65 protein-coding genes (2 of these 65 cut by a window edge) are annotated in these 54667 nt (G+C 57.3%); 51 read left to right on the top strand and 14 right to left on the bottom strand.

Annotation, left to right across the window (positions count from 1 at the left end; translation table 11 throughout):
* The 34 genes from rpsL to bfr all read left to right on the top strand — a co-directional run.
* Positions 1-46 carry the 3' portion of a 30S ribosomal protein S12 gene (gene rpsL, locus IV01_RS20085; protein WP_002555494.1) on the top strand. 326 nt of this gene lie to the left of the window's left edge, so 46 of the gene's 372 nt are visible here — the last part of the coding sequence; its start codon lies beyond the left edge, outside the window; it ends in the stop codon at positions 44-46.
* Positions 47-168: 122 nt separating this feature from the next.
* The gene (gene rpsG, locus IV01_RS20090) at positions 169-639 is read left to right on the top strand and encodes a 30S ribosomal protein S7 (protein WP_002555493.1); all 471 of its coding nucleotides are present in this window, start codon (positions 169-171) and stop codon (positions 637-639) included.
* Positions 640-669: 30 nt separating this feature from the next.
* A complete protein-coding gene (fusA, locus tag IV01_RS20095; RefSeq protein WP_032626514.1) occupies positions 670-2772 on the top strand; it encodes an elongation factor G in 2103 nt (700 codons plus the stop codon).
* A gap of 31 nt (positions 2773-2803) precedes the next feature.
* Positions 2804-3997 (top strand): elongation factor Tu, encoded by a 1194-nt coding sequence (gene tuf / locus IV01_RS20100; RefSeq protein WP_024687033.1) that lies wholly within the window; start codon positions 2804-2806, stop codon positions 3995-3997.
* Positions 3998-4136: 139 nt separating this feature from the next.
* The gene (gene rpsJ / locus IV01_RS20105) at positions 4137-4448 is read left to right on the top strand and encodes a 30S ribosomal protein S10 (RefSeq protein WP_003186070.1); all 312 of its coding nucleotides are present in this window, start codon (positions 4137-4139) and stop codon (positions 4446-4448) included.
* A gap of 81 nt (positions 4449-4529) precedes the next feature.
* Positions 4530-5165 (top strand): 50S ribosomal protein L3, encoded by a 636-nt coding sequence (gene rplC / locus IV01_RS20110; RefSeq protein WP_007253310.1) that lies wholly within the window; start codon positions 4530-4532, stop codon positions 5163-5165.
* Between the two features lie 12 nt (positions 5166-5177).
* Complete coding sequence (gene rplD / locus IV01_RS20115; protein ID WP_020290705.1) at positions 5178-5780, top strand: 50S ribosomal protein L4; 603 nt, start codon at positions 5178-5180, stop codon at positions 5778-5780.
* On the top strand, positions 5777-6076 hold the full coding sequence (gene rplW / locus IV01_RS20120; RefSeq protein ID WP_002555488.1) for a 50S ribosomal protein L23: 300 nt from the start codon (positions 5777-5779) through the stop codon (positions 6074-6076). The genes rplD and rplW overlap by 4 nt, the downstream gene beginning before the upstream one ends.
* Before the next feature lie 14 nt (positions 6077-6090).
* Positions 6091-6915 carry a 50S ribosomal protein L2 gene (rplB, locus tag IV01_RS20125; protein WP_032626510.1) on the top strand — a complete coding sequence of 275 codons (825 nt, stop codon included), beginning with the start codon at positions 6091-6093 and terminating at the stop codon, positions 6913-6915.
* Positions 6916-6931: 16 nt separating this feature from the next.
* On the top strand, positions 6932-7207 hold the full coding sequence (gene rpsS, locus IV01_RS20130) for a 30S ribosomal protein S19 (protein WP_002555486.1): 276 nt from the start codon (positions 6932-6934) through the stop codon (positions 7205-7207).
* Positions 7208-7220: 13 nt separating this feature from the next.
* Positions 7221-7553 (top strand): 50S ribosomal protein L22, encoded by a 333-nt coding sequence (gene rplV, locus IV01_RS20135; RefSeq protein WP_002555485.1) that lies wholly within the window; start codon positions 7221-7223, stop codon positions 7551-7553.
* 13 nt (positions 7554-7566) lie between these two features.
* A complete protein-coding gene (rpsC, locus tag IV01_RS20140) occupies positions 7567-8253 on the top strand; it encodes a 30S ribosomal protein S3 (RefSeq protein ID WP_003176422.1) in 687 nt (228 codons plus the stop codon).
* 12 nt (positions 8254-8265) lie between these two features.
* Positions 8266-8679 carry a 50S ribosomal protein L16 gene (rplP, locus tag IV01_RS20145; RefSeq protein WP_027898303.1) on the top strand — a complete coding sequence of 138 codons (414 nt, stop codon included), beginning with the start codon at positions 8266-8268 and terminating at the stop codon, positions 8677-8679.
* Positions 8679-8870 (top strand): 50S ribosomal protein L29, encoded by a 192-nt coding sequence (rpmC, locus tag IV01_RS20150; protein WP_002555481.1) that lies wholly within the window; start codon positions 8679-8681, stop codon positions 8868-8870. Before rplP ends, rpmC begins: the two co-directional genes overlap by 1 nt.
* 2 nt (positions 8871-8872) lie before the next feature.
* Positions 8873-9139 (top strand): 30S ribosomal protein S17, encoded by a 267-nt coding sequence (rpsQ, locus tag IV01_RS20155; RefSeq protein WP_002555480.1) that lies wholly within the window; start codon positions 8873-8875, stop codon positions 9137-9139.
* A gap of 23 nt (positions 9140-9162) precedes the next feature.
* Positions 9163-9531, top strand: a complete 369-nt coding sequence (gene rplN / locus IV01_RS20160; RefSeq protein ID WP_002555479.1) for a 50S ribosomal protein L14 — start codon at positions 9163-9165, stop codon at positions 9529-9531.
* A gap of 11 nt (positions 9532-9542) precedes the next feature.
* Positions 9543-9857 (top strand): 50S ribosomal protein L24, encoded by a 315-nt coding sequence (rplX, locus tag IV01_RS20165; RefSeq protein WP_002555478.1) that lies wholly within the window; start codon positions 9543-9545, stop codon positions 9855-9857.
* Between the two features lie 20 nt (positions 9858-9877).
* Positions 9878-10417, top strand: coding sequence for a 50S ribosomal protein L5 (rplE, locus tag IV01_RS20170; protein WP_004883677.1), 540 nt, complete (start codon positions 9878-9880; stop codon positions 10415-10417).
* 13 nt (positions 10418-10430) lie between these two features.
* Positions 10431-10736: a 30S ribosomal protein S14 gene (rpsN, locus tag IV01_RS20175; protein ID WP_032626507.1), complete on the top strand. Its 306-nt coding sequence runs from the start codon at positions 10431-10433 to the stop codon at positions 10734-10736.
* A 213-nt stretch (positions 10737-10949) separates the two neighbouring features.
* Entirely contained in the window at positions 10950-11342 is a 393-nt protein-coding gene (rpsH, locus tag IV01_RS20180) for a 30S ribosomal protein S8 (RefSeq protein WP_027898305.1), read from the top strand.
* Positions 11343-11354: 12 nt separating this feature from the next.
* Complete coding sequence (gene rplF / locus IV01_RS20185) at positions 11355-11888, top strand: 50S ribosomal protein L6 (RefSeq protein ID WP_032626504.1); 534 nt, start codon at positions 11355-11357, stop codon at positions 11886-11888.
* A 10-nt stretch (positions 11889-11898) separates the two neighbouring features.
* Positions 11899-12249 (top strand): 50S ribosomal protein L18, encoded by a 351-nt coding sequence (rplR, locus tag IV01_RS20190; RefSeq protein WP_032626502.1) that lies wholly within the window; start codon positions 11899-11901, stop codon positions 12247-12249.
* A gap of 3 nt (positions 12250-12252) precedes the next feature.
* A complete protein-coding gene (gene rpsE / locus IV01_RS20195; RefSeq protein ID WP_003186035.1) occupies positions 12253-12753 on the top strand; it encodes a 30S ribosomal protein S5 in 501 nt (166 codons plus the stop codon).
* Positions 12754-12755: 2 nt separating this feature from the next.
* Positions 12756-12932, top strand: coding sequence for a 50S ribosomal protein L30 (rpmD, locus tag IV01_RS20200; protein ID WP_003186033.1), 177 nt, complete (start codon positions 12756-12758; stop codon positions 12930-12932).
* Between the two features lie 3 nt (positions 12933-12935).
* Positions 12936-13370 (top strand): 50S ribosomal protein L15, encoded by a 435-nt coding sequence (rplO, locus tag IV01_RS20205; RefSeq protein WP_010220318.1) that lies wholly within the window; start codon positions 12936-12938, stop codon positions 13368-13370.
* A complete protein-coding gene (gene secY / locus IV01_RS20210; RefSeq protein WP_032626500.1) occupies positions 13371-14699 on the top strand; it encodes a preprotein translocase subunit SecY in 1329 nt (442 codons plus the stop codon).
* Positions 14700-14727: 28 nt separating this feature from the next.
* Positions 14728-14844: a 50S ribosomal protein L36 gene (gene rpmJ / locus IV01_RS26165; protein ID WP_002555468.1), complete on the top strand. Its 117-nt coding sequence runs from the start codon at positions 14728-14730 to the stop codon at positions 14842-14844.
* Positions 14845-14974: 130 nt separating this feature from the next.
* On the top strand, positions 14975-15331 hold the full coding sequence (rpsM, locus tag IV01_RS20215; protein ID WP_002555467.1) for a 30S ribosomal protein S13: 357 nt from the start codon (positions 14975-14977) through the stop codon (positions 15329-15331).
* Between the two features lie 30 nt (positions 15332-15361).
* A complete protein-coding gene (gene rpsK, locus IV01_RS20220; RefSeq protein ID WP_002555466.1) occupies positions 15362-15751 on the top strand; it encodes a 30S ribosomal protein S11 in 390 nt (129 codons plus the stop codon).
* A gap of 18 nt (positions 15752-15769) precedes the next feature.
* Positions 15770-16390, top strand: coding sequence for a 30S ribosomal protein S4 (gene rpsD, locus IV01_RS20225; protein WP_002555465.1), 621 nt, complete (start codon positions 15770-15772; stop codon positions 16388-16390).
* 22 nt (positions 16391-16412) lie between these two features.
* Positions 16413-17414: a DNA-directed RNA polymerase subunit alpha gene (locus IV01_RS20230; protein ID WP_003176403.1), complete on the top strand. Its 1002-nt coding sequence runs from the start codon at positions 16413-16415 to the stop codon at positions 17412-17414.
* A gap of 42 nt (positions 17415-17456) precedes the next feature.
* A complete protein-coding gene (gene rplQ / locus IV01_RS20235; RefSeq protein ID WP_008145500.1) occupies positions 17457-17843 on the top strand; it encodes a 50S ribosomal protein L17 in 387 nt (128 codons plus the stop codon).
* Between the two features lie 231 nt (positions 17844-18074).
* On the top strand, positions 18075-19523 hold the full coding sequence (locus tag IV01_RS20240) for a catalase (protein ID WP_032626495.1): 1449 nt from the start codon (positions 18075-18077) through the stop codon (positions 19521-19523).
* Positions 19524-19679: 156 nt separating this feature from the next.
* Positions 19680-20144 carry a bacterioferritin gene (gene bfr / locus IV01_RS20245; RefSeq protein ID WP_032626493.1) on the top strand — a complete coding sequence of 155 codons (465 nt, stop codon included), beginning with the start codon at positions 19680-19682 and terminating at the stop codon, positions 20142-20144.
* 74 nt (positions 20145-20218) lie between these two features.
* Here the strand turns inward: bfr and uvrA are convergent, their stop codons facing one another.
* Positions 20219-23053, bottom strand: coding sequence for an excinuclease ABC subunit UvrA (gene uvrA, locus IV01_RS20250; RefSeq protein WP_032626492.1), 2835 nt, complete (start codon positions 23051-23053; stop codon positions 20219-20221).
* A 189-nt stretch (positions 23054-23242) separates the two neighbouring features.
* Here uvrA and IV01_RS20255 point away from each other — a divergent pair, with 189 nt between their 5' ends.
* Both IV01_RS20255 and IV01_RS20260 read left to right on the top strand, forming a co-directional pair.
* Positions 23243-24637: an MFS transporter gene (locus tag IV01_RS20255; protein WP_032626489.1), complete on the top strand. Its 1395-nt coding sequence runs from the start codon at positions 23243-23245 to the stop codon at positions 24635-24637.
* Positions 24638-24646: 9 nt separating this feature from the next.
* Positions 24647-25183, top strand: coding sequence for a single-stranded DNA-binding protein (locus tag IV01_RS20260; RefSeq protein WP_032626487.1), 537 nt, complete (start codon positions 24647-24649; stop codon positions 25181-25183).
* 71 nt (positions 25184-25254) lie between these two features.
* Here IV01_RS20260 and IV01_RS20265 read toward each other — a convergent pair whose 3' ends face one another.
* From IV01_RS20265 to IV01_RS20280, 4 genes are all read right to left on the bottom strand, one after another.
* Entirely contained in the window at positions 25255-25947 is a 693-nt protein-coding gene (locus tag IV01_RS20265) for an RES family NAD+ phosphorylase (RefSeq protein WP_032626486.1), read from the bottom strand.
* The gene (locus IV01_RS20270; protein WP_032626548.1) at positions 25941-26345 is read right to left on the bottom strand and encodes a hypothetical protein; all 405 of its coding nucleotides are present in this window, start codon (positions 26343-26345) and stop codon (positions 25941-25943) included. The genes IV01_RS20265 and IV01_RS20270 overlap by 7 nt, the downstream gene beginning before the upstream one ends.
* Positions 26346-26433: 88 nt before the next feature.
* On the bottom strand, positions 26434-26913 hold the full coding sequence (locus IV01_RS20275; RefSeq protein ID WP_032626485.1) for a DUF1348 family protein: 480 nt from the start codon (positions 26911-26913) through the stop codon (positions 26434-26436).
* Positions 26914-27126: 213 nt separating this feature from the next.
* Positions 27127-29472 (bottom strand): FdhF/YdeP family oxidoreductase, encoded by a 2346-nt coding sequence (locus IV01_RS20280; RefSeq protein ID WP_032626484.1) that lies wholly within the window; start codon positions 29470-29472, stop codon positions 27127-27129.
* A gap of 253 nt (positions 29473-29725) precedes the next feature.
* Here IV01_RS20280 and IV01_RS20285 point away from each other — a divergent pair, with 253 nt between their 5' ends.
* Positions 29726-31846, top strand: a complete 2121-nt coding sequence (locus IV01_RS20285; protein ID WP_050507301.1) for a mechanosensitive ion channel family protein — start codon at positions 29726-29728, stop codon at positions 31844-31846.
* Positions 31847-32477: 631 nt separating this feature from the next.
* Here the strand turns inward: IV01_RS20285 and IV01_RS20290 are convergent.
* Entirely contained in the window at positions 32478-36800 is a 4323-nt protein-coding gene (locus IV01_RS20290; protein WP_032626482.1) for a DEAD/DEAH box helicase, read from the bottom strand.
* A 429-nt stretch (positions 36801-37229) separates the two neighbouring features.
* Here IV01_RS20290 and IV01_RS20295 point away from each other — a divergent pair, with 429 nt between their 5' ends.
* Both IV01_RS20295 and IV01_RS20300 read left to right on the top strand, forming a co-directional pair.
* Positions 37230-38114 carry a sugar nucleotide-binding protein gene (locus IV01_RS20295; protein WP_032626546.1) on the top strand — a complete coding sequence of 295 codons (885 nt, stop codon included), beginning with the start codon at positions 37230-37232 and terminating at the stop codon, positions 38112-38114.
* Positions 38107-39036 (top strand): NAD-dependent epimerase/dehydratase family protein, encoded by a 930-nt coding sequence (locus tag IV01_RS20300; RefSeq protein ID WP_032626481.1) that lies wholly within the window; start codon positions 38107-38109, stop codon positions 39034-39036. Before IV01_RS20295 ends, IV01_RS20300 begins: the two co-directional genes overlap by 8 nt.
* Positions 39037-39263: 227 nt before the next feature.
* Here IV01_RS20300 and IV01_RS20305 read toward each other — a convergent pair whose 3' ends face one another.
* From IV01_RS20305 to IV01_RS20325, 5 genes are all read right to left on the bottom strand, one after another.
* Positions 39264-39950 (bottom strand): OmpW/AlkL family protein, encoded by a 687-nt coding sequence (locus IV01_RS20305; RefSeq protein WP_032626480.1) that lies wholly within the window; start codon positions 39948-39950, stop codon positions 39264-39266.
* 240 nt (positions 39951-40190) lie between these two features.
* Entirely contained in the window at positions 40191-40712 is a 522-nt protein-coding gene (locus IV01_RS20310; RefSeq protein WP_032626479.1) for a DUF3299 domain-containing protein, read from the bottom strand.
* A gap of 11 nt (positions 40713-40723) precedes the next feature.
* A complete protein-coding gene (locus IV01_RS20315; RefSeq protein WP_032626478.1) occupies positions 40724-41989 on the bottom strand; it encodes an ABC transporter permease in 1266 nt (421 codons plus the stop codon).
* A 1-nt stretch (position 41990) separates the two neighbouring features.
* Positions 41991-42701 carry an ABC transporter ATP-binding protein gene (locus IV01_RS20320; RefSeq protein WP_032626477.1) on the bottom strand — a complete coding sequence of 237 codons (711 nt, stop codon included), beginning with the start codon at positions 42699-42701 and terminating at the stop codon, positions 41991-41993.
* A 67-nt stretch (positions 42702-42768) separates the two neighbouring features.
* Positions 42769-43371: a DUF2796 domain-containing protein gene (locus IV01_RS20325; RefSeq protein WP_032626476.1), complete on the bottom strand. Its 603-nt coding sequence runs from the start codon at positions 43369-43371 to the stop codon at positions 42769-42771.
* A gap of 351 nt (positions 43372-43722) precedes the next feature.
* On the opposite strand from IV01_RS20325, the gene IV01_RS20330 reads away from it, so the two are divergent.
* On the top strand, positions 43723-44076 hold the full coding sequence (locus IV01_RS20330) for a hypothetical protein (protein WP_032626475.1): 354 nt from the start codon (positions 43723-43725) through the stop codon (positions 44074-44076).
* Here the strand turns inward: IV01_RS20330 and trxA are convergent.
* The 3 genes from trxA to IV01_RS20345 all read right to left on the bottom strand — a co-directional run bounded on the left by trxA (position 44073) and on the right by IV01_RS20345 (position 46247).
* Positions 44073-44945, bottom strand: coding sequence for a thioredoxin (gene trxA / locus IV01_RS20335; protein ID WP_032626474.1), 873 nt, complete (start codon positions 44943-44945; stop codon positions 44073-44075). The genes IV01_RS20330 and trxA overlap by 4 nt on opposite strands.
* A 178-nt stretch (positions 44946-45123) precedes the next feature.
* Entirely contained in the window at positions 45124-45798 is a 675-nt protein-coding gene (locus IV01_RS20340; protein ID WP_032626472.1) for a class I SAM-dependent methyltransferase, read from the bottom strand.
* Positions 45795-46247 carry a lipoprotein gene (locus IV01_RS20345; protein ID WP_032626470.1) on the bottom strand — a complete coding sequence of 151 codons (453 nt, stop codon included), beginning with the start codon at positions 46245-46247 and terminating at the stop codon, positions 45795-45797. Before IV01_RS20345 ends, IV01_RS20340 begins: the two co-directional genes overlap by 4 nt.
* A gap of 212 nt (positions 46248-46459) precedes the next feature.
* On the opposite strand from IV01_RS20345, the gene nrdR reads away from it, so the two are divergent.
* The 11 genes from nrdR to IV01_RS20400 all read left to right on the top strand — a co-directional run.
* Positions 46460-46924: a transcriptional regulator NrdR gene (gene nrdR / locus IV01_RS20350; protein ID WP_032626469.1), complete on the top strand. Its 465-nt coding sequence runs from the start codon at positions 46460-46462 to the stop codon at positions 46922-46924.
* A 41-nt stretch (positions 46925-46965) separates the two neighbouring features.
* Entirely contained in the window at positions 46966-48066 is a 1101-nt protein-coding gene (gene ribD, locus IV01_RS20355) for a bifunctional diaminohydroxyphosphoribosylaminopyrimidine deaminase/5-amino-6-(5-phosphoribosylamino)uracil reductase RibD (RefSeq protein ID WP_050507300.1), read from the top strand.
* A gap of 47 nt (positions 48067-48113) precedes the next feature.
* Complete coding sequence (locus IV01_RS20360; protein ID WP_032626465.1) at positions 48114-48785, top strand: riboflavin synthase; 672 nt, start codon at positions 48114-48116, stop codon at positions 48783-48785.
* A gap of 17 nt (positions 48786-48802) precedes the next feature.
* Positions 48803-49894 carry a bifunctional 3,4-dihydroxy-2-butanone-4-phosphate synthase/GTP cyclohydrolase II gene (ribBA, locus tag IV01_RS20365; protein ID WP_032626462.1) on the top strand — a complete coding sequence of 364 codons (1092 nt, stop codon included), beginning with the start codon at positions 48803-48805 and terminating at the stop codon, positions 49892-49894.
* A 115-nt stretch (positions 49895-50009) separates the two neighbouring features.
* Positions 50010-50486 (top strand): 6,7-dimethyl-8-ribityllumazine synthase, encoded by a 477-nt coding sequence (ribE, locus tag IV01_RS20370; RefSeq protein ID WP_032626460.1) that lies wholly within the window; start codon positions 50010-50012, stop codon positions 50484-50486.
* Positions 50483-50983, top strand: a complete 501-nt coding sequence (gene nusB / locus IV01_RS20375; protein WP_032626458.1) for a transcription antitermination factor NusB — start codon at positions 50483-50485, stop codon at positions 50981-50983. The genes ribE and nusB overlap by 4 nt, the downstream gene beginning before the upstream one ends.
* 154 nt (positions 50984-51137) lie before the next feature.
* Positions 51138-52103, top strand: a complete 966-nt coding sequence (gene thiL / locus IV01_RS20380) for a thiamine-phosphate kinase (RefSeq protein ID WP_032626455.1) — start codon at positions 51138-51140, stop codon at positions 52101-52103.
* Positions 52100-52609 carry a phosphatidylglycerophosphatase A gene (locus tag IV01_RS20385; RefSeq protein WP_032626452.1) on the top strand — a complete coding sequence of 170 codons (510 nt, stop codon included), beginning with the start codon at positions 52100-52102 and terminating at the stop codon, positions 52607-52609. The genes thiL and IV01_RS20385 overlap by 4 nt, the downstream gene beginning before the upstream one ends.
* A gap of 240 nt (positions 52610-52849) precedes the next feature.
* Positions 52850-53467 carry a GTP cyclohydrolase II gene (gene ribA / locus IV01_RS20390; protein ID WP_032626451.1) on the top strand — a complete coding sequence of 206 codons (618 nt, stop codon included), beginning with the start codon at positions 52850-52852 and terminating at the stop codon, positions 53465-53467.
* Positions 53464-53883, top strand: coding sequence for a hypothetical protein (locus tag IV01_RS20395; protein ID WP_032626449.1), 420 nt, complete (start codon positions 53464-53466; stop codon positions 53881-53883). The genes ribA and IV01_RS20395 overlap by 4 nt, the downstream gene beginning before the upstream one ends.
* Positions 53884-54040: 157 nt before the next feature.
* Positions 54041-54667, top strand: the 5' portion of a protein-coding gene (locus IV01_RS20400) for a Vat family streptogramin A O-acetyltransferase (protein ID WP_032626448.1). Its footprint extends 6 nt past the window's final position; 627 of the gene's 633 nt are visible here — the first part of the coding sequence; it begins with the start codon at positions 54041-54043; the stop codon falls past the right edge of the window.

Below are 54667 nucleotides of genomic sequence, written 5' to 3'. Positions count from 1 at the left end.
TCGTAACCAGGGTCGTTCGAAGTACGGTACCAAGAAGCCTAAGTAGTAGCGGCTTCCTGTGACAAAAAAAGCAGATTTCTATTTTTCTGAGTCGATAAGAGTAAGGTCGGGCGCACCCAGTAGGGTGGTGGTCCCGAGCTAACCTGAAGACCGTTTGAGGGCTTATCCATGCCAAGAAGACGCGTAGCAGCCAAGCGCGAAGTGCTTGACGATCCAAAATACGGAAGCCAAATTCTGGCCAAGTTCATGAACCACGTAATGGAAAGCGGCAAGAAAGCCGTTGCCGAGCGTATCGTTTATGGCGCGCTGGAAAAGGTTAAAGAACGCAAGAACAGCGACCCCCTGGAAATCTTCGAGAAAGCTCTCGACGCCATCGCTCCGCTGGTCGAAGTGAAGTCGCGCCGTGTAGGCGGTGCTACTTACCAGGTCCCGGTTGAAGTTCGTCCGTCCCGTCGTAATGCATTGGCAATGCGCTGGCTGGTAGACTTCGCGCGCAAGCGCGGTGAGAAGTCTATGGCTCTGCGTTTGGCTGGTGAACTGTTGGACGCCGCTGAAGGTAAAGGTGCTGCAGTTAAGAAGCGTGAAGACGTGCACCGTATGGCTGAAGCCAACAAGGCTTTCTCGCACTACCGCTTCTAATTCTGGTGTCACTAATTTTGCGAGGGCTTTATGGCTCGTACTACTCCGATTAACCGCTACCGTAACATTGGTATCGTTGCTCACGTGGATGCTGGTAAAACCACCACCACTGAGCGCGTCCTTTTTTACACTGGCGTAAACCACAAAATGGGCGAGGTGCATGATGGCGCCGCGACCATGGACTGGATGGTGCAAGAGCAGGAGCGGGGTATTACCATTACTTCCGCTGCTACGACTGCATTCTGGGCTGGCTCCGTCAAGCAGTTCGAGAAGCATCGCTTCAACATCATCGATACTCCGGGTCACGTTGACTTCACTATTGAAGTAGAGCGCTCCCTGCGCGTGCTCGATGGCGCGGTCGTTGTGTTCTGCGGTACCTCGGGTGTTGAGCCTCAGTCGGAAACCGTATGGCGTCAAGCCAACAAATACGGTGTTCCGCGTCTTGTTTATGTAAACAAGATGGACCGTGCTGGCGCGAACTTCCTGCGCGTGATCGGTCAGATCAAGCAGCGTCTAGGTCACACTCCGGTTCCAATCCAGTTGGCGATCGGTGCTGAAGACAACTTCCAGGGTCAAATCGATCTGATGACCATGGAAGCGGTTTACTGGGATGACGCTGACAAGGGCATGGCCCCTCGTCGCGAAGCTATCCCTGCCGAGCTGCAAGAGTTGGCTGAAGAATGGCGCAGCAACATGGTTGAAGCGGCCGCTGAAGCCAACGAAGAGCTGATGAACAAATACCTCGAAGGTGAAGAACTCACCATCGCGGAAATCGAAGGCGCTTTGCGTCAGCGTACTATCGCTGGTGAAATCGTTCTCGCTGTTTGCGGTTCTTCCTTCAAGAACAAGGGCGTTCCCCTGGTTCTCGATGCGGTGATCAAGTACCTGCCTGCTCCAGTGGACATTCCTGCCATCAAGGGTTCCGACCCGGATGACGAGACTGTTGAAATGGAGCGTCATGCAGACGACAACGAGCCGTTCTCGGCTCTGGCGTTCAAGATCGCTACCGACCCATTCGTGGGTACTTTGACCTTTGCTCGCGTTTACTCGGGCGTGTTGAGCTCCGGCGACGGCGTGATCAACTCGGTTAAAGGCAAGAAAGAGCGTGTTGGTCGTATGGTGCAAATGCACGCGAACACACGTGAAGAGATCAAAGAAGTACGCGCTGGCGACATCGCTGCTTTGATCGGCATGAAGGACGTCACCACTGGTGATACCCTCTGCTCGGCTGACAAGCCAATCATCCTGGTTCGTATGGACTTCCCGGAGCCGGTTATCTCGGTTGCCGTAGAGCCTAAAACCAAGGATGACCAGGAAAAAATGGGTATCGCTCTGGGCAAGCTTGCTCAGGAAGACCCGTCTTTCCGCGTCAAAACTGATGAAGAGACTGGTCAAACGATCATCTCTGGCATGGGCGAATTGCACCTGGACATCCTGGTTGACCGGATGCGCCGTGAGTTCAACGTCGAAGCCAACATCGGTAAGCCACAGGTTTCCTATCGTGAGAAGATCACGAAGGCTTGTGAGATCGAAGGCAAGTTTGTTCGTCAATCCGGCGGTCGTGGTCAGTTTGGCCATTGCTGGATTCGTTTTGCGCCGGCTGACGAAGGTCAGGAAGGTCTGCAATTCGTGAACGAAGTGGTAGGTGGTGTTGTTCCTAAGGAATACATCCCTGCTATCCAGAAGGGTATCGAAGAGCAGATGAAGAACGGTGTTGTTGCCGGCTATCCGCTGATCGGCCTGAAGGCTACCGTTTTCGATGGTTCTTACCACGACGTCGACTCCAACGAGATGGCGTTTAAGGTGGCAGCCTCCATGGCGACCAAGCAACTGGCTACCAAAGGTGGTGGTGTAGTTCTTGAGCCGATCATGAAGGTTGAAGTTGTAACACCTGAGGACTACATGGGTGACGTGATGGGTGACCTGAACCGTCGTCGTGGTCTGATCCAGGGTATGGAAGATACGGTTTCTGGCAAAGTGATTCGCGCCGAAGTACCGTTGGGTGAGATGTTCGGTTATGCGACCGACGTTCGCTCCATGTCTCAGGGTCGCGCGAGCTACTCCATGGAATTCTCCAAATACTCCGAAGCTCCGTCGAATGTCGTCGAAGCTATCGTTAAAAAACAAGGCTGATTCAGCCCCTTTAGGCTAGGAGTTCACTGTCGTGGCTAAAGAAAAATTTGAACGTAACAAACCGCACGTCAACGTTGGCACCATCGGTCACGTTGACCACGGTAAAACCACTCTGACTGCTGCTCTGACTCGCGTCTGCTCCGAAGTTTTCGGTTCGGCTAAAGTCGACTTCGATAAAATCGATAGCGCACCAGAAGAAAAAGCTCGCGGTATCACCATCAACACCGCTCACGTTGAATACGATTCGGCCGTTCGCCACTACGCGCACGTTGACTGCCCAGGTCACGCCGACTACGTAAAAAACATGATCACCGGTGCTGCTCAGATGGACGGCGCTATTCTGGTTTGTTCCGCTGCTGACGGCCCGATGCCTCAGACTCGCGAGCACATCCTGCTGTCCCGTCAGGTTGGCGTTCCGTACATCGTTGTCTTCCTGAACAAGGCTGACATGGTAGACGACGCTGAGCTGCTGGAGCTGGTTGAGATGGAAGTGCGCGATCTGCTGAGCACTTACGACTTCCCGGGCGACGACACTCCGATCATCATCGGTTCTGCTCTGATGGCTCTGAATGGCCAAGACGACAACGAGATGGGCACCACTGCCGTCAAGAAACTGGTTGAGACTCTGGATAGCTACATCCCAGAACCAGTTCGTGCTATCGACAAGCCGTTCCTGATGCCAATCGAAGACGTATTCTCGATTTCGGGTCGCGGTACTGTTGTTACCGGTCGTGTTGAGCGTGGCATCATCAAGATCCAGGAAGAAGTAGAGATCGTGGGTCTGCGTGACACCACCAAAACTACTTGCACTGGCGTTGAGATGTTCCGCAAGCTGCTGGACGAAGGTCGTGCTGGTGAGAACTGTGGCGTTCTGCTGCGTGGCACCAAGCGTGACGACGTTGAGCGTGGTCAGGTTCTGGTTAAGCCAGGTACCGTTAAGCCGCACACTCAGTTCGAAGCAGAAATCTATGTTCTGAGCAAAGAAGAAGGCGGCCGTCACACGCCGTTCTTCAAAGGCTACCGTCCACAGTTCTACTTCCGTACTACCGACGTAACTGGTAGCTGCGAACTGCCGGAAGGCGTTGAGATGGTTATGCCAGGTGATAACGTTAAAGTTAACGTTACCCTGATCAAGCCAATCGCAATGGAAGATGGTCTGCGTTTCGCAATTCGTGAAGGCGGTCGTACCGTCGGCGCTGGCGTCGTAGCCAAAATCGTTGCGTAAGCAATGATTTGATAAAAAGCCCCCGCTTGCGGGGGCTTTTTTATTGGGTTGACACTCAGTCAGCCCATCTATAGAATTGCGCCTCCTTTAAACGGGCGTATTGCGCTCGGTGGGAACAGCAATCTGGAGTCTGAATCCAATGCAAAACCAGCAAATCCGTATCAGGTTGAAGGCTTTTGACCATCGCCTGATCGACCAATCCACCCAGGAAATCGTGGAAACCGCGAAACGTACTGGTGCTCAGGTGCGTGGTCCTATTCCACTGCCTACTCGTAAAGAGCGGTTCACCGTTCTGGTTTCTCCGCACGTCAACAAAGACGCGCGCGACCAGTACGAGATCCGTACTCATAAACGCGTTCTGGACATCGTCCAGCCAACAGATAAAACCGTTGACGCGCTTATGAAGCTTGATCTTGCAGCCGGTGTGGAAGTGCAGATCAGCCTCGGCTAAGACTTGGGTCTTAGTCGTGTAACGCTCTGAAATGGGCGGCCATAGCGGGTGAAAGCCCCGTACACTCATGAGGTTTACAACATGACTATTGGTGTAGTCGGTCGTAAATGCGGTATGACCCGTATTTTCACCGAAGAAGGTGTCTCCATTCCGGTTACGGTCATTGAGATCGAGCCGAATCGCGTCACCCAGTTCAAAACTGAAGAGACCGATGGCTATCGTGCAGTGCAAGTCACTGTCGGCGAGCGTCGCGCTTCGCGTGTTACAGCTGCTCAGGCTGGCCACTTCGCTAAGGCGAATGTTGCCGCTGGTCGTACTGTCATGGAATTCCGTCTTGAAGAAGGCGACTACCAGGCTGGCGATCTGATCAACGCTGAAATCTTCGCTGCTGGTCAGCTGGTTGATGTAACCGGTCAGTCCAAAGGTAAAGGCTTCCAGGGTACGATCAAGCGTTGGAATTTCCGCGGGCAAGATAACACCCACGGTAACTCCGTATCCCACCGCGTCCCAGGCTCTATCGGCCAGTGCCAGACTCCTGGTCGTGTATTCAAGGGCAAAAAAATGTCCGGTCATATGGGCGCTGAGCGCGTGACCGTGCAGTCCCTGGAAGTAGTGCGCGTGGACGCTGAACGCAATCTGTTGTTGGTCAAGGGTGCTGTTCCTGGCGCTACTGGCGGCAACCTGGTTGTACGTCCAGCAGCCAAGGCTCGCGGTTAAGGGGAAGCTGACATGCAATTAAACGTAAATGACGCTCAGGCAATCGAAGTTTCCGAACTGACATTTGGCGGCGAGTTCAACGAGACACTGGTTCACCAGGCAGTCGTAGCCTACATGGCAGGCGGTCGTCAGGGCACCAAGCAGCAAAAGACCCGTTCTGATGTTCGTGGCGGCGGTAAGCGTCCATGGCGTCAAAAGGGTACTGGCCGTGCTCGTGCCGGTACTATCCGTAGCCCAATCTGGCGTGGCGGCGGTACCACTTTCGCAGCACGTCCACAGGATCACTCTCAGAAGCTCAACAAGAAGATGTATCGCGCAGCACTGCGCTCCATCCTTGCTGAACTGGTTCGTACTGATCGTTTGGTCGTGGTTCAGGACTTCGCTGTTGAAGCACCGAAAACCAAAGATTTGCTTAACAAGCTGACTGGCATGGGCCTGACTGACGTCCTAATCGTGTCTGACGCTGTTGACCAGAATCTGTACCTGGCTGCTCGTAACCTGCCGCACGTTGATGTACGTGACGTTCAAGGTTCCGATCCAGTTAGTCTGATCGCATACGACAAAGTGTTGATCACTGTGTCGGCCGTGAAGAAATTCGAGGAGCTGCTGGGATGAACCAGGAACGCGTATTTAAAGTTCTGCTTGGCCCGCACGTTTCCGAAAAGGCTACGGTTCTGGCAGACAAAAAAGGTCAGTTCGTTTTCAAGGTTGCTACTGACGCAACCAAGCTGGAAATCAAGAAGGCCGTCGAAAGCCTGTTCAGCGTGAAAGTAGAGCGTGTTACTACCCTGAATGTTCTGGGTAAAAGCAAGCGTACTGCTCGCGGTCTGGGCAAGCGTAATGACTGGAAGAAGGCAGTTATCTCCCTTCAACCAGGCCAAGATCTCGATTTCAGCAGCAGTGCTGAGTAAGGAAGGGGTGCATCATGGCAATCGTTAAATGCAAACCGACTTCCCCTGGCCGCCGTTTTGTGGTCAAGGTGGTCAACCAGGAGCTGCATAAAGGCGCTCCTCACGCACCGCTGCTCGAGAAAAAATCGAAGTCTGGTGGTCGTAACAACAATGGCCGTATTACTACCCGTCATATCGGTGGTGGTCATAAGCAGCATTATCGTCTGGTCGATTTCCGTCGCAACGATAAAGATGGCATTTCTGCCACTGTCGAGCGTATCGAATACGATCCAAACCGTACTGCTCACATCGCACTGCTGCTTTACGCAGACGGCGAGCGTCGCTACATCATCGCCCCTAAAGGCGTGAGTGCTGGCGATCAGCTGATCGCAGGTGCTTTGGCTCCAATCAAGCCGGGTAACGCTCTTCAACTGCGTAACATTCCAGTTGGTAGCACCGTTCACGGTATCGAATTGAAGCCAGGTAAAGGTGCTCAGATCGCTCGTTCCGCTGGTGCTTCGGCTCAGCTGATCGCACGTGAAGGCGTCTACGTTACTCTGCGTCTGCGTTCGGGTGAAATGCGTAAAGTGCTTTCCGAATGCCGTGCAACGCTGGGCGAAGTCTCGAACTCCGAGCATAGCCTGCGTTCCCTGGGTAAAGCTGGTGCCAAACGCTGGCGTGGCGTTCGCCCAACCGTTCGTGGTGTTGCCATGAACCCGGTTGACCACCCACATGGTGGTGGTGAAGGTCGTACCTCTGGTGGTCGTCATCCGGTATCGCCGTGGGGCTTCCCGACTAAGGGCGCGAAGACTCGTGGTAATAAGCGTACCGACAAAATGATCGTCCGTCGTCGCAAGTAAATAGAGGGATACGACAGTGCCACGTTCTCTGAAAAAAGGTCCTTTTATTGATCTTCACCTACTGAAGAAGATCGAAGTGGCGGCGGAAAAGAATGATCGCAAACCGGTGAAAACCTGGTCGCGTCGTTCGATGATCCTGCCACAAATGGTCGGTTTGACCATTGCAGTTCATAACGGTCGCCAACATGTTCCAGTTCTCGTGAACGAAGACATGGTCGGCCATAAACTAGGCGAGTTTGCCGGTACCCGCACATATCGTGGGCACGTGGCAGACAAGAAAGCCAAGCGTTAAGGGGTAAGGAACGATGGAAGTAGCCGCTAAGTTGTCGGGCGCTCGAATCTCCGCCCAGAAAGCCCGCTTGGTCGCCGACCAGATCCGCGGGAAGAAGGTGGGCGAAGCGCTCAACCTGTTGGCTTTCAGCAGTAAGAAAGCCGCCGAGATCCTGAAGAAAGTGCTGGAGTCGGCCGTAGCCAACGCCGAGCATAACGAAGGCGCAGACGTTGATGACCTCAAGGTCTCCACCGTTTTCGTCAACGAAGGGCGTTCGCTGAAGCGCATCATGCCACGTGCCAAAGGCCGTGCTGATCGCATCGTCAAGCGGTCTTGCCATATCACTGTCAAGGTTGCTGACAAGTAACGGAGTCGAAGAGATGGGTCAGAAAGTACATCCCATTGGCATTCGCCTGGGAATCGTCAAGGAGCACACCTCCGTCTGGTACGCAGACGGTCGGACTTATGCGGACTATTTGTTCGCTGATCTGAAAGTGCGTGAGTACCTCCAAGACAAACTAAAAAGCGCGTCCGTAAGCCGTATCGATATCCATCGTCCGGCTCAGACTGCACGCATCACCATCCACACTGCTCGTCCAGGTATCGTTATCGGGAAGAAAGGTGAAGATGTTGAGAAGCTGCGTCAGGACCTGACCAAGCAAATGGGTGTGCCTGTGCACATCAATATCGAAGAGATCCGTAAGCCGGAACTCGACGGTATGCTGGTTGCGCAGAGCGTAGCTCAGCAGCTGGAGCGCCGTGTAATGTTCCGTCGCGCTATGAAGCGCGCTGTACAGAACGCAATGCGCATTGGTGCCAAAGGCATCAAAATCCAAGTGAGCGGTCGTCTCGGCGGTGCTGAAATCGCACGTACTGAATGGTATCGCGAAGGTCGTGTGCCACTGCACACCCTGCGTGCCGACATCGACTATGCCAACTACGAAGCTCACACCACTTACGGTGTGATCGGTGTAAAGGTTTGGATCTTCAAAGGCGAAGTAATTGGTGGTCGCCAAGAAGAACTGAAACCACAAGCACCTGCGCCTCGTAAAAAAGCTGCTAAGTAAGGGGTACGCCAAATGTTGCAACCAAAGCGTACGAAGTTCCGCAAGCAGATGACTGGCCACAACCGTGGCTTGGCATTGCGCGGTAGCAAAGTCAGCTTCGGCGAATATGCGCTGAAGTCTGTTGCTCGTGGTCGTCTCACTGCCCGTCAGATTGAGTCAGCGCGTCGTGCACTGACCCGTCACGTTAAACGTGGCGGCAAAATCTGGATCCGTGTATTCCCGGACAAGCCTGTAACCAAAAAGCCCCTCGAAGTTCGTATGGGTAAAGGTAAGGGTAACGTGGAGTACTGGGTTGCCCAGATTCAGCCAGGCAAAGTCCTGTATGAAATCGAGGGTGTTTCTGAAGAGCTGGCGCGTGAGGCTTTCGCCCTGGCTGCTGCAAAGCTGCCACTCGCCACCTCCTTTGTTAAACGGACGGTGATGTGATGAAAGCGAATGAACTTCGTGAAAAATCAGCACAGCAGCTGAACGAGCAACTGCTCGGCCTGCTGCGCGACCAGTTCAATCTGCGTATGCAGAAAGCAACTGGCCAGTTGGGGCAGTCTCACCTGCTCTCGCAAGTTAAGCGTGACATTGCTCGCGTGAAGACTGTGCTCAACCAGCAGGCAGGTAAGTAATCATGGCTGAAGCCGAAAAAACCGTCCGTACGCTGACTGGCCGTGTTGTCAGCGACAAGATGGACAAGACCATCACCGTTCTGATCGAGCGTCGCGTTAAGCACCCGATCTACGGTAAATACGTTAAGCGTTCGACTAAGCTGCACGCGCACGACGAAACCAATCAGTGCCACATCGGCGACAAAGTCACGATTCGTGAAACTCGTCCGGTAGCCAAGACCAAGTCTTGGGCATTGGTTGATATTCTCGAACGCGCTGTGGAAGTCTAAGGACTAGGGGTCGGAGAAATTATATGATTCAGACTCAATCCATGCTCGATGTGGCCGATAACAGCGGCGCACGCCGCGTTATGTGCATCAAGGTGCTGGGTGGCTCCCATCGTCGTTACGCTGGTATCGGTGACATCATCAAAGTAACCGTAAAGGAAGCAATTCCGCGCGGTAAAGTGAAAAAAGGCCAAGTGATGACTGCTGTTGTAGTCCGCACTCGCCACGGCGTTCGTCGTGCTGACGGCTCCATTATCCGCTTTGATGGCAACGCTGCTGTTCTTTTGAACAACAAGCAAGAGCCGATCGGCACCCGTATCTTTGGGCCAGTGACCCGTGAACTTCGTACTGAGAAGTTCATGAAGATCGTCTCGCTCGCCCCAGAAGTGCTGTAAGGAGATCCGACATGCAAAAGATTCGTCGTGACGACGAGATCATCGTGATCGCCGGCAAAGACAAAGGTAAGCGCGGTAAGGTGCTCAAGGTTCTCGCTGACGACCGTTTGGTCGTTGGTGGGATCAACCTGGTGAAGCGTCATACCAAGCCTAACCCGATGTCGGGCGTACAAGGCGGTATCGTCGAGAAAGAAGCGCCACTGCACGCTTCTAACGTCGCCATTTTCAACGGCGCAACCAACAAGGCTGACCGCGTTGGTTTCAAAGTTGAAGACGGCAAGAAAATTCGTGTCTTCAAGTCGACCCAAAAAGCGGTTGATGCTTGAACACTGCTAGGTAGAAGACCATGGCACGACTAAAAGAGATTTACCGGAAGGAAATCGCTCCGAAGCTTAAGGAAGAACTTAAGCTGGCGAACGTGATGGAAGTTCCGCGCGTTACCAAAATCACCCTGAACATGGGTCTGGGCGAAGCGATCGGCGACAAAAAAGTCATCGAGCACGCTGTTGCTGACCTGGAAAAGATCACCGGTCAAAAAGTCGTTGTGACTTACGCTCGGAAATCCATCGCTGGCTTTAAAGTCCGTGAAGGTTGGCCGATCGGCGTCAAAGTGACTCTGCGCCGCGATCGTATGTATGAATTCCTGGATCGTCTGCTGTCGATCTCCCTGCCTCGGGTTCGCGACTTCCGCGGCCTGAATGCCAAGTCCTTCGATGGTCGTGGTAACTACAGCATGGGCGTAAAAGAGCAGATCATTTTCCCGGAAATCGACTACGACAAGATCGATGCTCTCCGCGGTCTGGACATTACCCTGACCACCACTGCTAAGAACGATGATGAAGGCCGCGCTCTGCTGCGTGCTTTCAAATTCCCGTTCCGCAACTGATTGGAGTAGGAAAATGGCCAAGAAGAGCATGAAGAACCGTGAGCTGAAGCGTCAGCTCACCGTTGCCAAGTACGCCACCAAGCGTGCAGCGCTCAAAGCAATCATCGTCGATCTGAACGCAAGTCCAGAAGCGCGTTGGGAAGCTACCGTAGCTCTGCAGAAGCAGCCACGTGACGCAAGCGCTGCGCGCATGCGTAACCGTTGCCGCATCACTGGTCGTCCGCACGGCGTTTACCGCAAGTTCGGCCTCGGCCGTAACAAGCTGCGTGAAGCTGCAATGCGTGGTGATGTACCAGGTCTGGTTAAAGCCAGCTGGTAATACGCCTTTCTCGCGATATTTCGGCCGATCGTGCAAGCGATTGGTCGGAATAGAGCCTGAATTTGAATCAAGCCCCTATTGGGGCTTGATTCATTTCTGGGGTACGCCTAGAATTGCCGGCTCGCCTGAGCCCGTGTTTTCCATTTGCCCGGTTTGCTCGGCGATAAGCTGTAGCCGCAAGGCTAATTATTTTGTATTAGGAGCGTCTAGCCCATGAGTATGCAGGACCCGTTAGCGGACATGCTAACTCGTATCCGTAATGCCCAGATGGCTGAAAAGCCCGTCGTAAGCATGCCATCTTCTACTGTGAAGGTAGCTGTAGCAAAAGTCCTGAAGGACGAAGGTTACATTGCGGGTTATCAGATCAGCAGCGAAACAAAGCCGCTGTTGTCCATCGAGCTGAAGTACTTCGAAGGCCGTCCAGTCATCGAAGAAGTGAAGCGCGTCAGCCGTCCAGGCTTGCGTCAGTACAAGTCCGTCGATGATCTGCCAAAAGTACGTGGCGGTCTCGGTGTGTCTATCGTCTCCACCAGCAAAGGTGTGATGACGGATCGTGCTGCGCGCGCTGCCGGTGTCGGCGGCGAAGTGCTTTGCACAGTGTTCTAAGGGGGGATAAGCATGTCACGCGTAGCTAAGAACCCCGTTAAGCTGCCATCAGGCGTCGAAGTTAAACTCGTCGGCCAGCAGCTTTCGGTGAAGGGTGCCAAGGGTACTCTAGATCTGAACATCCATTCGTCCGTTGAGATTGTTGAAGAAGCCGGTGAGTTGCGTTTCGCTGCTCGCAATGGCGATCAACAGACTCGCGCAATGGCCGGCACCACTCGTGCACTGGTTAACAACATGGTCCAGGGCGTAAGCCAAGGCTTCGAGCGTAAGCTCCAGCTGGTCGGTGTTGGTTACAAAGCGCAAGCAAAAGGCACAGTGCTGAACCTGGCTCTTGGCTTCTCGCACCCAGTGGATTACGAACTGCCGGAAGGCATCACCGCTGAGACTCCCAACCAGACCGATATCTTCATCCGAGGTATCGATAAGCAGTTGGTTGGTCAAGTGGCCGCTGAGATCCGCGACTTCCGCCGTCCTGAGCCATACAAAGGCAAAGGTGTGCGTTACGCAGACGAAGTCGTCCGCCGTAAAGAAGCCAAGAAGAAGTAGGGCATAGCTAATGACCGTCAAAAAAGTTACCCGACTGCGTCGCGCTCGCAAAGCACGCCTGAAAATGCACGAGCTAGAAGTCGTGCGTCTCTGCGTGTACCGCTCTTCGCAGCACATTTATGCCCAGGTCATTTCGGCCGACGGCAGCAAAGTCTTGGCGAGCGCCTCGACTTTGGACAAAGAACTGCGTGATGCTGCCACTGGCAACATCGACGCGGCCACTAAGGTTGGCCAGCTGGTTGCTGAGCGTGCGAAAGCCGCCGGCGTATCACAAGTGGCTTTCGACCGTTCTGGCTTCAAGTACCACGGCCGCGTCAAGGCGCTGGCTGATGCTGCTCGTGAAGGCGGGCTGGAGTTCTAAGTTATGTCAAATAACGACCAAAAACGCGACGAAGGCTACATTGAGAAGCTGGTTCAAGTTAACCGCGTTGCAAAGACTGTAAAAGGCGGCCGTATCTTCACTTTCACCGCGTTGACCGTGGTTGGTGATGGTAAAGGGCGTGTTGGTTTTGGCCGTGGCAAGTCACGTGAAGTGCCTGCTGCGATCCAGAAGGCGATGGAAGCTGCTCGCCGCAACATGATCCAGGTTGATCTGAACGGCACTACCCTGCAGTACGCAATGAAATCCGCCCATGGCGCTTCCAAGGTGTACATGCAGCCTGCTTCTGAAGGTACCGGTATCATCGCTGGCGGCGCTATGCGCGCAGTGCTGGAAGTTGCTGGTGTTCAGAACGTATTGGCCAAGTGCTATGGCTCGACTAACCCGGTAAACGTGGTTCACGCCACTTTCAAAGGTTTGAAGGCTATGCAATCTCCTGAGTCTATTGCTGCCAAGCGCGGCAAAAGTGTCAAGGAGATCTTCTGATCATGGCTACCGTTAAAGTAACGCTGATCAAAAGCATGACCGGTCGCATTCCTAACCACAAATTGTGCGTTAAAGGTCTGGGTCTGCGTCGCATCGGTCACACTGTAGAAGTGCTGGATACTCCTGAGAATCGCGGGATGATCAACAAGGCTTACTACATGCTGCGAGTCGAGGGTTAATCGATGAAACTCAATGATCTGAGTCCAGCGCCGGGTTCCCGTCGCGAAAAGCATCGTCCGGGCCGTGGTATCGGTAGCGGTTTGGGTAAGACTGGTGGCCGCGGCCACAAAGGTCAAACCTCCCGCTCCGGTGGCACTATTGCTCCGGGCTTTGAAGGCGGCCAACAGCCGTTGCATCGTCGTCTGCCAAAATTCGGCTTCGTTTCCCTGAAGGCCATGGACCGTGCAGAAGTGCGTCTGTCCGAGCTGGCTAAAGTGGAAGGCGACGTTGTAACTGTGCAGTCCCTGAAGGATGCCAACGTGATCAACCAAAACGTACAACGTGTGAAAATCATGTTGTCCGGTGAGGTTACTCGCGCTGTCACCATCAAAGGTATCGCAGCCACCAAAGGTGCGCGTGCGGCTATCGAAGCAGCTGGCGGCAAGTTCGAGGAATAAATGGCTAAGCAAGGTGCTCTCTCTGCGCTCGGCAAAGGCGGTATGTCTGAACTATGGGCTCGTCTGCGTTTTCTGTTCCTGGCGATTATCGTCTACCGAATAGGCGCACACATCCCGGTTCCAGGTATTAACCCGGAGCGACTCGCAGACCTGTTTCGACAGAATGAGGGGACCATTCTTAGCTTGTTCAACATGTTTTCCGGTGGCGCGCTGGAACGGATGAGCATCTTTGCACTGGGGATCATGCCGTACATTTCGGCATCGATCATCATGCAATTGATGACCGCCGTCAGCCCGCAACTGGAGCAGTTGAAGAAGGAAGGTGAAGCTGGCCGTCGCAAGATCAGCCAGTACACCCGCTACGGCACCGTCGTTCTGGCCCTCGTTCAAGCTATCGGCATGTCCGTTGGTCTGGCAGGTCAGGGCGTTGCTTTCTCTGCAGATATCGGCTTCCACTTCGTTGCTGTCACCACCTTTGTGGCTGGTGCGATGTTCATGATGTGGCTTGGCGAGCAGATTACCGAGCGCGGTGTTGGTAACGGTATCTCGATGTTGATTTTCGCAGGTATCGTCGCCGGTCTTCCGAGAGCGATTGGGCAGTCTTTCGAGTCTGCACGTCAGGGTGATATCAATATCTTCGCCTTGGTCGCCATCGGACTGCTGGCAGTAGCGATCATCGGTTTCGTGGTGTTCATTGAGCGTGGTCAGCGACGTATCGCCGTTCACTACGCCAAGCGTCAGCAGGGCCGCAAGGTCTTCGCTGCGCAGACTAGCCACTTGCCTTTGAAAGTGAACATGGCTGGCGTTATTCCAGCTATTTTCGCGAGCAGCATCTTGCTGTTCCCGGCTTCGTTGGGTGCCTGGTTCGGCCAGTCTGAAGGTATGGGCTGGTTGCAGGACATCTCGCAGTCGATCGCTCCTGGTCAGCCGTTGAATATTCTGCTGTTTAGTGCAGGGATTATTTTCTTCTGCTTCTTCTATACGGCGTTGATGTTCAATCCGAAAGACGTAGCGGAAAACCTGAAGAAGTCCGGTGCCTTTATTCCGGGTATCCGTCCAGGTGAGCAGTCGGCACGCTATATTGATGGCGTTTTGACCCGCTTGACCATGTTCGGTGCTCTATATATGACGGCCGTGTGCCTGCTGCCCCAGTTCCTGGTGGTTGCAGCAAACGTACCGTTCTACCTTGGCGGGACCTCGTTGCTGATCGTGGTAGTGGTTGTGATGGACTTCATGTCCCAAGTACAATCGCACCTCGTTTCGCACCAGTACGAATCCCTGATGAAGAAAGCCAACCTGAAGGGCTACGGCAGCGGCATGCTGCGCTGAAGCACCCATAAGGTTCGAGGAGCTGGTAATGAAAGTTCGTGCATCGGTGAAAAAGCTGTGCCGTAACTGCAAGATTATTCGCCGCGAAGGTGTTGTTCGAGTAATTTGCAGCGCGGAACCACGTCATAAACAGCGCCAAGGCTGATTGTGATTTGTGCTTAAGCCCAGCAGCTAGTGCGCTGCTGGGTTGATTATTTGTTATTACAGCGATATTATCTCGCGCCCTATTTCTTGGCTTCCGGGGCGTAGGTAGCTGTCAATTGGAGTCCCACTGAATGGCCCGTATTGCAGGCGTTAACATTCCAGATAACAAGCATACTGTTATCTCGTTGACCTACATCTATGGTGTTGGTCGCACCACTGCACAGAAAATCTGTGCAACCACTGGGGTTAACCCAGCGGTAAAGATCAAAGATCTGAGCGACGAGCAGATTGAACAGCTGCGTGGCGAAGTGGCGAAGTTCACCACTGAAGGTGACCTGCGTCGCGAAATCAACATGAAAATCAAGCGCTTGATGGATTTGGGCTGCTACCGCGGTCTGCGCCATCGTCGTGGTCTTCCAGTGCGCGGTCAGCGTACCAAGACCAACGCGCGTACTCGCAAAGGTCCGCGTAAGCCGATCCGCAAGTAATCGCACCAGCGCAACGACAGGAATTTAGTCATGGCAAAACCTGCTGCTCGTCCTCGTAAAAAAGTTAAAAAGACGGTGGTTGATGGCATCGCCCACATCCACGCATCTTTTAACAACACAATCGTCACCATCACCGATCGTCAAGGTAACGCGCTTTCTTGGGCTACCTCCGGCGGTTCGGGTTTCCGCGGTTCACGTAAGTCCACCCCGTTCGCTGCTCAAGTAGCCGCTGAACGTGCTGGTCAAGCTGCGCTGGAATATGGTCTGAAGAACCTCGACGTTAACGTCAAGGGTCCAGGTCCAGGTCGTGAGTCTGCTGTCCGTGCTTTGAACGGCTGTGGCTATAAGATCGCCAGCATCACCGACGTGACGCCAATCCCGCACAACGGGTGCCGTCCGCCGAAGAAGCGCCGCGTGTAATCCAGGAGACTGTAAGAAATGGCTCGTTACATTGGTCCAAAATGCAAACTTGCTCGTCGTGAAGGCACCGATCTCTTTTTGAAGAGCGGCGTTCGCGCTATCGAATCCAAGTGCAACATCGAAGCAGCTCCAGGTATCCACGGCCAACGCCGCGGCCGCCAGTCCGATTACGGCACTCAGCTGCGTGAGAAACAAAAAGTACGTCGTATCTATGGCGTTCTCGAGCGTCAATTCAGCGGTTACTACAAAGAAGCTGCCGGCAAGAAAGGCGCTACTGGTGAGAACCTGCTGCAATTGCTCGAATGCCGCCTGGATAACGTTGTATATCGCATGGGCTTCGGCTCGACGCGTGCCGAATCCCGTCAATTGGTTTCGCACAAGTCGGTCAGCGTAAACGGCAAAACCGTTAACGTACCTTCGTACCAGGTTCGTGCTGGTGACGTGGTTGCTATCCGCGAGAAGGCTAAGAACCAACTGCGCATTGTCCAAGCTCTCGATCTGTGTGCCCAACGTGGCCGCGTAGAATGGGTAGAAGTAGACACTGAGAAGAAATCGGGCGTTTTCAAGAACGTTCCTGCTCGCAGTGATCTGTCCGCCGACATCAACGAAAGCCTGATTGTCGAGCTCTACTCCAAGTAAGGGCTAGAAAATAGGTGCATCCATGCAGATTTCGGTAAATGAGTTCCTGACACCCCGCCATATTGATGTGCAGGTTGTCAGTCCAACCCGCGCCAAAATCACTCTCGAGCCTCTCGAGCGTGGTTTCGGCCATACCCTGGGCAACGCGCTGCGCCGCATCCTGTTGTCCTCCATGCCCGGCTGTGCAGTAGTCGAGGCCGAGATTGACGGTGTACTCCATGAGTACAGCGCCATCGAAGGTGTACAGGAAGACGTAATTGAAATCCTGTTGAACCTTAAAGGTCTGGCTATCAAGCTGCACGGTCGAGACGAAGTTACGCTGACCTTGTCGAAGAAGGGTTCGGGGGTGGTTACCGCTGCCGATATTCAGCTGGATCATGATGTCGAGATCGTTAATCCCGATCACGTAATCGCTAACCTGGCGTCTAACGGCGCCCTGAACATGAAGCTCACCGTAGCTCGTGGTCGTGGTTATGAACCGGCAGACTCGCGTCAGAGCGATGAAGACGAAAGCCGCAGCATTGGTCGCTTGCAGCTTGACTCTTCGTTCAGCCCGGTTCGCCGTATCGCATACGTGGTGGAAAACGCCCGTGTCGAGCAGCGTACTAACCTGGACAAGCTGGTTATTGATCTGGAAACCAACGGTACTCTGGATCCTGAAGAGGCTATCCGTCGTGCTGCAACCATCCTGCAACAGCAGTTGGCTGCGTTCGTCGACCTCAAAGGCGACAGTGAACCAGTGGTAATCGAACAGGAAGACGAGATCGATCCGATCCTGCTCCGTCCGGTTGACGATTTGGAACTGACCGTACGTTCGGCCAACTGCCTCAAGGCGGAGAACATTTACTACATCGGCGACCTGATTCAGCGCACCGAAGTAGAATTGTTGAAGACTCCAAACCTTGGCAAGAAGTCCTTGACTGAGATCAAAGACGTCCTGGCCTCCCGTGGTCTGTCCCTCGGCATGCGCCTCGACAACTGGCCGCCGGCAAGTCTTAAGAAGGACGACAAGGCGACTGCCTGATCGTCGTAATCACCGAACGTTGTGTTTGGTAAGGAATGAACCATGCGTCATCGTAAAAGTGGTCGTCACCTGAGCCGGACTAGCTCGCACCGTAAGGCCATGTTTCAAAACATGGCGGTGTCGCTGTTCGAGCACGAGCTGATCAAAACTACATTGCCGAAAGCTAAAGAACTGCGTCGCGTTGCTGAGCCGCTGATCACTTTGGCTAAAACAGACAGCCTGGCTAACCGCCGTCTGGCTTTCGACCGTACTCGTTCGAAAGCAATCGTTGGCAAGCTGTTCAACGATCTGGGCAAGCGTTATGCAACCCGTGAGGGTGGCTACCTGCGCATCCTCAAGTGCGGTTTCCGCACTGGCGACAACGCGCCTATGGCGTACGTCGAGCTGGTTGATCGTCCTGCTGGCGGTGAAGCTGTATCCGCTGAGTAAGATGTCAGTCTGAAACAACGGACCGGGCCTAGTGCCCGGTTTTTTGTGCCTGTAAGAAAAGCACGGTTCGTACAAGCTTCTTCGTCTCGCGGTCTGCAAAATGCGCGAGGCAGTTAGTAATTTTCTATCGACACTCACAAATTAATGAATTTGTAGGTGTAACACGGATGATGAATACTCCCTTCAAGCCACTTAGCCGGCAGTTCAAGACTGACAGAGGAAGTAGATTGCATGAGCCAGAATAAAACGCTTACAACCGCCAGTGGCGCGCCTGTAGCCGATAACCAGAATTCCCGCTCCGCCGGCCCTCGTGGTCCGCTGCTGCTTGACGATTTTCATCTCATCGAAAAGCTCGCCCATTTCAACCGTGAAAACATCCCCGAACGCCGTGTTCACGCGAAAGGGTCGGGTGCGCATGGTACGTTCACTGTCAGCCGCGATATCACTCAATACACCAGCGCCAAGTTGTTTGACACGGTTGGTAAGCAAACACCTATCTTCCTGCGTTTCTCCACCGTTGGCGGTGAGCGTGGTTCGGCTGATACAGAACGTGACCCGCGCGGCTTCGCGTTGAAGTTCTACACCGAAGAAGGTAACTGGGACATCGTGGGCAACAACACTCCGGTGTTTTTCATCCGCGATCCGCTGAAGTTTCCCGATTTCATCCATACGCAAAAGCGTCTGCCTCAGACCAACCTGAAAAGCGGCCAGATGATGTGGGACTTCTGGTCGCACTCGCCTGAAGCGCTGCACCAGGTCACCATTCTGTTTTCGGATCGCGGCATTCCTGACGGCTATCGTCATATGCATGGCTTTGGTAGCCACACCTACAGCCTGATCAGCGCTGCTGGTGAGCGCCACTGGGTCAAATGGCACTACAAGACTAAGCAGGGCATCAAGAACCTCGCTCCAGCTGATGCTGCACGTATCGCGGGCACTGATCCTGACTACGCTCAGCGCGATCTGTTCGGTGCTATCGAAAAGGGTGACTTCCCGAAGTGGAGCGTTTGCATTCAGTTGATGACTGAAGCACAAGCGGCTGCCCATCACGAGAATCCTTTCGACGTGACCAAGACCTGGTCGCAGAAAGAGTACCCGTTGATTGAAGTCGGTGAGCTTGAGCTTAATCGCAATCCGCAGAACTACTTCGCGGAAGTCGAGCAGGCTGCGTTTGGCCCAAGCAACATGGTGCCCGGTGTTGGTTTGTCGCCCGATCGCATGCTGCAAGGGCGTGTGTTCGCCTATGCCGATGCGCATCGCTATCGCGTAGGTACCAACCACCAGCAGTTGCCGATCAACGCGCCAAAGAACCCTGTGCACAGCTACCAGCGTGACGGCTCCATGGCGTTTGGCACCAATGGCGGCTCGGCCCCTAATTACGAGCCTAACAGCTACTCCGACGCCCCCAAGCAGGATCCGCGTTACGCGGAACCAGCTTTGGCTCTGAGTGGGGCGGCAGATCGTTATGATCATCGCGAAGATGGCGACTACTACAGTCAGGCGGGCAAGTTGTTCAACCTGATGGATGCTGATCAGAAAGCACTGTTGATCAACAACATTGCCGGTGCCATGGGTGGCGTTTCCAGCGATGTGGTTCAGCGTCAACTGCAGCATTTCTACAAAGCCGATCCGGCTTACGGCGAAGGTGTTGCCAAGGCTCTTGGTGTTCAGATGGGTTGAGTCGAAGTGATAAACAAAACCGCCCTCATTTGGGCGGTTTTTCGCATCAAAACCCCCATTTTTCGCTGCTTTTGGTCACTTTGTTGCGCCTAACCAAGTGACCTTCCCGGTCGGTTGGTTCAGACTATGCACTTTGAAGCACGGAGATGTGGGGCGATGCTAGGCCACCCGGAAGTAATCGATTATCTGAACACGTTGCTGGTTGGCGAACTGGCGGCGCGCGACCAATATTTCATCCATTCGCGGATGTACGAAGATTGGGGGTTCACCAAGCTTTTCGAGCGCATCAATCACGAGATGGAAGAAGAGGCGCAACACGCTGATGCGTTGATGCGTCGTATCTTGATGCTCGAAGGCACGCCGCGCATGCGTCCGGATGACCTGGAAGTGGGCACCACGGTTCCTGAAATGTTCGCTGCCGATCTGCGTCTGGAATACAAAGTCCGCACTGCGCTGTGCAAAGGCATCGAGCTGTGTGAGCTGCACAAGGACTACGTAACTCGCGAAATCCTGCGTGTTCAGCTGAACGACACCGAAGAAGATCACACCTACTGGCTCGAAAAGCAGCTTGGTTTGATCAAGACCATCGGGCTGGAGAATTACCTGCAATCGCAGTTCTGATTCCGCCGACGGCAAAAATGAAAAAGCCCCTGTCATTCACATGACAGGGGCTTTTTGTTACCTGGCGTAAACCGTCAGGCCTTGTCGCGCAGCAGCAGTGGCTTGAGGTAGTGCCCTGTGTAGGATTGCTCCATTTCAGAGACTTGCTCAGGCGTACCCACGGCAATGATCTGGCCGCCTTTAGAGCCGCCCTCTGGACCCAGATCCACCAGCCAGTCGGCCGTCTTGATCACGTCCAGATTGTGCTCGATCACTACTACGGTGTTGCCGTGATCTCGCAGGCGATGCAAGACGTCGAGCAATTGCTGAATGTCCGCGAAGTGCAGGCCGGTGGTCGGCTCGTCGAGGATGTAAAGCGTCTTGCCGGTGTCGCGTTTGGAAAGCTCGCGTGACAGCTTTACACGCTGCGCTTCACCGCCCGAAAGCGTCGTCGCAGATTGCCCCAGTTTGATGTACGAGAGGCCGACATCCATCAAGGTCTGAAGCTTGCGTGCCAAGGCCGGAACGGCGTCGAAGAAAACTCGGGCTTCCTCAATGGTCATCTCCAGCACTTCATGGATGCTCTTGCCCTTGTACTTGATCTCAAGGGTCTCACGGTTGTACCGCTTGCTCTTGCAGACGTCGCACGGCACGTAAATGTCCGGCAGAAAGTGCATCTCCACCTTGATCAGGCCATCGCCTTGACACGCCTCGCAGCGGCCACCCTTGACGTTGAAGGAGAATCGCCCCGGCCCGTAACCGCGGGAACGGGATTCCGGCACACCCGCGAACAGCTCACGGATCGGTGTGAACAGGCCGGTATAGGTCGCCGGGTTGGAGCGCGGCGTGCGGCCGATCGGGCTTTGGTCAATGTCGACGACCTTGTCCAGATGCTCCAGACCTTTGATGCTGTCGTGGGTCGCCGCTTCCAGTGTGGTCGCGCCATTGAGTGCAGTGGCGCTCAGCGGGAAGAGGGTATTGTTGATCAGCGTCGATTTGCCCGACCCGGAAACGCCCGTTACGCACGTCAGTAGACCAATGGGGATTTCCAGGTCCACATTGCGCAGGTTATTACCGCGTGCACCCTTGAGGTTCAACGACAGCTTTTTATTGCGCGGCGTGCGTTTGGCCGGGACTTCGATCTTCACACGACCGGACAGATATTTGCCGGTCAGCGAATCCGGGTGGGACATGACCTCGTCCGGAGTACCTTCAGCAACGATGTGTCCACCATGCACCCCAGCGCCAGGCCCGATGTCGACGACGTAATCCGCAAGGCGAATGGCGTCCTCGTCGTGCTCGACCACGATCACCGTGTTGCCGATGTCCCGCAGGTGCTTGAGGGTGCCGAGTAGCCTGTCGTTATCCCGCTGGTGCAAACCAATAGAAGGTTCGTCAAGGATGTACATCACCCCCACCAGACCTGCACCGATCTGGCTAGCCAGACGGATTCGCTGGGCTTCACCGCCGGAAAGGGTGTCAGCGCTGCGATCCAGGGTGAGGTAGTCGAGACCGACGTTGACCAGGAACTGCAAGCGCTCACGGATCTCCTTGAGAATCTTGTCAGCGATTTCGCCACGGCGGCCGGTGAGCTTGAGTACACCGAAATATTCGGTGGCATCGCCAATCGGCATGTTGGTTACTGCCGGCAGGGTCTTCTCGCCAACCCACACGTGACGCGCCTCACGACGCAAGCGCGTGCCACGGCAGTCCGGACAAGGCTGAGTGCCGAGGAACTTGGCCAACTCTTCACGCACGGTGGCCGACTCGGTTTCCCGATAACGACGTTCCAGGTTAGGCACGATGCCTTCGAACGGGTGAGCACGCTTTACGATATCGCCCCGATCATTCAGGTAGCGGAAATCGACATTCTGCGTGCCGCTGCCGTTGAGCAGGATTTTCTGGGTATCTGACGGCAGTTCTTTGAACGGCACTTCCAGGCTGAAATCGTAATGCTTGGCCAGCGACCCGAGCATCTGGAAGTAGTAGACATTACGCCTGTCCCAGCCACGGATCGCACCTTCGGCCAAGGTCAGCTCGGCATTGACCAGGCGTTTGATGTCGAAGAATTGCTTCACGCCCAGACCGTCACAGGTCGGGCACGCGCCAGCCGGGTTGTTAAAGGAAAACAGCTTGGGTTCCAGCTCGCTGATGGCGTGTCCACAGATCGGGCAAGCGAAGCGGGCCGAGAAGATCATCTCCTCCCCAGGCTCGTCATCCATAGGCGCGACCCAGGCAATCCCGTCGGCCAGCTTCAGCGCGGTTTCAAAAGATTCGGCCAGACGCTGTTGCAGGTCCGAACGGACTTTGAAGCGGTCAACGACCACGTCAATGGAGTGCTTCTTCTGTTTATCCAGCTTTGGCAACTCGTCCAGCTCACACAGACGGCCGTTTACTCGGGCCCGGACGAAACCTTGCGCGCGCAGCTCTTCGAAGACCGACAGGTGTTCGCCTTTGCGCTCACGGATCACCGGTGCCAGCAACATCAGCTTGCTGCCTTCGGGCTGGGCCAGAACCAGGTCGACCATCTGGCTGACAGTCTGGGCTTCCAGCGGAATATCGTGATCCGGGCAGCGTGGCTGACCAACCCGCGCGTACAGCAGGCGCAGGTAGTCGTAGATCTCGGTGATGGTACCCACGGTAGAGCGCGGGTTGTGGGACGTGGACTTCTGCTCGATGGAAATCGCTGGCGACAGGCCTTCAATCGTGTCGACGTCGGGCTTTTCCATCATCGAAAGGAATTGCCTTGCGTAGGCAGAAAGCGATTCGACGTAGCGTCTTTGCCCTTCGGCGTAGAGTGTGTCGAAAGCCAGCGATGATTTGCCAGAACCGGAAAGCCCGGTAATGACGATCAGTTTGTCGCGTGGCAGGGTCAGGTCGATGTTTTTCAGGTTGTGGGTTCGGGCCCCACGAATCAGGATCTTGTCCAAAGTGGCCTCGCTCGGCGGGCGTCGAAAACGTAGGAGTATACGGTGAAATACTGGATGGATGCACACTATCGAATCAGTGTCACAGGCTTATATGAAGACTGTGTCATCTAGACGCGTCATAGCGTCGCGATATACCCCGTCAATCGATGGGACTGGTAGAATCGCCGCCGGTTCACATGAGGTTTTTCAATGCACGATCCCCACAGCGAACGAATGAGCGGCGGCGAGACCCGTGCGGCAGGCGGTCTGGCACTGGTTTTTGCGTTCCGCATGCTCGGCATGTTCATGGTTTTGCCAGTACTGGCGACCTATGGCATGGACCTGGCGGGGGCGAGCCCGGCATTGATCGGACTGGCAATCGGCGCCTACGGTCTGACCCAGGCGGTGCTGCAGATCCCGTTCGGGATTCTCTCCGACCGCATCGGTCGGCGTCCGGTGATTTATTTCGGTCTGATCATCTTCGCGCTCGGCAGCGCGCTGGCGGCCAATGCGGACTCTATCTGGGGAATCATTGCCGGGCGGATACTGCAGGGCGCTGGTGCTATCTCCGCGGCGGTCATGGCGCTGTTGTCCGACTTGACCCGTGAGCAGCATCGCACCAAGGCCATGGCCATGATCGGCATGACCATCGGTCTGTCGTTCGCCATCGCTATGGTGGTCGGCCCATTGCTAACCAGCGCGTTTGGCCTGTCAGGGTTGTTTCTGGCGACTGGCGGGATGGCCTTGATCGGTGTTTTTATCGTCGCCGTTGTCGTACCGAAAAATACCGGTACCTTGCAGCATCGAGAATCCGGAGTGGCGCGCAAGGCGCTGGGTCCTACGCTACGGCATCCGGATTTGTTGCGTCTGGATTTGGGTATCTTCGTGTTGCACGCCATGCTCATGTCAAGCTTCGTGGCGTTGCCGTTGGCATTGGTAGAAAAAGCCGGTTTGCCCAAGGAACAGCACTGGTGGGTCTACCTCACTGCGTTGCTGATCTCATTTTTCGCAATGATTCCATTCATCATTTATGGTGAGAAAAAGCGTCAGATGAAGCGGGTATTGATCGGGGCGGTCACCGTGCTGATGCTCACTGAGCTATTCTTCTGGGCATTCGGCGACACATTGCGGGCGCTGGTGATTGGCACGGTGGTGTTCTTCATCGCGTTCAACCTGCTCGAAGCTTCGCTGCCTTCGCTGATCAGCAAGGTCTCGCCGGCGGGCGGCAAGGGCACTGCGATGGGGGTCTATTCCACCAGCCAGTTCCTGGGTTCGGCGGCTGGCGGGATTCTGGGCGGCTGGTTGTTTCAGCACGGCGGGCTTAGCGTTGTATTTCTCGGTGGAGCCGGGTTGGCCGCCCTCTGGCTGACCTTTGCTGTTACCATGCGCGAGCCTCCGTACGTGACAAGCCTACGCTTGCCGTTGTCGCCCGAGGCGCAGCGTGATGCAGGCCTGGCAGAGAGGCTAAAGGCCGTAAATGGCGTAACGGATGCAGTAGTGGTTGCCGAAGAGGCGGCCATTTATATCAAATTAGACACAGAACTATTGGATCGCGCGTCTCTGGAGCGGATGGTCAACCCAGCGACAGAAGCGTGCGAAGCCTAGGAGAGCGTTATGGCCCGTGGGGTTAACAAAGTCATATTGGTCGGTACATGCGGCCAGGATCCCGAAGTTCGCTACTTGCCTAACGGTAACGCCGTGACCAACCTGAGTCTGGCGACCAGCGAACAGTGGACCGACAAACAAACGGGTCAGAAAGTCGAAAAGACTGAATGGCACCGTGTATCGATGTTCGGCAAAGTCGCCGAGATCGCTGGCGAATACCTGCGCAAGGGTTCCCAGGTCTACATCGAAGGCAAACTGCAAACCCGCGAGTGGGAAAAAGACGGTATCAAGCGTTACACGACTGAAATCGTCGTCGACATGCAAGGCACCATGCAACTGCTGGGCGGCCGTCCACAAAACGACGGCGCTCCACAAGGCCAGGGTGGCGGTGGTTATCAGAACTCCGCTCCACGCCCACAGCAGTCGCGCCCTCAGCAGTCTGCGCCACAGCAGCAGCCACAACGCGAATCCCGCCCGGCCCCGCAACAGCAGGCGCCACAACCGGCAGCGGATTTCGACAGCTTTGATGACGATATTCCGTTCTAGGAATTAGCTTCTCGGCGCAAAAGGCCCGTGACCTGACCGTCACGGGCCTTTTTCATTTGTGCCGCGCCAAATCAGACCTCGGTGATCTTGCTGACGCTGGTGATTTGCCCGTTCCAGACCATCTCGTAATGGGCGGTCTGGATAATCGACGTGACCGGGCGTGGGGTCATCAACGCCCAGCAGATCTGACCAGCGGCGCGAACCGAGCGGTAGCGTAATCCCTTGTTACCCGCATCGCGGACTTTGCGGCCGAGCAAGTTTGAGTCGGCATAATCATCCGGATCGTAGATGGGATCGCTCTCGGGGATGGACGATGCATCAAGCATGTCGGCGTCGTTGAATGCACAGGTCAGACCGCGAAACACAAAGCGCTCGTAGCTCAGGCTTTCTACTCTGGACCAGTACGCATTCTGGTGGTGCCGCACTTCGGCCAGAGCGGTATCCATGTTGTCCGCCAGATATAAAACCCCGTAACTGCCGTCGCTGAAGCGTGAGCCTGCCGGATTGACGTGGGTGAAGGGCGCTGTGGCGTAAGAGCAGCCGGTGATGCCGAAGGGGATCTCTGCGATGCGGATCAACTCCAGGCGTCCGGTCTGGTTCTGAAGTCTCGGGTTGGTAAGCGCCTGTATTTGATACAGCGCTTCGAATTCGTCTGCGCTGGCGACATCGTCGAACAGTGCGATAGGCGGAAACTTGGAATTGACCAGCCGATAGGTCTGCCGCGTGTCTCCGGGCAGTTCTGCCAGTTCCCCGAGCTTCACCATAATCCACCACGCAGCACGTCAATCCTCCGGAAAGTCTCGTACAACGAGATCATGTCGCCCTGGGCCATGATCTCCAGTGGAGAACGGCCGTTGAAAAACTCATTGTGATTAGCCATCGCCGGGAATCCGTAGACGTTATCCGGATTGTCGAATACCAGACGCAAGGCTGCGTGGATGTTCAGGATAAAGCTGATCCGCTGCATCTGGTCCGCATCCAGATTGACCGACCAGGACGGATCCTGCTGATTGGCACGGACGTGGGTGCTGCGGGAAATTCGCAAGATGCGACATGCCTGGTCACCCGACGCTCGCCACTTTTCAAGAATGGCAACTGCGGCTCGCAGGCCAGCGGCGCATTGTTCTTTGCTGAATAGTTGCGGCTGAAGGGCTGTCGACACAATTAGGGCCTCGCGATTAATCTGTAGATACATATTTAATAAAATGTAGTCTACAGATTAATCATGCGCCAAGCCATTTTGCTGTGACTTACAACCCCAGCTCTGACAGCCCCGGATGGTCATCGGGGCGTCGGCCCAACGGCCAGTGGAATTTGCGCTCGGATTCCTTGATGGGCATATCGTTGATGCAAGCGAAACGGTTTGCCATCAGGCCATTAGCGTCGAACTCCCAGTTTTCGTTGCCGTAGGAGCGAAACCAGTTGCCGGAATCGTCGTGCCATTCGTAGGCGTAACGCACGGCAATGCGGTTGTCAGTGAAGGCCCAAAGCTCTTTGATCAGCCGGTAATCCAGCTCCTTGGCCCATTTGCGGGTCAGGAAGGCTTTGGCCTCTTCACGATTGGTGGCGAATTCAGTGCGATTGCGCCACCGGGTATCCAAGGTATAAGCCAGCGATACTTTCTCCGGGTCCCGGCTGTTCCAGCCATCTTCAGCAAGGCGGACTTTCTGGATTGCGGATTCCCGGGTGAAAGGCGGTAAAGGCGGACGGGTTTCGTTGCTGGATGACATGACCATACCTCTTGGCGGGGGAGTTGCTGACTGTAGCAATGCGTTAGCAATGCAACCACTGCCCCTGTAGGAGCGCGCTTGCCCGCGATGCGTTGTTTCAACGAAAAATCTGTCTCCAGACCTGACGCCATCGCGGGCAAGCGCGCTCCTACCGGGCCATGCATCCTGCGCAAACCTCGGCGTCCGGACAACGGGCACACTCCGAACTTCCCATCAAACCACCTGATCACTCTGCGGAACCACGTTGTGCCGGTCTGCCGGAGCTGTTGCTCGGCTTAAAATGATCGGCACCGATTTCGCCGCAGGCACTTTGCTACGCTCAGCGTGATGCCAGAGGGGCACCAGCGGATTGCATTCCGGGTAGTACGCGGCGCTGCAGCCTTGGGGAATGTCGTAGCCGATGATCTGCATCGGGCCAACCTGCCGCGGGACTTCAGGCTGCACTGCTGTTGTCAGCATGACCCAGTCGCCGGCTGCAAAGCCCAGGCGAACAATGTCGTTACGGTTCATGAAAATCACCGTGCGCGTACCGCTGACGCCACGAAAGCGATCATCAAAGCCGTAGATTGTGGTGTTGAACTGGTCATTGCTGCGTAACGTCATCAGTTGCAATACATCGCGACGTTCCTGGCTCTGTTCCACATCGCTATCTTCGGCCAGTCGCGGGGTAATGAACTGCGCTCGCTGGCTTTCGGTTTTCCACTCGCGGTGCGCCGCCGCAACCGGTTTGTGAAAGCCGCCCGGTTCCCACATGCGGTTTTCCATGTCGTGGAAAATCTCCGGGTAGACTTCGCTGATCGCTTCGCGGATAGACGCGTAGTCACTGCGCCAGGCATCCCAGTCGATGCGTTCGGTGCCGGATAACGTCGCCTTGGCCAGCCCCGCCAAAATGGCCGTCTCGGCGCGCACATGTTCGCTCACCGGTTCACTGTTGCCTTTCCAGCCACGGATGCAGCCGGTGCTGTCTTCAGTGCTGTAGCATTGTTCTTTGCCGTTTTGCCGATCAATTTCGATCTTGCCCAGGCAGGGCAACAGCCAGGTGTTTTTCGCCATAACCAAGTGGGTGCGATTGAGCTTCGTCGCAATCTGCACGCTGAGTTGCAAGTTCTTCCAGGCCGGCTCCATGCGTGAGGTATCCGGGACTGCTCGCAGAAAATTTCCACCCAAACCGATGAAGCCGCGCACGCTGCCGTCGAGGATGCCTTCGCAAGTCTCCACCGTGGCGCGACCTTTTTTGGTCGGCACATGAAAGCCAAACAATGCCTCGATTTTATCCACAGGTACTTTGCCTGGGTCTTCACTAATGCCGACGGTGCGCTGCCCCTGGACGTTGGAGTGCCCGCGCACCGGGCAGATCCCGGCACCGGGTTTACCAATGTTGCCGCGCAGCAACAGCAGGTTGACCAGCATCTGCACCGCATCCACACCTTTGCGATGCTGAGTTATGCCCATGCCATAGATAATCATCGCTCGCTCACTGCGGGCGTAGACCATGGCGGCGGCTTCCATGGCGCCGCGAGTGAGGCCTGAACGCATCTCCAGCACCGCCCAGTCGAACTCCCGAACCGTCGCGGCAAACTCGCCGAAGCCTTCGGTGTGCTGGGAAATGAATTGCTGGTCGATCACCGCAGGTTCGCCTTTGATCAGCGCTGTTTTGTCCATCTCGAACAGCGCCTTGGCAATGCCCATGACCGCAGCGATATCACCGCCGATTGCCAACTGGTGATATTGCGTACTGATGATCGTCGAGTCCGGGCCAAGCATTTGTGTTGGCGATTGCGGATTGACGAAGCGTTCCAGCCCCCGTTCGCGGATCGGGTTGAAGGTGATGATCGGCACATCGCGGCGGCGGGCATCCTGCAGATCATGAAGCATGCGCGGGCTGTTGCTGCCCACGTTCTGGCCGAAGAAAAAAATGCAGTCAGTGTGCTGGAAATCATCCAGCGTCACCGTGCCCACTGGCACGCCGATGCTCTCCTGCAAGCCGACTGATGTGCTTTCGTGGCACATGTTCGAGCTGTCGGGCAGGTTATTGGTCCCGTAGGCACGGGCGAACAGCTGATAGATGAACGAAGTTTCCAGCGATGCACGACCTGAGGCATAGAAGGCAACGCTATCAGGTTCAAGGGCACGCAGCTGTGAGCCGATTTCCTGATATGCCTGTTCCCATGTGGTTTCACGGTAGTGATCGGTTTGCGGGTCGTAGCGCAAAGGATGGGTCAGGCGGCCGTGCTGTTCGAGGTCGTAGTCATGCCATTGCAACAGCTCTGTGACTGAATGACGGGCGAAGAACTCGGGGCTGGTTTTGAGTGAAGTCAGCTCCCAGGCCGTGGCTTTGGCGCCGTTTTCACAGAATTCCAGCGAGTGCGGTTTACCAGGCTTTGCCCAGGCACAGCTCACGCAAGCAAAACCCCCAGGCTTGTTCTGCCGGGTCAAGGCACGAGGCGCTTTGATCAGCGCCTGCTCACGCCACAGAATCCTCATCACCGATTTCGCCGATCCCCACCCTCCGGAGGCATCGGTGTAGGGGCGATAGTGCGCTTGGGGGTGAATGAGCATCGAAGTTGCCTCTGCCTGCTGACGAAATATGGGGGGCTATGTCCGTGTTGTGAAGTTCTGACGCAGCGCCTGAGGCAAAGGTTCTGTGTCAATTCGTCAGCGGTAGCCTGGACGCATCCCAGGCCCAAACCGAACTTGTTGGGCTGATATCGATCAGTCTCTAGTGCTGCCGCTAACCCGTTCTGCTGCTATTGAGGAACACCGCGCTTTGTCGAACTTCAAGTCCATCTTTATCCGACGCATCTTGCTGTGCATGCTTCTATGCACAGGCAACCTCAATATCCAGGCCGCAGAAGCACCCGCGGCTGCCGCCACCTCCGAGGCGCCCGCAGCTCCGGCGGCACCGGAGATACTTCTCCAGGGTGGGCTGCTGGGCGTTATCAGTTCCAGCATTGACGATGTACAGGAAAAGCTCGACTTGGACAGCAACTGGCTGGACAGCTGGCGGTTGCGGGCAGATCGGGCCGCCAATGAGCTGGACAAACTGGTCAGCAAACCAACGCCGGAATCTCAGTGGGGCGCGGCAGGCGACTTCGTCATGCTCTCATTGGTGTGGATCGGCACCTTTGCAGTGCTGACGATTCTGGGCAGTTTCATCGCGGTACGCCTTAACCGACGCCCGTTCCTGATGGTTCGGGCGCGTAGCCAGGCGCTGATCGGCTATGTGTTGCCTTACACCTTGCCGGCGATTATCAGTCTGCCGCTGACCCTGTATGTCAGTCATTTAATGGACACATCAGTGGGCCGCGCGCTGGCATTGTGTTTTGCGTATGCGACCAGCAGCGGCATCGTTTCAACCTCCGTGCTGCTGTGCGTCATCGTGATGTTCAACTACGGGCATAAACGCGCTGCTGTGCGCATGATCCGGCGCTACGCCCCGAAACCGCTGTTCGTCATCGGCTTCCTGGCGGCCCTGAGTGATGCCCTGACCAGCCCGCAGATTGCCCGTCAGATCGGCAATAACGTCACTACCAGCGTGGCGGCTTTCACCGGATTGTTCGCCTCGGTGGTGTTCTGCATTCTGATCATCAAGGTGCGGCGTCCCATCGCGCACTTGATTCGTAACCGACAGTTGAGCAGCCGCCTGGCACAACCTGCACTGCAACAGTCACTGAAGATATTTTCCAACCTTTGGCACTTGCCGATCCTGCTGATGATCCTGGTCTCGGCCGTGAGCCTGATCGGTGCTGGCGAAGACAGCCAGAAAGCCCTGCGCTGCGCATTGTTCACGACGATTTTGCTGATTGCCACAGTGTTCCTCAGCACGGTTTTCCAGCACATTTTCAAGCCAGCTGAAATCCGCGCGCGTGGCGTGCATGTCTACCGGGAGCGCCTGCTAAGTCTGGGCCACGCGATCATGCGGATTATTCTGGCGATCTCGTTCATTGAAATACTCGGGCGGATCTGGGGCTTCTCATTGTTTGAGTTTGCCCAGCGCAATAGCTTGGGCCGGGTCATCAGTGAATCGCTAAGCAGCATCGGCCTGATCTTTCTGGTCACCTGGTTGCTGTGGGTGGTGCTGGATACGGCGATTCAGGAAGCCCTGAAGCCGCCAGTTCATCATCGCTCCAATCGCCAGCCCAGCACCCGGATCAAGACCATCCTGCCGCTGTTGCGTAACGCGATCAAAATCATTCTGGTGGTGATCTGCGCGATCACCACCATGGCCAATCTGGGTATCAACGTCGCGCCGCTGCTGGCGGGTGCTGGCGTGGTCGGTCTGGCCATCGGTTTCGGTTCCCAGCAGTTGGTCCAGGATGTCATCACCGGCCTGTTCATCATCATCGAAGACACCTTTTCTATCGGCGACTGGGTGGTGCTCAGCACGGGACACTCCGGGACAGTGGAAAGTCTGACGATTCGCACCGTGCGCCTGCGTGACGGCAAGGGTTTTGTGCATTCGGTGCCGTTCGGTCAGATCAAGGCGGTGACCAACCAGTCCCGTCAATTCGCCTATGCGTTCTTCTCGGTGCAGTTCACCTACGACTCGGACATCGACAGCGCGTTGTCATTGATCCGCGAAACCGGGCAGTCGATTTCCGAAGACGTCCTGCTCAAGAGCAATCTGCAAGGCCCACTCGAAGTGTTCGGCGTCGATCGCATGGACCTCAACGGCGTGGTACTGACCGCGCAGTTCCGTACTTCGTCCGGAGGGCAGTACAGCGTCGGTCGGGCGTTCAACGAGCGGCTGAAAAAGCTTGTGGATAAATCGGATGACGTACGCTTCGCGCAAACTTATCCACAGACCGTGATCAGCCCTAATGCCGGGCAGGTGCAACAGCTGTCAGCGGACAGGGACGCCCAGCCGGCTTCGGGCAAAGGTAATGTGGTGAACGTCGACGGCTCCGAAAGCCCGCCGGTGCAGCCTAAATAAGCGCAGAAGTAAAACCTGTGGGAGCAAGCTTGCTTGCGAAGGCATAGGTTCAGCCTCGGAGATGTGGCGGCTGTACCGGCACCTTCGCGAGCAAGCTCGCTCCCACGGAAGATCGCCGAACCCGGCTCCAACAGTCATTCCCAATACCCTGTGGGAGCAAGCTTGCTTGCGAAGGCATTGGTTCAGCCTCGGAGGTGTGGCGGCTGTACCGGCACCTTCGCGAGCAAGCTCGCTCCCACGGAAGATCGCCGAACCCGGCTCCAACAGACATTCCCAATACCCTGTGGGAGCAAGCTTGCTTGCGAAGGCATTGGTTCCGCCTCGGAGATGTGGCGGCTGTACCGGCACCTTCGCGAGCAAGCTCGCTCCCACGGAAGATCGCCGAACCCGGCTCCAACAGACATTCCGAATACCCTGTGGGAGCAAGCTTGCTTGCGAAGGCATTGGTTCAGCCTCGGAGATGTGGCGGCTGTACCTGCCCTTTCGCGGGCAAGCCTCGCTCCAACGGGTTCGATGATCTTCTGTGGGAGCGGTGCTTGCCCGCGAAGAACGATAATGCGGTGTAACTGACAAATCGCGTCGACCGATTCGCGGGCAAGCCTCGCTCCCACAGGGATCGTAGCTATCTCGGCTACCGCAACAATCGATCCCGCACCTGTGCCATGGCCTGTTGATCCAGCTCCAGCCAATACTGCGGTTTACCGGCGATGATTGCGGCGGCGGGGATGCCGTCGCGGTAGACCAGGCGATTACCCACCAGCGCCGGGACTTTGCTGCCAGGAAGCAGCGTGCCCACCAGATTCAGCGGGTCGACGCCGCTGAGGCTGATCAGGCTGCCGTCCAGTGGTCGCTTGCGGATTTCACGCAGCACAGGGATCGCTTCAGGCAGCGCAAACTGTTCGCCTGCCAACCCACTGACAAACCGCCCGCCGCGTATTTCACCCCGCGCTTCCAGGCGGTGGAAGGTGCGCAGTAACTCCCGCCAGCTCGGCAGCCAGTCGGCTTCCCGCTCCAGCAATCGCCAGAACACCACGCCGTATCGGCGCAGCAAGGTCATCGCAATATGCTCCAGAACAGTCGGGTCAATGGCTTGAGGGCGCTTGCTCTCCGTGGCGATTGGCAGCGGCGCGCGCCGTAACAATGCCCAGCGTCCGGCATCGTCCATGCCGCCAATGAAGGCCCCACGATTGCGTCGGCTGGTATGCGCCGAGCGTTTGCTGGCGGGCGTGATGAGCGCGCGCAAACCAGCAAAGCTGTCAGCATTGACCAACCCCGCCGCGACCAACTCCTGCAAGGCGATTTCCAGTTCGGCGCGCAATAGGCGGGCTTCGCTGATCAGCTCATCGAAAAACATCGCGCCATGGCTGGCGAGGGCGGCATGAACCTTCTGCGCCTTTAACGAAAGCTCCTCGGGTAACGACTGTCCGGTGAGCCCGCTCCACAAGCTCAGTTGACTGCGCGGCAACAACACAATCGGCGTACTGCGCAACGCGGCAGCGCCGGGTTTGCCATTGGCGGCCAGCCGCGTCCAGACCACTTTGCCCGAACGGCAGATTTCATCCAGCCAGCTTTGCGAGTAATCCTTGAGCCGCGCGGGCAGCAGGTCGCTGTCCCACGCGCCCGCTGCGGCGCTGAAGCCTTCCAGTTGGCCAATGATTTCCGGCAGCGCGGCCTGTCCCTGGCTGCGGGTGCTGGTCGATAAATGCTGCCAGTCGAACAGAAACCGCATGAAGTCCTGCAACGACACCGGCTCTATTTCACGACGCAGGCGTTTGACCGTGTAGCGATGAATCCGCGCCAGCAAGTGCCGCTCGCACCATTGATCTTCGCTGGCGCCGGGGCTGAAGCGGCCGCGCAACACATAGCCTTCACTTTCCAGTCGAGCCAGTGCCTGAGTCACGCTGCTGGCGCTCAACGCCAAAGGTTCGGCAATGGATCGCACCGGCAATGGACCAAAGCCACTCAGGCGCGCACGGACCACTTCGACAATCGCCTCGTCGCGGTCCCAGGTCTCATCGAAATCTTTCAGAGCCTCAAGCTGCGGATGCATTTCAGCTTGTGGATAAATAGCGTGCAGGCACGTCAGGCGCTCAATGGCGATCCACACCGCCTGATCGACGCTGACCTGCAAGCGCGTCGCCCGGCCTGAGCGGGCCAGATTTTCCAGCCATTTCATCCAGTCCGGCTGCGCTCCTGCCTCGGCGCCGCCAATACAGCCGAGGCTCATCAGCGCTTCATGCATCTCGTCGATGTTCTGCGGTTGCGGCCAGGCTTCTTCACCCACCGCCACAATGGCCTCGGCATCCAGTGCACCCAGATCGTCTGACGATTGCGGATCGCTCCAGCGCCGGTTGAGCACCGCTTGGGTGCGGCGCTCTTCCAAGGGTGCATCGTCGAGAAAGGCATAGGGCCGAGCATTGAGGATTTCCGCCGCGAGGGGGGAGGGCGCAGGCAAGTCCTTGGCAATCAGCCGCACGTCGCCGCTTTCCATGCGCCGCAGAAGCGCCAGCCAGCCTTCGGCATCCATAGCTTCGTGCAGACAGTCATCGAGGGTTTGTTCGATCAGCGGATGGTCCGGCACTTCTCGCTCGCCGACGATATTTTCCAGGCAGGCGATCTGGTCGGGAAATACCGTGGCGATCAAATCTTCGCTTTTCATCCGTTGCAGTTGCGGGGCGACTTTGCGTCCGCCGCTATAGCGCGGCAGAGCCAGCGCAGTGCCCGCATTCCAGCGCCAACGCACGCCGAAGAGTGGCGCATCCAGCACCGCCTGAATCAGCAGATGTTCGGCGCTGTTGGAATTCAAGTAACGCCAGACTTCATCCAAGGCAAAACTGTGACTGGTGGACAGCGACAGCACGATGGCATCTTCACTGGCCGCCGCTTGCAATTCGAAATTGAAGGTGCGACAGAAGCGTTTGCGCAATGCCAGGCCCCAGGCGCGATTGATCCGGCTACCAAACGGCGTGTGGATGATTAACTGCGTGCCACCGGACTCGTCGAAAAAGCGTTCCATGATCAGCGTGTCTTGCGAGGGCAGGGCGCTGAGCACTGAACGGGTCCGCGCCAGGTAATCCACCAGTTGCTCGGCGCTGGCCAGATTCAGACCGAGGGTGTCGATCAGCCAGTCGGTGCAGGGTTGCAAATCGCCGGGATGCGCGCCCAGTATTTCATCGATCTGACCTTGCAGGCGTGCGACAGCGAAGGACAATTCATCGCTGCGCCCCGGCGCTTCACCCAGCCAGAACGGAATGTTGGGCGGCTGGCCCTGAGCGTCTTCAACCCGCACGCGACCGGTCTCGATGCGCAGGATGCGATACGAGGTGTTGCCCAGCTGAAAGATGTCGCCAGCAATGCTTTCCACCGCGAAGTCTTCGTTGACCGTGCCGATGTTCAGCGCCTGGGGTTCGAGGATCACGCTGTAGTCGGCGTTGTCTGGAATGGTCCCGCCGCTGGTGACGGCTGTCAGCTTGCTGCCTCTTCGACCGCGCAGGGTGCGAGTCAGGGCATCGCGGTGTAGATAAGCGCTGCGCACGCCCTGACGACCGCTGTAGCCCTCGGCCAGCATGCTCAGCAGCGCCTGATAATGGTCAGCGTCCAGCTCGGCATAAGGCGACGCCTGCCGGAACATGTCCAGCAACTCTTGTTCGTGCCATTCCTGCAAACTCACTTCGGCGACGATCTGTTGCGCGAGCACGTCCAGCGGCGCCTTGGGGATCTGCAAGATATCCAGCTCGCCGCGCCGCACGCAGTCCAGCAGCGCCGCGCATTCAATCAAGTCGTCCCGGGAAGTGGCAAACAGCCGGCCTTTGGGCGTGCCGCCGACGTGGTGCCCGGAGCGGCCGACCCTTTGCAGAAACGCGGAGATGGAGCGGGGTGAGGCAATCTGGCAAACCAGATCCACGTCGCCGATATCGATCCCCAGTTCTAGCGACGCTGTTGCGATCAATACCTGCAAGTCACCACGCTTGAGGCGTTGCTCGGCATCCAGGCGCTGCTCTTTGGCCAGGCTACCGTGGTGGGCGGCAACCGCGTCTTTGCTCAGGCGCTCGCTCAAGTGCCGGGCCATGCGTTCCGCCATACGCCGGGTGTTGACGAAAATCAGCGTGGTGCGGTGCTCGCTGGTCAGTTCAGCAAGGCGGTCGTACACCAGTTCCCAGACGTCATTGGCCATGACCGGCCCGAGCGCTACGGGCGGCACCTCGATACCCAGATCCCGTGGCCGTGCGTGGCCAATATCGACAATGGCGCAGGGGCGTTTGACTGGATCAGCGCCAACCAGAAACCGCGACACCAACTCGATGGGCTTTTGGGTCGCCGACAAACCAATGCGCAGCAACGGCTCGCCGCACAGGGCTTGCAAACGTTCGAGGCTCAACGACAGATGACTGCCGCGTTTGCTGGCGGCGATGGCGTGGATTTCGTCGACGATCACCGTGCGGGTACTGGCGAGCATGCGTCGTCCGGAATCCGAACCGAGCAATACGTACAACGACTCTGGGGTGGTGACCAGAATATGCGGGGCGTTCTTGCGCATTGCCGAGCGATCTTTCTGTGGCGTATCACCGGTGCGTACTGCTGTGTTTATGCGCAACGGCGGCAGGCCCATGTGTTGCAACTGCGCGGTGATCCCGGCCAGCGGGTTTTGCAGATTGATCTGGATGTCGTTGGACAGCGCCTTGAGGGGCGAGACGTAAACCACAAAGGTCTGCTCCGGCAACTCGCCGCCGTGCTCAAGGCCCTGATGGACCAGATCGTCTAGCACGGCAAGAAACGCGGTCAGGGTTTTCCCGGAGCCGGTAGGCGCAGCAATCAAGGTCGAGCGCCGGGCCTTGATCAACGGCCACGCCTGAGCCTGAGCGGGCGTCACCGCAGGAAAAGTACTGCGAAACCACGCGCTGACCGCCGGATGAAAACCGTCGAGCGCCGGATCAATGATGTGGGGAAGATTCATGGGCGAATTAATGAGGGTGCTGCCGGGAAGATGCAAGCGCTTCTGATCGGTGGTTGGAACGCTGGATCGCTTTATGTGTGCGGTACTTGCCCGCGATGCAGGCGACTCGGTTTTTCAGACATACCGCATCATCGTTCATCGCGGGCAAGCACCGCTCCCACAGGCGATCACCGATCCGTTGGAGCGAGGCTTGCCCGCGAACCAGTCACCTTGGTCTGGCAGACATACCGCATCATCGTTCATCGCGGGCAAGCGCGCTCCTACAGAGGAACACCGCTCCCACAAGGTCTCGCTTTAATCCTGTGTTTGCGTGCAGCCGAGAAATCCCCCTCACACCCTAACGGTTGGGGGATAAGCGGCAACGTGATATGTTTGTTGGCGTTTTACACTTATATTTTCAGTGAATTTGATACCGAGCCTGCTGACCCTATGCGAATGCGCCTTATGCTGTTGGGCGGCGGGAATGCCCTTGGGCAGGCGCTGATTCGTCTGGGTGCCGAGGAAGACATTGGCTTCCTGGCACCGCGTCCGCCGCAAGATGGCTGGGACGCAGCGAGTCTGACGCAATTGCTCGATGACACCCGTCCCGATGCCTTGATCAACCTTGCCTACTATTTCGACTGGTTTCAGGCCGAAACAGTGAGCGAGGCCCGCTTGAATAGCCAGGAGCGCTCAGTCGAGCGTCTGGCGGAACTGTGCCAGCACCACAACATCACCCTGTTGCAGCCGTCCAGCTACCGGGTATTCGACGGTTCTCGTGCGACGGCCTACAGCGAAAAAGACGAGCCGGTGCCCCTCGGGCTGCGCGGTCAGGCCTTGTTGCGTATCGAGCAAAGCGTGCGCGCCACCTGCCCACAGCACTTGTTGCTGCGTTTCGGCTGGTTGCTCGATGACAGCCCCGACGGTGTACTGGGGCGTTTCCTGACCCGCGCCAAGCTACCGCAAGAGCTGCTGATGGCCGATGACCGCCGTGGCAACCCCACGCCGGTGGACGATGCCGCCCGGGTGATCATCGCCGTCCTCAAGCAGCTGGATTGCGAATCGCCGTTGTGGGGCACTTACCACTACGCCGGGCATGAAGCGACCACACCGCTGGCGCTGGGGCAGGCGATCCTGACCGAAGCACAGTTGTTGCATCCGCTGGCGATTGAGTCACCCACCGCCCAGGCCCATGCCGCCGGTGCCGATGCGAGCGATGAGCCGCAACATGGCGTGCTGGCCTGCAAGAAAATTCTTCATACCTTTGGTATCAAGCCCCGCGCCTGGCGTGCCGGGCTGCCGAGCCTCCTGGATCGTTACTACCGACATGTCTGATGCTCCTGTTCTCATCACCGGCGGTGCCGGTTTCATCGGCTCACATCTGACCGATGCGCTCCTGGCCCAGGGGCATGCGGTGCGTGTTCTTGATGATATGTCCACAGGCAAGCGCAGCAACCTGCCGCTGGATAACCCTCGGGTCGAACTGATCGAAGGCGATGTGGCCGACGCTAAGCTGGTGGCTCGCGCTGTTCAGGGCTGTAAGGCGGTTGTGCACCTGGCGGCTGTCGCCTCGGTTCAAGCCTCCGTGGACGACCCGGTGCGCACCCATCAAAGCAACTTCATCGGCACTCTGAACGTGTGCGAAGCCATGCGCGAGGCCGGCATCAAACGCGTGGTATTTGCTTCCAGCGCAGCGGTGTATGGCAACAACGGCGAAGGCGAAGCAATCAGCGAAGACACACCCAAGGCACCGTTGACGCCCTACGCCTCGGACAAGTTGTCCAGCGAATACTACCTTGATTTCTACGGCCGCCAGCATGGTCTCGAGCCGGTGATTTTCCGCTTCTTCAATATCTTTGGCCCGCGCCAGGACCCGTCCTCGCCGTACTCCGGCGTGATCAGCATCTTTGCCGAGCGCGCTGAGAAGGGGCTGCCCATTGCGGTGTTTGGCGATGGCGAGCAAACCCGGGATTTCTTCTACGTCGGCGACGTGGTCAAGTTACTGACCCAGGCGTTGGACCTGCCGCAGGTCGAGCAGGGCGCGGTGAACGTCGGTTTGAATAACACCACCTCGTTGAATCAACTGCTGGTGGCGCTGGCAGACGTGGTGGGCAAACAGTCTGAAGTCACTTATCAGGCAGCACGCTCCGGCGACATCCGTCACTCTCGAGCCAACAATCAGCGTTTGCTGGCGCGGTTCAAGCTTGGCGAGCCAACGCCATTGCAGGTTGGATTGGCGAAGTTGCTGGGGCGATAAGGCTGGATTTGCAGGCACAAAAAAAGCACCGATGAGGTGCTTTTTTTACGCCTGCTGATATTCCTGTAGTAGATCCCTCGTCGTCCAGACGCCGCGCTGTCGCGCAGCAAACACAGGACCTGTGGCAGCGAGCTTGCTCGCGAAGGCAATGTTCCTGCCTTCCGAAATATATGCTGATGTCCCGGCCCCTTCGCGAGCAAGCTCGCTCCTACAGAAAAGGTGAATCCTCAGAACTTGTAACCAACACCCACCATGTAAACCCATGGGTCGATATCCACATCAACCTTGGTCTTGCCCACGCTCAGCGCAGACGGACCATCAACGGTGGCTTCGGTGTCGATGTCTATGTACCAGACCGATGCGTTGAGCAGAATGTTGTCAGTCAACAGGTAGTCCATACCGATCTGACCGGCCAGACCCACCGAGTCTTTCAGTTTCAGGTTGCTGAAGCCCTGGCTTTTGCGATTGCCAGTGAGGTCTGTGTCGAAAAAGGTGGTGTAGTTGATGCCGATACCCGCGTAGGGCTGAAACTTCGACGAAGCTTCCATCGGGTAGTACTGCAACGACAGCGTTGGAGGCAGTTGCTTGATGTCACCCAACTTGCCATCCAGGCCCGCGCCCAGACCTTTGACCGAAACGGTGTGGCTGAACGGCGTGGCCGCCAGCAGTTCGATGCCGACGTGGGGAGTGATCATGTAGCCGAACGTCAGGCCGAGTTGGTTTTCGCCATTAACGGTCGCTTTGGTGCCGGAGACCTTGCTGCCGTCCAGACGGATTTCGCCGCTGTCTTCGTTGGGCTCGACGTGTGCCACACCGGCGCGGACGATGAAATCACCGGCCTCGTAAGCCTGGGCTGCGAAAGGGGTGCTGAGGGCCAGCGCGAAAAGGGAAGCGCTGAGCAAGGTCTTGTTCATGGGGGCTCCAAAAGGCGGTTCAATTTGTCTGTTGCCAATGTTACGGCCCGTCTAAAGGGCGGCTTTGACACAGCTCAATGAAAACGCGATGAAGCCCTCGAAATGACGTGGGACCGGCTTCAGCCGGGAAGGCAAAATTCCAGGCGAAGAAGATCGTAGTGAGTGTACTGGCCTCTTCCCGGCTAAAAGCCGGTCCCACGGGATCGCGCGACTTTGCAGGTAAACTGCCCTCCAATAGACCTATGTATCAGGCAACTCATAGACCAGGATCTTGTCGGCTTCCATCTGATAGCCTGCATCAGCCAGTTCACTGGAGGTCGCTTTGACCTGCATCGGCCCTTCGATCCAGTACGGCTGATAAAGCTCCTCGACCTTCACCCCCAGCTCGCTGGTGACATGCACGATCTGGTTCGAAGGCGGTGGCGGAACATGGATGCACGCGCCGAAATACGGCACGAGCAGAAACTCAGTCACCCGGCCTTCTTCACTGACTTCCAGTGGCACGATGTAGCCAGGCAGGCGAACGTTTTTCCCGTCCAGCGCCTTGACCACCGGAGCGTGAGGCGCCTGTTGGTGAGCTGCTGGCGCGGACTCCACCGACAGCGCATCGGACAGCCCGGACAGGTTATGAATCGGGGCGGTAATGGGCGCGATTTTGGGGGCGTCAGGCGGGATCATGTCTTCCCACGTCAGCACCTGCGGCTCGGCAGCCCACAACGGTGGGCTGATCGATAACAGCAAAACCAGTAACAAACGCCGCATGTTCAACGTCCTCATAAACGGATCGACAAACCATCGGCCAGTGACTGCCGATAGGCGCGCCAAGCGGGTACAACACCCATCAGCAGCGCGGCCGCCAGAATGCCACCGAGCAGCGTCCATTCATATTCGCTGGGCAAAGAAAGCGGTAAAAACAGGCCGTAATTGCTTTGTACATAGCCTTGGGCGGCGGCGATGCCGACGTACAGCAGGGCCATGCCACTGACCACGCCGGCCAACGCCAGGGCGAAGGCCTCCATGATCAATAGTGTCGCAATGTGCCAGGGGCGAGCGCCCACCGAGCGCAGAATCGCCATTTCCCGGCGGCGCTCGTTGAGGCTGGTGAGAATTGCCGTGAGCATGCCGATCAGGCCGGTCAGCACCACAAACAGAGAAATCACAAACAAGGCTTTTTCCGCCGTGCCCATCAAGCTCCACAACTCCTGAAGTGCCACGCCGGGCAGAATTGCGAGCAGTGGCTCGCCACGGAATTCATTGATTTCGCGCTGCACGGCGAAGGTGGCGATCTTGCTGTTCAGGCCCAGCATGAATGCCGTGATGGCCTTGGGCGTGAGGTCCATGTTGCGCGCCTGATCGGCGGAAATTCGCCCGGCTCCGTGGGCCGGCACACCGTTTTGCCAATCAATGTGAATCGCTTCCATGCCACCGAGGCTGATGTGCAGCGTGCGATCCACCGGCGTGCCGGTCCGCTTGAGAATCCCGACCACGGTGAATGGCTTGTCGTCGTGCTTGACCAGGCTGACCACCGCCACGCCATGAGCCAGCACCAGCTTGTCGCCCAGTTTGTATTTCAGGGCGTCGGTGACTTCTGCGCCGAGCACCACTTCAAACGGATCAGTCTGAAACTCACGACCTTCGGCCATCTGCAAATGCTGCTGGCGGCCAAACTGGTAGTGCTCGAAATAGCTTTCGTTAGTGCCCATCACCCGATAACCGCGATGGGAATCGCCCAGAGAAATCGGGATTGCCCATTTCACCTGTTTGCTGTGGGACAGCTCCTCATAGCTGTCCCAGCGAATGTTGTTGGTGGCGTTGCCGATGCGAAATACCGAATACAGCAACAGGTTGATCGAGCCGGAACGCGCACCGACGATCAGATCCGTGCCGCTGATGGTGCTGGCGAAACTGGCCCGGGCCTCGGTGCGCACCCGCTCGACCGCCAACAACAGGCAGACCGACAAGGCGATGGCAAAGGCGGTCAGGAATGCGGTGAAGCGACGGTTTGCCAGGCTGGCCATGGCTAGACGAAACAAATACATCTCAAACCTCTGCGGCGACGGCGGCGCGATTGAGTTCGGACAACGACAGACTGCGATCGAACAGCGGCGCCAGGCTTTGGTCATGGCTGACAAACAACAGGCTGGCACCGGCTTCGCGACATTCAGCGAACAGCAACTTGATGAACGCCTCCCGGGCGTCGGTATCCAGCGCCGAGGTGGGCTCGTCGGCGATCACCAGCTCCGGTTGGCCGATCAAGGCGCGTGCGGCGGCGACTCGTTGCTGTTGGCCAATGGACAAAGCATCGGCGCGACGGCTGAGCATTTCCGGATCTTTCAGGCCCAGGTGGGAAAGCAGCGTCGTGGCGGCTTTTCCCACGCTGCCGTGGCGCTGCTGGGCTCGCTCTGCGCGGACTTTGGAGAAGTGGCACGGCAACTCGACGTTCTCGCGCACAGACAGGAACGGCAGCAGGTTGAACTGCTGAAAGATATAGCCGGTGTGGTCGACCCGAAACCGGTCACGAGCACCTGCGGACAACTGTGTCAGTTCCTGGCCCAGCAGGCGAATGCTGCCTCGATTGGGTGTCTGCACGCCGCCCAACAGCCCAAGCAGGGTTGTTTTGCCACTGCCGCTCGGGCCTTTGAGAAACAGGGTTTCGCCCGCATCAAGACGAAATTCCGGGATATCCAGCAATTGCGCATGCCCCGGCCAACTGAAGCCAAGGTCGCTGAGTTCGATGAGTGCTTGGGTCATAGCCGAAAGTGCCTTTGATGAAAATCAAACGACCGGGCAAGCCCGGTCGGTTTAAACGCTGACTAAATCAGAACTTCAGGCTTGGATTGCTCGGACGCACTTCGGCACCCGACTGGCCTTTTGGCGAGATCAGTTGTACCTGAAGCTTCTGAGTGCCAGGGAAGGATTTGAAAATCTGTGTCAGGTCGAGGGTTTTCAGTACCGCAGGAACTTTACAGGTGAATTTGTAAGTACCGTGGATTTCGCTGTGCTCGTGCTCTTCGGGCTCACCGGCTTTATCAGCGTGATCATGATCATGATCGTGATCAGCGTCGGCGTCCGGTTTGTCACCGAACAATGGGCTTTCCAGTTTCAGGGCGACCACATTGCACTCGGCCGCTTCCGGCACGCTGAACAGCGCGTGAGGTTTGAGCAGTATTTCCTTGGCAGCGGCGACTTTGGCCTTGTCTTCAGCGCTGGTTGCCAGATGCTCGAAACCCACGATGTTCATCGCCGGGCTGTCCAGTTCGAACTCAAGCGTGCGACCTTCGAGTGCCACATCCAGCCGACCCACACCATGCTCATGGGCGCCGAGGCTGCCGTGCTCATGGTCGTGATCATGTTCTGGAGCCGCGTGAGCCATGGCGAGAGGAAGCAGAGCGAAGGGCAAAGCGAGCAGCAGACGGCGCATAAAAACAGACTCCGGACATGATGGGTGAAAAATAGTTATGTGATCTTATAACAATTATCTCGGTGGGGGTGAGCTGGAATTGAGGTTTGTTCAGGGTTCGAGCTGCGAACCCTGACCTGTGGGAGATTCTATGTCTGCTCGCAAGCGGATGTGACGACGTGGGACCGGCTTTAGCCGGGAAGGCGACACTTCAGACGATAAATAGGGTGTGGATGTACCGGCCTCTTCCCGGCTAAAGCCGGTCCCACGTCGTCGCGTCAATATTGAGATCATTCCTGTGGGAGCGGTGCGCAGGACAATCCATGTGCGGCTATGCGAGCATGCCCACCTGCTAAAAAAGAGGAAGCACCCATGTTGCGTATCCGTGGAACCGTCGGTGATTGGCCGGTGGATTTGACGCTGGAGCTGGATGAAGGGGATTGGGCGCAGTTGGGCGCGCAGCTCAAGGCGGCCAAGCCTGAAGCCGCTCCTGTTGTTGCCAGCAAGCCTGCCACTCAGGACGACAAGATCTGGCAGATCGCTCTCGACCTACTGCGTGACGCCGGGCAGATCAGCGGGCCGCAGCTGTTGGATCAGTTGGAAGGGCTGACCGGCAGCACGGCGGCGGGCAAGCGCTTGTTGGTGCGCCTGCGCCACAGTTCACAGGTCAAGGTCGAGAGCGGCCAGGATGCGCCGCTCTACAGTTGGCTTGGAGCCGACGCTTAGTACAGCGCAGCAAACAGCTTGCGACGATAGGCCGTGACCAGCGGGTGGTCGTTGCCCAGCAGATCGAAGACTTGCAGCAGGGTCTTGTGCGGCAGACCTTCGGCGTAGTTGCGGTTGCGGATGAACAGTTTCAACAAGCCTTCCAGCGCCGCTTCATACTGCTGGCGGGCAAGCTGTTGAATCGCCAGTTGATGCACCGCTTCATCGTCCTGCGGATTCTGCGCCAGACGCGCCTTGAGGTCGGCGGCATCCGGGAAAGCCTTGGCTTCTGCCAGGAACGTCAGCTGCGCGCGGGCGCCGGCCAGATCGGCTTTGTGGTCGTCGGTTTTCACTGCATCCAAGACCGCACGGGCTTCGTCCAGCGCGCCGCGCTCTGCCAGGCAGCGTGCGTAGAGGATCAGCGCCACAACGTTGGTGTTGTCTTCAGTCAGCACTTGCTGCAATACCGCTTCGGCTTCAGCGAAGTGGCTTTCGGCGAACATCTCTTGAGCGAGTTTCACCGGGTCGGCCGCTTTCGGTGGCGGCATCACCACGTGTTGAGCGAGGATCTTGCGGATCTCCGACTCAGGCTGCGCGCCGGTGAAGCCATCGATCGGCTGACCGTCTTTGAATAGCACCACGGTAGGCAGGCTCTGAATGCCGAAGCGCGCAACGATGTCTTGCTCTGCATCGCAGTCGACCTTCGCCAGCAGCAGTTCGCCCTGATAACTCTCGGTGATTTGCGCCAGCAGCGGCATCAACACCTTGCACGGAGCACACCACTCGGCCCAGAAATCCACCAGCACCGGTTGGTCGAACGACTTGTCGATCACCAGTTGCTGAAAGGTCGCCGCGGTGGCGTCGAAGATGTATGTCGTGTCCTGGTTCATTGCGAATCTCGGGAGGATCTGAATGCCGCCAACTATAAAGGGCGTGGGGGTTTGCGCAAAGCGGTGAGTCGTAGACCCAAGGACGAAATCGATCTGTAGGAGCGCGCTTGCCCGCGATGGCGGCAGTCCAGTCGATAAATGTGCCGCCTGAAAAATCGCATCGCGGGCAAGCGCGCTCCTACCGGGGGGCCGTCCATACCTGTCTATCAGCGTGATACAAGCTCACGTTGCGAAATTCATGAGGCTCAGCCAGATCCGGCAACGTATGCGCCTCAAAAATGCCCAATCGCTCATAAGCTGGATGCTGAAAATCCCGCACACGGGAATCAGCTACCAACGCCTGACGGCCACGGCTGAGGAATTGATCAAGCAGCGGCAGGTTGGCGCGGTCGTAGAGCACGTCGGCGACGATGATCAGGTCGAAGCGATCGGCTTCGGCAAAGAAATCCGCCGAATAATTGAGCTGCACACCGTTGAGCTCCGCGTTAGCGCGGCAGGCTTCGAGCGCCAACGGGTCGAGATCGCAGGCCACCACTTCCAGCGCGCCGGCTTTGATGGCTGCAATCCCTGCAACGCCCGAACCCGCTCCAAAATCCAGGACCCGCTTGCCCGCCACCCACTGCGGGTGCTCGGCCAGAAACCGCGCCAACACCAAACCGCTGGCCCAGCAGAAACTCCAGTACGGCGGCTCTTCGAGGATGCGGCGGGTTTCTTCAGGGCTGAAGGCGCGGTCCATGTTGTCAGCGTCGATCAGCCACAGCTGCAAATCGGTTTCCGGCAGCGCCGTGGCCACCAATCGGGCGTCGCCGAGCAGGTCGCTCAGCGCCCGTTGCAGGTGTTGCGGTGCAGTCATGGTGCGGTTTCGAACTGCAAAGGTCCCAGCGCCTGAGTGTTGGGTTGTTCAATGCGCAGCGACGGCAGATGCAGTATCAACTGCCCGGATTTGCTGGCACGCCCGCGCAGCTCAACACGAGCGCCCACGGGGAAGGCTTCCGGGTTGAAACGCAGTTGAAAGGGCAGGGACTTGTCGTTGCCCTGCAAAACCGTGCTGGTCAGCAGCTTTTGCGGACGACCGCGCTCGTCGATCACCAGCAATGCCAACTCGACTTCCGCCCCACTGGGCACGCCGAGCAGTTGCCCGCTCAGCTCACGTTGAAAAGGTTGCAACGGCCCAGGGCCAGCGGGGACTTTGATGGCTGGCGCCGAAGCCGGCTTGGCGGCAACCGGATGGGGTGGCTCATTGCTGCTGCAAGCGGCGAGCAGGCCGACCAGGCCAAGCAAAACTAGCGGTCTAAGCGTCATGAACAGCTCCAACAAAAAACCAATACGAAGGACATCAGCTACCGTTCAATAACGCAGCAGCCCGGACAGGCCTACCTATGAATAGCCCAGTAGTGCGCAGTATCGCTGAACACTGCGCCCGTTGCGCGTCTATATACCGCAAAGCCCAAGACTTGTCTTGCCAGCGGGATGCGCTACCATGGCGGCCCTTCCTATTTTTGTTGCCTGCCACCATGCACTGTCCCTTCTGCGGTGCCAATGACACCAAAGTCATCGATTCACGCCTGGTTGCCGAAGGCGAACAGGTTCGTCGTCGTCGCGAATGCGTGGCGTGCGGTGAACGTTTCACCACCTTCGAGACCGCCGAACTGGTATTGCCACGTCTGATCAAGCAAGACGGTAGCCGTCAGCCTTTCGACGAAGAAAAGCTGCGTGCCGGCATGCAGCGCGCCCTTGAAAAACGTCCCGTGAGCGTCGAACGCCTGGAAGCCGCGCTGGTGCACATCAAGCATAAGCTGCGCGCTACCGGTGAGCGCGAGGTCAAATCCCTGGTGGTCGGTAATCTGGTCATGGGCGAACTGCAAAAGCTGGATGAAGTGGCTTATATCCGCTTTGCGTCGGTCTACAGGCGTTTTCAGGACCTCAACGAATTCCGCGAAGAAATTGATCGCCTGGCTCGCGAGCCTGCCAAAGAGTGAGCGTCACGTTGACTGAGCAAACCGTGCTGGATGCGCATTACATGGCGCACGCGCTGGAACTGGCGCGCAAAGGGATTTATTCCACCCACCCAAACCCAAGGGTTGGCTGCGTAATTGTGCGCGACGGCCAGATTGTCGGCGAAGGCTGGCATGCCCGGGCTGGCGAGCCTCACGCTGAAGTCCACGCCCTGCGCCATGCGGGCGAAAAAGCCAAAGGCGCAACTGCTTACGTCACCCTCGAACCTTGCAGCCATCATGGCCGCACGCCGCCTTGTGCCGACGCGTTGGTCGATGCTGGGGTCGGGCGCGTGGTGGCGGCCATGCAGGACCCCAATCCGGATGTGGCCGGGCGCGGCTTGTTGCGTTTGATGAATGCCGGTATCGCCGTGCAGTGCGGCGTGCTGGAAGACGAAGCCAGGGCGCTGAACAAAGGTTTTCTCAAGCGCATGACCAAAGGCCTGCCGTATGTGCGGGTCAAGCTGGCTATGAGTCTGGACGGCCGCACCGCCATGGCCAGTGGCGAAAGCCAGTGGATTACCGGCCCCGCCGCGCGCTCGGCCGTGCAACGCTTGCGCGCTCAGTCCAGTGTGGTGCTGACGGGTGCCGATACCGTGCTGGCCGACAAGGCACGCCTGACCGTACGCCCGGACGAGCTTGGCCTGAATGCCGAGCTGACGGCATTGGCCTTGACCCGTCCGCCTCTGCGGGTATTGATCGACGGCCGTTTGCGTGTGCCGCTGGATGCGCCGTTCTTTCAGGCGGATCATGCCCTGGTCGTGACCTGCGCTGCGGCATCGGCCCGCGAGCGCTATCACGACGCTGGCCACGACATGCTCGCCCTGGCCAGCAGCGACGGCCATGTGGATCTGCGCAAGTTGCTGGTTGAACTGGCCGCTCGCGGTGCCAATGATGTATTGATCGAAGCCGGCCCGCGCCTGGCTGGGGCTTTTACCCGGCTTGGGTTGGTGGATGAGTTTCAGATTTTCATCGCGGGTAAATTCCTCGGCTCTTCGGCTCGCCCTTTGCTCGACCTGCCACTGGCGCAGATGAGCGAAGCGCTTGAGCTCAAAATTGTGGAAATGCGCGCAGTTGGAGATGACTGGCGAGTCATCGCGGTACCAAAGACGCTACCCGGCGTATAATTCCCGGCTTTCGCTTAGCGCGCTGGCCTTGTTCTCCTGGAGGACCCATGTTTACCGGCATTATTGAATCCATCGGCAGCATCCGCGCCATCACCCCCAAAGGCGGCGATGTTCGCGTTTATGTGGCGACCGGCAAACTTGATCTGAGTGACGTCAAGCTGGGCGACAGCATCGCGGTCAACGGCGTGTGCCTGACGGCGGTAGAGTTGCCCGGCGATGGCTTCTGGGCTGATGTCAGCCGCGAAACCCTCGATGTGACCGCGTTTATCGATCTCAAGACCGGCAGCCCGGTGAATCTGGAAAAGGCCCTGACGCCGACCACGCGTCTGGGGGGCCATCTGGTCAGCGGCCATGTGGATGGCGTCGGGGAGATCGTTTCCCGTGAAGAAAACGCCCGGGCCATTCAGTTCAAGGTCCGTGCGCCTCGCGAACTGGCCAAGTACATTTCCCACAAGGGCTCGATCACGGTCGATGGCACCAGTCTGACGGTGAACGCCGTTGATGGCGCCGAGTTCGAGCTGACCATCGTGCCGCACACCCTGGCTGAAACCATCATGGCCGACTACCGTCCGGGCCGTAAGGTCAACCTTGAGGTGGATCTGCTGGCGCGTTATCTGGAGCGTCTGTTGATGGGCGACAAGGCCGCCGACTCCTCGAAAGGGCAGGCTGGCACCATCACTGAAAGCTTTCTGGCCGCCAACGGCTACCTCAAATCCTGAATTCAAGGGGGTGCCGCGTGGCGCTCAACAGCATCGAAGAACTGGTTGAAGACATACGCCAAGGCAAGATGGTCATCCTCATGGATGACGAAGACCGCGAGAACGAAGGCGACCTGATCATGGCCGCCGAATGCTGCAAGGCGGAGCACATCAACTTCATGGCTCGCTTTGCGCGCGGCCTGATCTGCATGCCCATGACCCGTGAGCGCTGCGAGAACCTCAAACTGCCGCTGATGGCGCCGCGCAACGGCTCCGGGTTCGGCACCAAGTTCACGGTGTCCATTGAAGCCGCTGAAGGCGTGACCACCGGTATTTCTGCCGCTGACCGCGCTCGTACCGTGCAGGCTGCTGCCGCCAAAGACGCGAAAGCCGAAGACATCGTCAGCCCGGGCCACATTTTCCCGTTGATGGCCCAGGCGGGCGGTACCCTGGCCCGCGCCGGTCACACCGAAGCCGCCTGTGATCTGGCGCGCATGGCCGGTTACGAGCCTAGCGGCGTGATCTGCGAGGTGATGAACGATGACGGCACCATGTCCCGTCGCGCCGAGCTGGAAGCCTTTGCTCTGGAACATGACATCAAGATCGGCACCATCGCCGACCTGATTCACTACCGGATGATCCACGAACGTACCGTTCAGCGGATTGCCGAACAGCCCATGGACAGCGAACTGGGCCAGTTCAACCTGGTGACCTACCGCGATTCCGTGGAAGGCGATGTTCACCTTGCGCTGACTCTGGGCAAGATTTGCGCAGAAGAACCGACCCTGGTTCGGGTGCACAACATGGACCCGTTGCGTGACCTGCTGATGGTCAAACAGCCCGGCCGCTGGAGCCTGCGGGCCGCCATGACCGCGGTTTCCGACGCGGGCAGCGGTGTTGTGTTACTGCTGGGTCACCCACTGGATGGCGACGTGTTGCTGGCGCATATTCGTGAAACATCCGGGCAGTTGCCGGTCAAGTCGCCGACCACTTACAGCACCGTTGGCGCCGGTTCGCAGATCCTGCGTGACCTGGGCGTGCGTAAAATGCGCCTGATGAGTTCACCAATGAAGTTCAATGCGATATCCGGTTTCGATCTGGAAGTTGTAGAATACGTGCCCTCCGAATAAAAGACGGTTGGGTGGTGCGCTTTTTGGGTGTACCACCGGCTAATCTGTTTCGTGGCCCAATATCCCTATAGCCCGCCCCAAGGCGTGCTTGCTCTTTAATACGAGACTTACACGAATGACCCTGAAGACCATCGAAGGTACCTTCGTCGCTCCCCAAGGCCGCTACGCTCTGGTAGTTGGCCGTTTCAACAGCTTCGTCGTGGAAAGTCTGGTGAGCGGCGCTGTTGATGCCCTGGTACGCCACGGCGTCAAAGAAAGCGACATCACCATCATCCGTGCACCGGGTGCCTTCGAAATTCCGCTGGTTGTGCAGAAGGTTGCCCAGCGCAGCGAGTTCGCCGCTATCGTCGCCCTCGGCGCGGTGATCCGCGGTGGTACGCCACACTTCGAATACGTGGCTGGCGAATGCGTCAAAGGCCTGTCCCAGGTTTCCATGGAGTTCGGTGTACCGGTTGCATTCGGCGTGCTGACCGTTGACACCATCGAGCAAGCCATCGAACGTTCCGGCACCAAGGCTGGCAACAAAGGCGCAGAAGCTGCGTTGTCCGCCCTTGAAATGGTAAGTCTGCTGTCGCAGCTGGAGGCCAAGTGATTTCTGACGAGAGCGATCAGTTCAACCCGCGCGATTCACAGCCAGCTGACGCTGGCAAGCCATCGAAGAGCGTCAAGCGTCGCGAAGCGCGTCAGCTCGCGACTCAGGCCCTTTACCAGTGGCACATGGCGGGTCATTCGCTGAATGAAATCGAGGCACAGTTCCGTGTCGATAACGATTTCACCAACGTTGATGGCAACTATTTCAGTGAACTGTTGCGCGGCGTGCCGACCAACAAGAGCGAAATCGACACCGCCCTCAAGCCGTGCCTGGACCTGACCATTGAAGAACTCGACCCGGTTGAACTGGCCATCCTGCGCCTGTCCACCTACGAGCTGCTCAAGCGCGTCGATGTTCCGTATCGCGTAGTGATCAACGAAGGCATCGAGCTGGCAAAAGTCTACGGCTCCACCGACGGCCACAAGTTCGTCAACGGCGTCCTCGACAAACTGGCCCCGCGCCTGCGTGAAGCTGAAGTCAAAGCGTACAAGCGCTAAGATTTCAAGCTGAGCGCACTTCCCTGTGGGAGCGAGCTTGCTCGCGAAGGGGACGGTGAGACCAGCGCATTTATAGCGGCTGGACTATCGCCTTCGCGAGCAAGCTCGCTCCCACGGGTTTTCACTAGGTTGCCAAGCACAACAAGAGATCCCGATGGGCGAGTTCGAGCTGATCCGCAATTACTTCGCTGCCGCACCTTGTGCGCAGACGGGCGAGGGCGTTGCGCTGGGGATTGGTGACGATTGCGCCTTGCTGACACTGCCGCCAGGCGAGCAGTTGGCGGTCTCTACCGATACGCTGGTCACGGGGGTGCATTTCCCCGATGGCTGCGATCCTTTTCTTCTGGGGCAGCGAGCACTCGCAGTCTCTGCCAGCGATCTGGCCGCCATGGGCGCGATACCTGTTGCGTTCACCCTGGCCCTCACACTTCCTGACGTCTCTGCCGAATGGCTGCAACACTTCGCCCAAGGGTTGAACCGCATGGCCGAGGGTTGTGGGTTACGTCTGGTCGGCGGAGACACCACGCGCGGACCGCTTAGCCTTACCCTGACGGTATTCGGCCGTGTGCCTGTGGGCAAGGCGCTAACCCGCAGCGGCGCACGGCCCGGTGACTTGCTGTGCGTTGGCGGACCATTGGGCGATGCGGCGGGCGCTCTGGCACTCGTGTTGAACCAGCGCAGCGCCGAGGCGTCTACCGCAGAGGCTTTGCTGGCACGCTACTGGTCGCCGCAACCGCAGTTCGCCCTCGGTCTGGCACTGCGTGGCAAGGCCAGTGCGGCATTGGATATCTCGGACGGCTTGCTGGCTGACTGCGGGCATATAGCCTTGGCGTCCAAGGTGCGGTTGCTGGTCGAGCAAGACAAGCTGCCCATGTCGCCGCCACTGTTGACGCTTCTTGGTCCGCAAGCGGCGCAACAGGCGGCATTGAGTGGTGGCGACGATTATTTACTGGCATTTACTCTGCCAGCTGCGCATTTGCAGGATTTGCGCGACGCTGATTTGCCCGTTCACGTCATTGGACGTGTCGTAGCAGGCGAAGGCGTCGCGCTGATCGATTCAGAGGGTCACGACGTTCCTGTCCTGGCACGCGGCTACCAACATTTTCGGGAGACACCGTGACAGATCATCCTAAGCAAGTCCCGGCGGAGTTCGTACCACCCTCGGTGTGGACTAATCCGTGGCATTTCCTGGCATTTGGCTTTGGCTCCGGCACGTTGCCCAAAGCACCAGGCACCTGGGGCTCGATGGTCGCCGTGCCTTTCATCCCGCTGTGGCAGATGCTACCGGACTGGGGTTATTGGCTGATGCTCGGCATCACCATGTTGTTTGGCTTCTGGCTGTGCGACAAAGTAGCCAAGGACCTGGGCGTTCACGACCACGAAGGCATCGTCTGGGACGAAATGGTCGGTATGTGGATTACCTTGTGGCTGGTACCCGAAGGCTGGGTCTGGCTGTTGGTGGGCTTCCTCGTGTTCCGCTTTTTCGACATCCTCAAGCCGTGGCCGATCCACTGGATTGATCGGCATGTTCACGGCGGCGTGGGCATCATGCTCGACGATGTACTGGCCGGAGTGTTCGCCTGGTTGGCAATGCAGGGCCTGGTTTGGGCCTGGGCGTGGATTTGAGCTGAAAATCATCCTCCGTAGGAGCGCACGAGCACCGCGAGGCCGCGATAGCGGTTGGTCTGATACGCCGTCATCTCTGCCTCGCGGTACTCGTTAGCTCCTACAGTGAAGATATCCAGGAAGCCATCAATCTAACTTCCTGATCAGTATGCTCGACAATTCAGCCTAAGCGTCCGCCCGGACCTGCTGTTACAATGCCGCCTTGCGAATTTCCAGTCCCATACTGATCAGGAGCACACGGTGCCCGTCGTATTTGTAGCCGCCTCCAAGCTGCCTACCCCATTTGCAGAATTCACCATGCATGGCTTTCTTGAGCATGCGACCGGCCGTGAACACCTGGTTCTGAGCCTGGGCGATGTGTCCGATGGCGCTCCGGTGCTTGGCCGCGTCCATTCCGAGTGCCTGACTGGCGATGCCCTGTTCAGCCAGCGTTGTGACTGTGGTTCCCAGCTTGAAGCCGCCTTGCGTGCTATCGCTTCCGAGGGCCGTGGCGTGCTGTTGTATCTGCGTCAGGAAGGCCGTGGCATCGGTTTGCTGAACAAAGTCCGCGCCTATGAATTGCAGGATGGTGGCGCTGACACCGTTGAAGCCAACGAGCGTCTGGGCTTCGCTGCGGATCAGCGTGACTACGCGATTTGTCTGCCGATGCTGCAACACCTGGGTATCGACGCTCTTCGCTTGATGACCAACAATCCACGCAAGGTCAAAGCCTTGACCGAGATGGGCATCAACGTGGCTGAGCGCGTGCCGCTGCACACCGGTCACAATCCGCACAACAAACTGTATCTGGCGACCAAGGCCGGGAAGCTCGGGCACATGATGGGCAACGAGCACCAGGGCGAGGCTGATCGCGCGTGAACCGCAACAACACCAGACGCCGCTTCGCCCTCGCGTGGTGGTGGCAGCTGGTGTTGACCCTGTCTCCTCTGTTTGTAATCAGCAATACGTTCGATAGCCGCAATGCCATCCTGCCCGTGCTGGCGATGCCGATCTTCGTTGCTGGCCTGGCCTCAATGTTTGTCAGCCTCAAGCCATTCGGCCGCTACAAACACGCCTTGATCGCCACCGGCGCTGCACGGGATACCCCTGAAGAACCCGCCGCCTGGATCAACCTGGCCGATGCTCGCCGCACTGCGTTTCTGGCTGCCGGATTGCCCGCGTGGATCGCCGCACTGGGCGTGTTCGTTGGGCTTGAGCTGGTGCCGCTGTTGCTGTTGGGGTTTTCCAGTGTGGTGCTTTTGTATCTTTACCGGATACCTCGGCAATTGGTTTGAAAGGCATCCCGTCCCCTCTGATTGAACACTATCCGTAGGACCGGCTTTAGCCGGGAGGGCGTCGATACATTCTCTAAATCTCTTTCGTCAGAAATAATGCTCTCCCGGCTAAAGCCGGTCCTACGGACGGAGTCACTGTATAAAAAAGGAACTTTCCATGAACGGACCTGACCCGAAAAATCCTCACCCAATGAATGGCTTCCCGCAGGTGTGTTTCATTAAAAACACCCTCAACAATCCGAACATCATCGTGGGCGATTACACCTACTACGATGATCCCGAAGACTCGGAAAACTTCGAGCGTAACGTCCTTTATCACTTCCCGTTCATCGGCGACAAACTGATCATTGGCAAATTCTGCGCACTGGCGCGGGGCACCAAATTCATCATGAACGGCGCCAACCACAAGATAAGTGGCATCTCGACGTATCCGTTTCAAATCTTCGGCAACGGCTGGGAGAAGGTCACGCCTGAGCCGGGTGACTTGCCCTACAAAGGCGATACGGTGGTGGGTAACGATGTGTGGATGGGCTACGACGTGCTGATAATGCCTGGCGTGACGATCGGCGACGGGGCGATCATCTCTTCACGCTCGGTAGTGGTCGGTGATGTCCCGGCTTACAGCGTTGTTGGCGGCAATCCAGCCAAAGTCTTGAAACAGCGCTTCCCCGTTGACGTCAGCGAGCGACTTTTGGCCATTGCCTGGTGGGACTGGCCTATAGAGAAAGTTACCCGGAATCTGCAGGTGATCGTTTCAGGTGATATCGACGCGTTGCAGGCAGCG

Source organism: Pseudomonas syringae (assembly GCF_000737245.1).
GTDB classification, from domain to species: Bacteria; Pseudomonadota; Gammaproteobacteria; order Pseudomonadales; family Pseudomonadaceae; genus Aquipseudomonas; species Aquipseudomonas syringae_J.
The sequence above is the reverse complement of the archived record's forward strand: the minus strand, read 5'-3'. Positions and strand labels throughout refer to the sequence as shown.

What these genes read in the sequence shown, in the direction of transcription:
- IV01_RS20310 (WP_032626479.1), bottom strand. Translation starts at nt 40,712, where the DNA reads ATGCGGCGTTTGTTACTGGTTTTGCTGTTATCGATCAGCCCACCGTTG.
- IV01_RS20280 (WP_032626484.1), bottom strand. Translation starts at nt 29,472, where the DNA reads ATGCTCATTCACCCCCAAGCGCACTATCGCCCCTACACCGATGCCTCC.
- rpmC (WP_002555481.1), top strand. Translation starts at nt 8,679, where the DNA reads ATGAAAGCGAATGAACTTCGTGAAAAATCAGCACAGCAGCTGAACGAG.
- IV01_RS20300 (WP_032626481.1), top strand. Translation starts at nt 38,107, where the DNA reads ATGTCTGATGCTCCTGTTCTCATCACCGGCGGTGCCGGTTTCATCGGC.
- IV01_RS20345 (WP_032626470.1), bottom strand. Translation starts at nt 46,247, where the DNA reads ATGACGCTTAGACCGCTAGTTTTGCTTGGCCTGGTCGGCCTGCTCGCC.
- rplW (WP_002555488.1), top strand. Translation starts at nt 5,777, where the DNA reads ATGAACCAGGAACGCGTATTTAAAGTTCTGCTTGGCCCGCACGTTTCC.
- IV01_RS20330 (WP_032626475.1), top strand. Translation starts at nt 43,723, where the DNA reads ATGTTGCGTATCCGTGGAACCGTCGGTGATTGGCCGGTGGATTTGACG.
- ribD (WP_050507300.1), top strand. Translation starts at nt 46,966, where the DNA reads ATGGCGCACGCGCTGGAACTGGCGCGCAAAGGGATTTATTCCACCCAC.
- IV01_RS20340 (WP_032626472.1), bottom strand. Translation starts at nt 45,798, where the DNA reads ATGACTGCACCGCAACACCTGCAACGGGCGCTGAGCGACCTGCTCGGC.
- fusA (WP_032626514.1), top strand. Translation starts at nt 670, where the DNA reads ATGGCTCGTACTACTCCGATTAACCGCTACCGTAACATTGGTATCGTT.
- rplO (WP_010220318.1), top strand. Translation starts at nt 12,936, where the DNA reads ATGAAACTCAATGATCTGAGTCCAGCGCCGGGTTCCCGTCGCGAAAAG.
- IV01_RS20260 (WP_032626487.1), top strand. Translation starts at nt 24,647, where the DNA reads ATGGCCCGTGGGGTTAACAAAGTCATATTGGTCGGTACATGCGGCCAG.
- rpsQ (WP_002555480.1), top strand. Translation starts at nt 8,873, where the DNA reads ATGGCTGAAGCCGAAAAAACCGTCCGTACGCTGACTGGCCGTGTTGTC.
- rplC (WP_007253310.1), top strand. Translation starts at nt 4,530, where the DNA reads ATGACTATTGGTGTAGTCGGTCGTAAATGCGGTATGACCCGTATTTTC.
- IV01_RS20320 (WP_032626477.1), bottom strand. Translation starts at nt 42,701, where the DNA reads ATGACCCAAGCACTCATCGAACTCAGCGACCTTGGCTTCAGTTGGCCG.
- IV01_RS20325 (WP_032626476.1), bottom strand. Translation starts at nt 43,371, where the DNA reads ATGCGCCGTCTGCTGCTCGCTTTGCCCTTCGCTCTGCTTCCTCTCGCC.
- secY (WP_032626500.1), top strand. Translation starts at nt 13,371, where the DNA reads ATGGCTAAGCAAGGTGCTCTCTCTGCGCTCGGCAAAGGCGGTATGTCT.
- rpsG (WP_002555493.1), top strand. Translation starts at nt 169, where the DNA reads ATGCCAAGAAGACGCGTAGCAGCCAAGCGCGAAGTGCTTGACGATCCA.
- IV01_RS20230 (WP_003176403.1), top strand. Translation starts at nt 16,413, where the DNA reads ATGCAGATTTCGGTAAATGAGTTCCTGACACCCCGCCATATTGATGTG.
- IV01_RS20305 (WP_032626480.1), bottom strand. Translation starts at nt 39,950, where the DNA reads ATGAACAAGACCTTGCTCAGCGCTTCCCTTTTCGCGCTGGCCCTCAGC.
- rpsC (WP_003176422.1), top strand. Translation starts at nt 7,567, where the DNA reads ATGGGTCAGAAAGTACATCCCATTGGCATTCGCCTGGGAATCGTCAAG.
- rpsH (WP_027898305.1), top strand. Translation starts at nt 10,950, where the DNA reads ATGAGTATGCAGGACCCGTTAGCGGACATGCTAACTCGTATCCGTAAT.
- rpsE (WP_003186035.1), top strand. Translation starts at nt 12,253, where the DNA reads ATGTCAAATAACGACCAAAAACGCGACGAAGGCTACATTGAGAAGCTG.
- IV01_RS20315 (WP_032626478.1), bottom strand. Translation starts at nt 41,989, where the DNA reads ATGTATTTGTTTCGTCTAGCCATGGCCAGCCTGGCAAACCGTCGCTTC.
- thiL (WP_032626455.1), top strand. Translation starts at nt 51,138, where the DNA reads ATGGGCGAGTTCGAGCTGATCCGCAATTACTTCGCTGCCGCACCTTGT.
- rplR (WP_032626502.1), top strand. Translation starts at nt 11,899, where the DNA reads ATGACCGTCAAAAAAGTTACCCGACTGCGTCGCGCTCGCAAAGCACGC.
- rpsK (WP_002555466.1), top strand. Translation starts at nt 15,362, where the DNA reads ATGGCAAAACCTGCTGCTCGTCCTCGTAAAAAAGTTAAAAAGACGGTG.
- IV01_RS20295 (WP_032626546.1), top strand. Translation starts at nt 37,230, where the DNA reads ATGCGAATGCGCCTTATGCTGTTGGGCGGCGGGAATGCCCTTGGGCAG.
- IV01_RS20285 (WP_050507301.1), top strand. Translation starts at nt 29,726, where the DNA reads ATGCTTCTATGCACAGGCAACCTCAATATCCAGGCCGCAGAAGCACCC.
- rpsN (WP_032626507.1), top strand. Translation starts at nt 10,431, where the DNA reads ATGGCCAAGAAGAGCATGAAGAACCGTGAGCTGAAGCGTCAGCTCACC.
- rpsJ (WP_003186070.1), top strand. Translation starts at nt 4,137, where the DNA reads ATGCAAAACCAGCAAATCCGTATCAGGTTGAAGGCTTTTGACCATCGC.
- rplX (WP_002555478.1), top strand. Translation starts at nt 9,543, where the DNA reads ATGCAAAAGATTCGTCGTGACGACGAGATCATCGTGATCGCCGGCAAA.
- IV01_RS20265 (WP_032626486.1), bottom strand. Translation starts at nt 25,947, where the DNA reads ATGGTGAAGCTCGGGGAACTGGCAGAACTGCCCGGAGACACGCGGCAG.
- IV01_RS20255 (WP_032626489.1), top strand. Translation starts at nt 23,243, where the DNA reads ATGCACGATCCCCACAGCGAACGAATGAGCGGCGGCGAGACCCGTGCG.
- nrdR (WP_032626469.1), top strand. Translation starts at nt 46,460, where the DNA reads ATGCACTGTCCCTTCTGCGGTGCCAATGACACCAAAGTCATCGATTCA.
- rpmJ (WP_002555468.1), top strand. Translation starts at nt 14,728, where the DNA reads ATGAAAGTTCGTGCATCGGTGAAAAAGCTGTGCCGTAACTGCAAGATT.
- rpsM (WP_002555467.1), top strand. Translation starts at nt 14,975, where the DNA reads ATGGCCCGTATTGCAGGCGTTAACATTCCAGATAACAAGCATACTGTT.
- rplQ (WP_008145500.1), top strand. Translation starts at nt 17,457, where the DNA reads ATGCGTCATCGTAAAAGTGGTCGTCACCTGAGCCGGACTAGCTCGCAC.
- bfr (WP_032626493.1), top strand. Translation starts at nt 19,680, where the DNA reads ATGCTAGGCCACCCGGAAGTAATCGATTATCTGAACACGTTGCTGGTT.
- IV01_RS20240 (WP_032626495.1), top strand. Translation starts at nt 18,075, where the DNA reads ATGAGCCAGAATAAAACGCTTACAACCGCCAGTGGCGCGCCTGTAGCC.
- IV01_RS20275 (WP_032626485.1), bottom strand. Translation starts at nt 26,913, where the DNA reads ATGTCATCCAGCAACGAAACCCGTCCGCCTTTACCGCCTTTCACCCGG.
- rplP (WP_027898303.1), top strand. Translation starts at nt 8,266, where the DNA reads ATGTTGCAACCAAAGCGTACGAAGTTCCGCAAGCAGATGACTGGCCAC.
- rplV (WP_002555485.1), top strand. Translation starts at nt 7,221, where the DNA reads ATGGAAGTAGCCGCTAAGTTGTCGGGCGCTCGAATCTCCGCCCAGAAA.
- rplD (WP_020290705.1), top strand. Translation starts at nt 5,178, where the DNA reads ATGCAATTAAACGTAAATGACGCTCAGGCAATCGAAGTTTCCGAACTG.
- rplF (WP_032626504.1), top strand. Translation starts at nt 11,355, where the DNA reads ATGTCACGCGTAGCTAAGAACCCCGTTAAGCTGCCATCAGGCGTCGAA.
- trxA (WP_032626474.1), bottom strand. Translation starts at nt 44,945, where the DNA reads ATGAACCAGGACACGACATACATCTTCGACGCCACCGCGGCGACCTTT.
- rpsD (WP_002555465.1), top strand. Translation starts at nt 15,770, where the DNA reads ATGGCTCGTTACATTGGTCCAAAATGCAAACTTGCTCGTCGTGAAGGC.
- rplN (WP_002555479.1), top strand. Translation starts at nt 9,163, where the DNA reads ATGATTCAGACTCAATCCATGCTCGATGTGGCCGATAACAGCGGCGCA.
- rplE (WP_004883677.1), top strand. Translation starts at nt 9,878, where the DNA reads ATGGCACGACTAAAAGAGATTTACCGGAAGGAAATCGCTCCGAAGCTT.
- IV01_RS20290 (WP_032626482.1), bottom strand. Translation starts at nt 36,800, where the DNA reads ATGAATCTTCCCCACATCATTGATCCGGCGCTCGACGGTTTTCATCCG.
- IV01_RS20360 (WP_032626465.1), top strand. Translation starts at nt 48,114, where the DNA reads ATGTTTACCGGCATTATTGAATCCATCGGCAGCATCCGCGCCATCACC.
- rpmD (WP_003186033.1), top strand. Translation starts at nt 12,756, where the DNA reads ATGGCTACCGTTAAAGTAACGCTGATCAAAAGCATGACCGGTCGCATT.
- ribE (WP_032626460.1), top strand. Translation starts at nt 50,010, where the DNA reads ATGACCCTGAAGACCATCGAAGGTACCTTCGTCGCTCCCCAAGGCCGC.
- rplB (WP_032626510.1), top strand. Translation starts at nt 6,091, where the DNA reads ATGGCAATCGTTAAATGCAAACCGACTTCCCCTGGCCGCCGTTTTGTG.